Here is a 57,671-nt window from a genome sequence, read left to right as displayed (position 1 = left end):
AAGCTCGACCTTCTTCGATGATTCGCCCAGCTAATTTTTGGTCTTGTTCGGTGGCTCCATCTTCGGCATCTATAACCAATAAAACCACATCGGCGCGGCGAATTGCTTTAAAGGCGCGGTTAATGCTAAAGAATTCTGTGCCGTAATCGATGTGTTTCTTTTTGCGAATGCCGGCGGTGTCAATTAAGCGGTAGGTTTGCCCTGCTCGTTCGATGACTGTATCAATACTATCACGAGTTGTACCGGAAATAGGGCTGACGATCGCTCTTTCTTCCCCAACAAATGCATTTAATAAGCTGGATTTGCCGACATTGGGGCGGCCAATAATGGCGACTTTAATTTCGTTATTTTCTTCTACTTCCGTAACTGCGGGAATGTGAACTAGTAACTCGTCCAGAATTTCCCCTGTACCGCTACCATGAATCGCGGAAATCGGGTATGGTTCACCTAACCCCAACTGCCAAAATTCACTAGCTTGCATTGCGCCTTGTTCTGGAGATTCACATTTGTTTACAGCCAGTAACACAGGAACCGATTGTTGACGCAACCACCCGGCAATTTCTTCATCTGCTGGTGTGGGGCCTGTTTGACCATCTACGACAAAAATCGCTGCACAAGCTTCTCTGAGTGCGATTAATGCCTGTTGGCGAATTAATGGCAGGAATTCGGTGTCATCGTTAAAGACTAAACCGCCTGTATCTACTACTAAAAAATCGCGATCGTTCCAAAATGCCGGTCGATAAGTGCGATCGCGCGTTACACCCGGTTCATCGTGGACAATCGCCGTTTGATCCCCGGCGAGACGATTAACTAAGGTGGATTTGCCCACATTTGGGCGGCCGATAATTGCAATAATTGGCAGTGCCATAAACCAGAGTGCTGAGTGTGTAGATGTGCTGAGTTTTCTATCTACGTTCTTCACCCAGCACTGTTTTGGAGAACTACTTATCATATCATATTTTGAGATTATAGCAAATTTAATTATTTATGTGATTTTCATTATTATCAAAAAGATGTTAATTATAAAACACCTTTTTACGTTAGAATACCCAAAATATGTAATTCAATGATAATTTTGCGGTAAATGATAGAGCTTGAAATTAAGAATCTTAGAAACATTAAGCAGTTTTCAATAAAACTTCCTTTTGAAGAGGGTGTTTATGCGATTACAGGTGAAAATGGAGTTGGTAAAAGCACCATCTTCTCAGCTTTATCTCAGCTAGTATCTAAGAATGCTTTAAGGACATTATTTAAAGTTATTGGTGATGAAAATAGTGAAATCACATTCAAATTTAATGGTAAAGAAAATACCTGGATTAAGAAGTCAGGAAGATGGAAACCTTCTCATCAAAAAGACGAAGGGATAATTTTTCATGGATTTTTTGAGGGTAGTTTTATGTTTGGTTCAAGGTTTTCTGATGTTAACAGATTGATCTGGAATAGAGATTATCCTGTAAAAGAATTTGAATTACGTGATGCAAACATTTTCATTATAACTAACTTAGGAAAAATCTTGAGAAATGATGAACAATTCTATTCCGGTTTAAAAAAAATTAAAACAAAAAAACTTGCCCAAGAAATATATCGCTTTGAAGGACAACCATACTTTATTGAAAGAGAAGGACATTGGTTCGCTCAGTTTTTCATGAGTTCTGGAGAGTTATTATTAATCGGATTACTAAATTTTATTCACGAAACAATTAATCACAAGTTTAGGAGAAAAATTGATGATAAGAGCCTCATTTTAATTGATGAAATTGAACTCGCTCTTCATCCCTCTGCACAAGTAAGATTATTTTCATTCCTCAATGAGATTTCCCAAAACCACGGTTTTTGTATATATTTTGCAACTCACTCTATCCAAATTCTTAACAATATTAAACCTCAGAGAATTTATCATATACAAAGAGATATATCAGGCAATATTAAGTTAATAAATCCATGCTATCCAGCTTATGCAACCAGGAGTTTATACACAAACGATGGATTCGATTTTATTTTTCTTGTTGAAGATGAACTTGCCAAGTATATTGTTGAAGAGATCATCAAAAATAATCATCTTGGCTTTAGTAAGCTTATAAAAGTGATACCTTGTGGTGGTTGGGAGCAAGTTCTCCTAATGCACTACGAGTTAAATACTTCTAAATTGGCTGGACACGCGTGTAAAATTTCTTCTATTTTTGATGGAGATATAAAAGATGAATGTGAAAGAAAATATGGAAATATTCCTAAGTATTCTGGTTTGCAAAAACAATATCTTCCTATAAAAAGTATAGAGAAGTTCTTGAAAATGAAATTGATTGATATACCTGATGCGACATTTGCTGAAGCACTAGGAGATACATATTTTCAAACCAGAAGTATTGATTCTATTTTGATAGATTACAAGAATGATCCAAGATCAAACAATGATAAAAATGCTAAAGGATTATTTAGTGTTCTAAGAAAATGTGCAGAAGAACAAGGACTTTCAGAGGATATTTTTAAAACTGAAATTTGTAAATTTATATATGCAAAAGAAAATTTTAGAAGTTTAGAAGGATTTTTAAAAGGCTGGCTGCAAAGGTAAAGTAGTAGGACGTTATGCAAGTTAAATGTCGAACAGGTTAATAAAGTCGCTACAAAGACATTATGGTAATTTTTTTGAGGGAATTTTCCACGTTTATTATTCCCGAAATTTTCTAAACTCTTTGAGTCGGCTTAAGCCGACTTTCGCTATTAGCCGGGGAATTAATTCCCTGGAGGCTAAAGTTTTTTATCTGTGGTTACTTTAACCATCAGAATATCCCACAATTATCTGATATTTATATTTTATGCCGTTTGTTCAGTTTCCGTCTCTACCTTCTGCCCAATTTTCGGTTCTGTACCCGCAATTAATCGCTCAATATTACTGCGGTGACGAATAATAACATATAAACCTCCAGCAATACCAAAAAGTATATATGGTAAAGGTTGATGGAAAATTGCCATCAAAATAGAAACAGCAACAGCACCAGCAATAGAACTCAAAGACACTATTCTAGATATGGTAATAACAACAGCAAAAACTCCTATTGTTGACAAACCAACTTGCCAACTTAATGCTAACAAAATTCCTATACCAGTAGCCACAGACTTACCACCAGTAAAGCCTAAAAAAATAGATTTACTGTGTCCTAAAATGGCAGCAAATCCAGCTAAAGTTACTAAATAAGGTTGCCAAATTTCTAAATTGATAGTTAACGGAATTAAATTATAACTAGGAGCAAGATTGCATAAAACATAAACTAGATTTATTGCTAAAACTCCCTTCAAACCATCAATTAATAACACAAATGCCCCTGGAACTTTCCCTAAAGTCCTCAGTACATTAGTCGCACCCGTTGAACCAGAACCAACTTCCCGAATATCAATTCCTTTTAACAGCTTCCCGGCCAGATATCCGGTAGGGAAAGAACCCAATAAGTAAGCTATTAAAACAACCGCCCCACACAAACTTAACCAAATAGCCATAATAATTCGTAATTCGTAATTCGTAATTCGTAATTCGTAATTCGTAATTCTTAATTAGTTGGTCACTAGTCTAGAGTGGAATATCTTGACCAATGACCAATGACCAATGACCAATGACCAATGACCAATGACCAATGACCAATGACCAATGACCAATGACTAATTAAAACTCATCATCATAATCTCTATCTCTCATGGTTTTTGGGTCAGGTGCAAAAGCCAACCAGAGAGGGAATTGTAGCAAACCTAGGCTAATTTGCTCCTCAGAATCATCAATAATAATTAAAGGCAATTCATTGGCTTTAACTAATCTATCTGCTTTCTGGGCTAAAGCCGTCGGTGCTTCAAACAAAACTACACCTCTATCAGGGCCAAAATCGGGACGACCAATTCCCAAACAATCTTGTAAACCGCGTCGCCATTCACCTAAACGTTCTGGTGTATTGGCTAAAATTAAAGTACGCACCCGCTCTCCATGTAGTTTGTGTAATATGGAAATTGCCGCCGACGCAATCAAGATATTCTGCAAGCGGCTACCCATTGTCCGTAAAGCACCCCGTCCCCCCAAAGTGAAAAACCAATTAGAAACTCGTTCTGCGTGAATTGGTTCAAAAGTCCGCCTTAATTGCCACGGAGCGCCATAATAATCGGGTTGGTTGCGGTATTGGTCAATTAAACGGCGAATTTGTTTAGTTGTCTCTTGAAACTGTTGTTGAGCTAGTTGCAGTGTCGGGGGTTGTTGTTCAGCAGGTTTCGCTTCTTTGACTGCTGGTTTTTCCCGTTCCTTCACAGCCGGAACTAGTTGCAGTTGCTCTGCTGCGGCTGCTAAATCTTGTAAGCTACCTGTGAGATAGTCTTTAAAACCCTGTACCCGAATTGCTAAATCTTGAGATGTTCCCGCAAAGGTAGTTCGCATTTCATTACGAATGCGTTCTTGTCGTCGTTCTAGTTGCTCGACAGAAATCTGCAACGCTTGTTTACGTTGTTCTAACAGCAATAGAGACTCTTGCACCATTTTCGAGAGTGCAGTTTGAGTTTCACTAACTTGTCCTTGAAGATTTTTGTAAGTAGCTTGGAGTTGAACAATTTCTGCTTTTAGCGCTGTCTCAGTTGCTTGTAACTCGGCGACTCGGTGTGCAGCTTGTACATATAGTGAATTAAGTTCTGATTCTGACTCCAGCACCGCAGTTTCTACTTCACCTTTGAACTCTTCTGTTGGTTCTACTGTTAAAGGTTCCGCTGCTATGTTGACTACTGGTGACTCCAAAGATACATCATCTGCTTGTGGTTCACCGGATGGAATTAGGGTTTCGGTTGCCGGCAATAAATCAGCAGCTAGGTTTTCCGGTGTTTCACCTGTAGAAATTTTTTCTGGTGTTTCTTCCCACCAATCATCAATCGATTCTGGAGTTTGAGATTCCTCTGGGTTCATAAATATATAGTGTAATTCCTAGGAAACGAATAATATCGAAGGCAGGGGAGACGCTCAAGACGAAGAGAAAATCATCATTCACCACTAAATACGTGGACAACGCTGTTCCAAACAAGATTTTAAGGCTTTGGGGTCAAATAAAATCGGTAAAAAGTGAATGCTGTTGACTTCTTTAAAGTAAAACAGAATGGGAAATCCATTCCAGAAGATTCGCCAATTTTGCCATTCTTGGTAAGGAAAACGCCTAATTAACTTTTCTCCCCGGTAAATATCAAAGTCGGTGGCGGTAAATTGCAACCGCAGTGTGACAGCTTGAAACATGAGAAACAAGCCAAAAATTGTGAACACTCCTCCTACCCAAGGTTGTACTAGCAGTAGTGGAATAGCAGCCAGCACCAAGACGACAGGGATATTGTAACTTGGCTTGAGTTCCACAGTAGCGGTGGTATTCGGCACAGATGAACTAATCACAATCTTGATCTCCTGCTTTGTTAGTAAACATGAATCTTCTATTTTAGTAGTTAAAAGTGAGTCGTTATATCCCTGGCGTAAATCCACCACCTGTTCCTTGAAACATTAACCAAGAAAGAAAGAAGTTGCTAACGAAGATAATCAGCAAGGCTGTGACGACGGCTGTTGTGGTTGATTGTCCCACACCTTTGGCTCCTCCTGTGGTGGTTAAACCCCAACTGCAACCAATGGTGGCGATTAAAACACCAAAACAGCCTGCTTTAATCATGGCGCTACAGATATCCCAGATGTCGAGAAAGTTACGGGCTGAGTCTAAAAAAACTGTATCTGAAAGATTGTAAACGTTGGTGGCAATTATCAATCCCCCAGTCATGCCGGTGACTAAGGACAGAAGGGTTAAAATGGGCAGCATTAATAAACAAGCAAGAATACGGGGGATAACTAGATAATCAATTGGGTCAGTTTTTAACATCAACAGGGCATCTATTTGCTCTGTGACTCGCATTGTACCAATTTCGGCTGCAAAGGCAGAACCAACCCTTCCCGCTAAAATTACTGCTGTCAGTACTGGTGTAAGTTCTCTGGTTAAGGCTACCGCCAAAACACCGCCGACAAGGTTTCCTGCACCAAAGTTGATAAATTCCCGCGCTACCTGAATTGTAAAGACTGCACCGACAAAAACGGCTGTCAATAAGGCAATAAATAGGGAATCTGGCCCAACTGCTGCTAGTTGCTCTAAGGTGTTACGCCGATGGATTTTGCCTTTGAGGAGGTGAACTATTACTTGTCCACCTAAAAAAATCGCTGCCAGCAATCGCTGACTCCATGCTCCTAAACTGGATTTAGTCATTAATTCAGTGATCAATTATTCAGTTATCATAAACCTCCCTAACTCCCTAATTTCCTAACTCCCGAAGGTGTTGCCCAAACATTAAGTTAGTTTAAAGACTCTCTCAGAAAATTAAGCTCTTCTTAAGCGTATTGCAACTAATTATTTATAATTTTTTGAAAATAAAACCTTGATTTATCAAGGTTTTCAGGGCTTATAAGTCCTTTAATTTAGCCGGAGCATTTTAGGGAACGAGTAGGAATTGCTTTTAATGAAAACTTAAGATTTTTGACATCTTCGCTGTTCAGGAGCGATCGCACTTATTGTAGAAGATGACGTGCATCTGTTCAGCCATCGTCTACATACTCCCGGAGCTTGCCTGATAATGAGCATATTTACCAACTTTCTTTGCTCCCTACTACTCACGACCGTTTTTAGTTTTATCGCTCCTATATTCTTAGTCGGCAGTATATTAGTCTTCTTATGCCTATTTGGCTACATTCCTGGTTTACAAGGCGTAACTGACGATATTCCCACTCTGATTCTCCATTTTCTCGCCACTTTTGGCACTGGTAGCCCCCTCAATGGCCTATTTGTCATTAGTCTCACCTGCGGTTTTGTGGGCGGCCTGTTTGATATCTATGCTTACTATCGGGGTCAAATTCTCCGCATTGATTCCTAAGTACTGGTAATGCTTTCATCAGGTGTAGATTGAGTTACAGGAAAACTCATCTTCCCAAAAACTAGTCTGCTGCTCTTAACTCTGATTTGAGTTCCTTTCGATAATTACTTATACGCCATCACAAGTCTTAGTCATTAGTAACTCAAGACCATCTTTTGTAGTGCAAATTGCCTGTTCTTACTATCTTTGCCAACACCAGTTGACAATTGGTAATTTCAATACACACTCCTTCATAAAGAAATATAGCAAATGAAACTCTACACAAAATCTAAAATTTTCCTTAAGATTTTAAATAGTCCCATGCCTGCTCACGATTAGGGAGGTCGTCTGACCGCTGGGCATTTTATATTAAGTTCATTCATAGGTGATGAGATTGCTCATGGTTTGGCCTTTTTCGCCCAGATTTCGGAAACAAATTGCTCGGATTGAGATTACTGGTGCGATCGCCAGTGCTACACGCAAACGGGTATTAGAAGCTCTAAAAACCGTAGAAGAAAAGAAGTTTCCGGCTTTACTGCTACGCATTGATAGTCCTGGCGGTACAGTAGGAGATTCCCAAGAAATTTACAGCGCTCTGAGGCGGTTGCAGAAAAAAACCAAAATTGTCGCTAGTTTTGGCAATATATCGGCTTCGGGCGGCGTTTATATCGGAATGGGAGCCGAACACATTATGGCAAACCCAGGCACGATTACAGGCAGTATTGGTGTGATTTTGCGTGGGAATAACCTGGAACGCTTACTGGAAAAAGTTGGTGTGTCCTTTAAGGTGATTAAGTCTGGCCCTTACAAAGATATTTTGTCCTTTGACCGAGAATTGACAGCAGCAGAAGAGAATATCCTGCAACAGTTGATTGATGTCAGTTATCAGCAATTTGTGCAAACAGTAGCTGAGGGCAGGTCTTTGGATGTAGAAACCGTGAAAACTTTCGCTGATGGCCGGATTTTTACGGGAGAGCAAGCCTTAAATTTGGGCGTTGTAGACCGTCTGGGAACAGAAGAAGATGCACGTCGCTGGACTGCGGAATTAGTAGGACTTGATCCAGAGAAAACTCCTTGCTATACGCTAGAAGAACGTAAACCATTATTGAGTCGAGTTCTACCAGGGAGCCGTCTGGTGAACTCCAGAATTGGGGCTGGAATTGATTGGCTCGAGTTTGAAATATCTACTAGTGGTTTACCCTTGTGGTTGTATCGACCGTAAATAAATTGTCAATAGTCACTAGTACCCCAGGGGGGAATTAAAAATTAACAATTAAAAATTAAAAAAGCAGATGACACTAGCTTTTTAGTAATTTTTAATTGTTGTTTGAGTTATTCCATGCTGCACTAGTTAGTAGTCTTTGTACTAATGACTAATGACTAATGACTAATGAGTAAATAAAGGAGGATTTTGGAAGTGGAATGGCAAATACGAGCGATTCGTGGCGCAACAACCGTTGCAGAAAATAGAGTGGAAGCAATCCGAGAAGCGGTGACAGAATTACTTGATGAACTCGAAGAACGGAATCAACTTGAACCAACAGCAATTTTGAGTGTTACTTTTTCTGTCACACGAGACTTAGATGTTATTTTCCCAGCTGCGATCGCTCGTAGTCGTCCTTTATGGGATAGTGTGGCTATGTTAGATGTCCAGCAAATGCACGTTGAGGGCAGTTTACAGCGTTGCGTTCGGTTTTTAATTCACGCCTATTTACCAACTTCTGCCCCTATTCACCACATTTATTTACGTCAAGCGGCTAAATTGCGCCCAGATTGGGGTTTACCGCAAACGTTACAAACTTCACAGCCAGTAATTAAGACAAAAGCTTAAAATCAGCAGGTCAATAATATATGTAAAAATTAGCGCCAAATGAGCTATTACAATGGTGACGCGGCTGCTCAACCTGCTGCTATTGGTGGGAGTATTTTCACTCATCGAGGAACTGGTGTTTGTGTAAAGTTAGAGGATTTTTTGAATATTCTCTCCAAAGGTGAAGAGCCGCTTGTCATTGTCACTAGTGAAGGTTATTTTACGAAAATATATAAATATGTGACTGCGTATAAGGGTTTTGTGTTTTTTACAGAATCCTTAGATAAATTGCAGTTTGGTAGCAATATTGAAGTAATTTACGCGCAGAGTTTAGGAACGGATATTTGAGGTAGAAATTCAACTATTTTAGATTTGAGATACTCAACTACTTACAACGTGAGCTTTCCAGCTTTGGATTGATAGATAGTATGAGCAAGTGTTGTATTTTTGTAGAATATAAATGTCCTATCTTTGCAAAGTTTTCTAACTGAAGGACGTAATGAAAAAGCCTAAAAGTGTGCAAGATCGGATTGCGTGCCGTATAGCCAACAGCAAACGTGAAGTGTTTGTGCGTAAGGACTTTGAAGATATCGCTAATTATGACCAAGTTGGCCGTAGTCTTCGTATGTTAGAGGCTAAAGGCAAAATCATTAAAATTGGCTATGGTCTTTATGCAAAAGCAGCTATCTCACCTTTATCAAATCGCATCATACCTCGTAAGGGTTTACGGGATCTAGCGATCGAGGCATTAAAAAAACTGAATGTGGAAGTAGTTCCCTCAAGTTATGATCAAGCTTATAATGAGGGACGGACAACCCAAATACCAACCGGGCGTGTAGTTGGGGTAAAAGGGCGTGTTACTCGCAAAATTGGCTATGCAGGAAAATATGTAACCTTTGAATACACGACTTAATCTCAAGACTGTAGAACTGATTGCCGCTGATCTCGGTGTTGATCCTTCTTTCGTTGAGAAAGACTGGTATGCTATGCGAATAATTGCCGCTATGATTAGCGTTGAATCTGATATGCGGCTTGTATTTTCTGGTGGAACGAGTTTATCAAAAGGATTTGGTCGAATTCAACGGTTCTCGGAAGACCTAGATTTCAAAGTAATTCTACCTTCAACAGGTTTTAATCGGAAAGAGTGTCGAAAGTATCGCTATCGTCTTATTGATGCAATACGCGAGTCTAGTTCTGATTGGTCACTTGAAGATGAGGATTGTGAAAGCAGAAATGAAGGACAATTTTTTGCTTGTAAAATCGTTTATCAGCAAAATTTCCAGCCAGCAATAGCGTTACGTCCTCATATTAAGCTGGAAATCACTTTTAAGCCACCAGTGTTACCCTTGCAAGTTCAAGAAAAATCTCTGAAATCCTTCATTGCCCAAGCTACACCAAAAGGGAAACCGGAAGTTCTCATGATAGCTTGTGTGTCACCTGTAGAAACTGCGGCTGATAAACTTAGTGCTTTAACTTGGCGTGTGTTATCTCGAAATCGAGACAATGAAGATGATGATCCAACCATTATCCGTCATTTACATGATTTAACCGCTTTAGAAAGTGATATAGCAGAATACAAAAATTTTCCTAATTTGGTTATTAGTATTTTGGAACAAGATACACAACGCGCCAAAGGAATTGATCTTTCAGAAGTTCCACCAAAACAGCGTTTACAAACCATGCTGCAATATCTGGAATCTGATCCAATCTATGCTAATGAATATGATCGCTTTGTTAATGGTATGTCTTATGCCTCAGAAGATGATCGTCCCTCTTTCAGGCAAGCTTTAGATACTGCTCACGGTATAATTAACTGCATTGAATCACAAGAGTCTATGTAAGTGATAGTTGGTAAAATCTCCTTTCTGTGACTATAGTAGGACTTACGCACAAGTTACGGAATCAACGAACCACAGAGACACAGAGAACACGGAGGAATGAGGGTTTGAGAGATATTTTGCGTAAGTCCTGTATAGGAAAAAAAATCTTAGAAATGCTTGATTTTTTAACATGGACAGTCTTTTAATCTTATTCTTTTGGGGTTGAGAACCATCCATCAGAAGAAATATTCATAATTTGTTTAGCATTTCAGTAGATTTCTCAGAGAATATATGTTAATCTTGTATTAGTTGAGACTTACTCAACCTTGATAAATCCTAAATTTAAACCTAAATATTAATGATAAAACTGAATAACACTAAACTTGTAGCTCTCCTCGTTGGTTGTATAGGACTACCATTTGCGATCTTATACGAGGAGTGTCGTTCTCCCTATTTAGAAAAAGTCCTCCCTACCGTCTTGATCACCTATGTCAAGAAGGATGATGATTCTAACCCTCCCTCTCATTCTGATAAGAAAGTGAAGGATAAAGAGAAACGATAGGCGATTTATTTACCCTCAGCTTATCTGAAGTGCTGGGGGTAGTCAAAACTAGACTAGTCAACTGGTGTTTAGTTTGACTAAATCAGCTCATTACGTATTACTACTTTATATCGGTTAGTTATAATTTATATATTATGGTTATAGCGTTTGTATGGTACTGGGATTAAGAATAATGAAAACTTGGACTAATAAGGATGCAGGAAAAGAAACCTGTCCAAAATGTAACTCCGTTTACGAAGTAAAAATTACTCGCTTTCCATTAAGAGACAAAGACAGTTTTAACTGTCAAGTCTGTGGTTATGAAATAGAAAGTTGGAATGACACAGAAGTTCCGAGTTTTACTCTTGTTAAGCGTGTTGAACCTATTGAATAATATGAGGTAATGAGAAGCTAACTAGTAGCTAGTAGAGATAGTTACACTGCTTTAACAGCGTTAGTAAGTCAAAGTATTATTTTTAAGTATAGAGACGTTCCATAAAACGTCTCTTTTTCAACAAATCAGTGGTGAAAATGAATACCTATGAAAACATCATACAAGAACTCAAAAAAGTCCTTCTTCTGCAATAACCCTGAAGTTTGCGGACTACCCTTTTCATCCAGCAACGGCTTCATCATATAATAAGCCGGCTGGTAATTATACCAAGGAATCGAAGGCCACAAATGATGAACTAAATGGTAATTCTGCCCCAAAATCAGGATATTGAGAACTTTACCAGGATAGACGCGGGCATTTTTCCAGCGATTTCTTTCCACAAACGGACGATGGGGTAAATAATCAAAAAATAACCCCAAGGCAATTCCCACCAAAAATGCTGGAATAAACCAAAAATTGAGAATATAGCCCAAAAAATGATATTGGACAGAAATATAAACAATAGTAATGACAATTAAACGGCTAATAAACCATTCCAGTAACTCATATTTGCGCCACAATTGCCGTTGAAAGAAAAATACCTCATGGTATAAAAATCTGACTGCAATCAACCACAACGGACCACCTGTAGAGACATAATGATCAGGGTCATCTTGAGGATGATTCACATTACCATGATGCTGCAAATGTACCCGTGTAAAAACTGGAAAAGCAAAAGCTAAAATTAAGGCACTACAATGCCCTAACATGGCATTAATCACACGGTTGCGATGGGCTGACTGGTGACAAGCATCGTGAATTATCGTCCCAGAACAATGCAAGGCCAGAGTGTTAATGCTAAAGCATAGCCAATGTGGCCATTCCCAAACCCAATAACCAAAGTTAGATAACACCAACATAGTCACCACTACAAAAAACATGAGTAGTGTGGGATTAAAATCACCAGGAGGTGCTAAAAGTTCTTTGGGTGGGATTGTCAGTGGCTTTTGTGCCTCCGACGTGAGCATTACTAACTCCTTCTTTATCAAATATTACGAATATACAACAATTCTTAGTAAAGAGTAAAGTTATATAAAGCTTTGTATGGCAAGATTTATCTGCTGTCTTTGCTGATGAGCGGATGAATGGCGTTATGATTCCAGACTAGACTTAAGTATTTGCTGACGGGTAAAGTTTGACCAGTGCTAATGCTTGAATGGCAAAAATCTCCCTTAAGAAGGATGCAGATAAGATTGGTCTACTATGTCTAGTCTATTCCGCTGATTCCTTCTCTAACTGCTGACATCATTGATATAGCAGTGACTGAAAAGGAGATGCCCCTTACTATACGATTACTTCCCAGATAGATTATTTTGAAATCAGCCCCTATGCAATTAAGAGATTCTCTGCGCCGAACCAAAATTGTTGCTACTATTGGGCCTGCTACCAGCAGTCCAGAAATGCTGAAGGCAATTATTGAAGCGGGTGCAACAACACTGCGGCTAAACTTCTCCCACGGAACTCATGCTGACCATCAGCGTAGTATTCGCCTAATTCGGCAAACCGCTTTTGAACTCAATAGACCGGTAGCAATTCTCCAAGATTTGCAAGGGCCAAAAATTCGCTTGGGTAAGTTTGAAAATGGTTCTATAATTTTGGCGAAGGGCGATCGCTTTACTTTAACAAATCGTCCAGTAGTAGGAACCCAAGAAATTAGCTGCGTTACCTACGATTATTTAGCCGATGAAGTCCCCGTCGGTGCCAAAATCCTCCTCGATGATGGACGAGTGGAAATGGTCGTAGAAGGCATTAACCAGGAAAAAGGCGATTTGCATTGTTGCATTACTGTACCTGGTAAACTTTCTAACAATAAAGGTGTAAACTTTCCGGGAGTTTACTTATCAATTAAGGCTATGACCGACAAAGACCGCGAGGATCTGATATTTGGTCTAGACCAAGGTGTAGACTGGGTAGCGCTTTCCTTTGTCCGTAACCCCCAGGACATCATCGAAATCAAAGAATTAATTTCCAGCACCGGCAAAAATGTACCTGTAGTTGCCAAAATCGAAAAGCACGAAGCCATTGAACAAATGGAAGCGGTTCTGTCTTTGTGTGACGGTGTGATGGTTGCTAGAGGTGACTTAGGAGTAGAATTGCCAGCGGAAGATGTACCCGTACTACAAAAACGCTTGATTGCTACAGCAAACCGCTTGGGTATACCCATCATCACCGCTACCCAAATGTTAGATAGCATGGTCAGCAACCCCCGTCCTACCCGTGCAGAAGTCTCCGATGTAGCAAACGCGATTTTAGACGGTACAGACGCGGTAATGCTTTCTAATGAAACTGCGGTTGGTAGTTTCCCCGTAGAAGCAGTAGCTACAATGGCCAGAATCGCAGAACGTATCGAACAAGAGGAAACCCTAAACGCCAACTCCCGTCAGTCACGAGATAATCGGCGTTCTATTCCTAATGCTATCAGCCAAGCAGTTGGTCAAATTGCTGAAAACTTGGGTGCAGCAGCAATTATGACTTTGACACAAACCGGTGCTACAGCCCGCAACGTTTCTAAATTCCGTCCCAAAACGCCAATTTTAGCCATTACACCTCATGTAAATGTAGCGCGACAGTTGCAGATGGTCTGGGGAGTAAAACCCCTATTGGTGCTAGAACTACCTTCTACAGGTCAGACATTCCAAGCAGCTATCAATGTTGCTCAGGAAAAAAACCTCTTGAGTGAGGGTGATTTGGTGGTGATGACTGCTGGTACGCTTCAGGGGGTTTCCGGGTCAACAGACTTGATTAAAGTGGAAGTGGTGACTGCTGTACTAGGTCAGGGAATCGGTCTCGGTCAAGGTTCAGTGAGTGGACGCGCTAGGGTAGTTCATAATGCTATGGATGCAAGTAACTTTAACCCTGGAGATATTTTGGTGGCATCCCGCACTGGTGTTGATTTTGTAGAAGCAATTCGCAAAGCTGGGGGGATTATTACTGAAGAGGAAAGTCTCACCAGTCACGCAGCTGTAATTGGTTTACGTCTTGGTGTACCAGTCATTGTGGGTGTGAAGGAAGCGACAAAGGTAATTAAAGATGGGGCGATTTTGACTTTGGATATGCAACGGGGTTTAGTTTACTCTGGGGCTGTGGGAACTTAGAAAATTAAAAATTAAGAATTAAAAATTAAAACAATAATTAATTTTTAATTTTTAGGTTTTCAAATAATAGGAGGTAATGGGTAATTTTTAATTATTCCCTCTTGCCTCTTGCCTGTTCTCTACAATTTCGTTAGTTCAATTAGAGAGTCATCACCAATTAAGAAGCGTATAATTTATTAGCCGACCAATCAAACCAATTTGGATCTTCTGTGACAATATCAAGGATTATATTGCTATCAACCAGTATTTCCTTCATTAATCTTGTCTGGTTAGTGCCATTATTTCATCAGTTGTCATTTTGACTGTGGCTTGACCTCGCATTTTTTCTATCAGAGTTTTACCAGAGGTGGGTTTCGCTTTGGTTTTTTTTACGTAAACTGCGTCTCCGATGACTTCAAATTCTACTTCTGTGTTGGGTGTAAGTCCTAATTGCTCTCGTATTTCTACGGGAATAGTTACTTGTCCTTTGGATGTAATTCTCATGATTATTACTCTCAAGTAAGAATTTTCTTACTTTTAGTATTACATAGTTGAGTCTTGAAGGAAATTTCTTTTTTATTCATTGTCGAATTTCCTCCAGTTTAGGAGCATAAATTCTCTTAAAGATATTGTTTTAAAACTTCGACTGTAGCAAGTCCTGTTTTTTCCCAACTAAATTGATTTGCTCTAGTGATACTTTTTTGAGAAAGTTGTTTTCTCATTTCTGAATCATTTATAATTTCTTGCATTGCTGCTGTGATTTCCCCCACGTTGTAAGGATTAATCAGAATTGCAGCATCTCCTGCAACTTCTGGAAGTGAGGAAATATTAGAAGTAATCACCGGTGTACCACAAGCCATTGCTTCTAGAACTGGTAAACCAAACCCTTCCCAAAGACTAGGAAAAACTAGCGCAAGTGCTTGATTAATAATTATTGGTAATTCGTCGTAAGGTACGTAGTTAAGGAATTTAACGAGATGAGTTATTTGTAATTCTTTAAGTTGTTTTTCTAATAATGGAGTGTAACGTTTATCAGTGGGTCCTGCTAACCATAGTTCATAGTCATTTTTGTTAGGTAGTGCAGCAAAGGAACTGATGAGTCGTTTAATGTTTTTGTAAGGGTCTTGACGACCGATATATAGAAAGTAATTGCTGGTGGGAAGGTTGAGAAATTGGAAATGTGAGCGATCGTATGCTAGAGGAATTGGTGTTATTTTATTAATAGGAATTTGGTAAAAGTCGGTGATGTCTTTAGCTGTTGCTTCAGAGTTACAAATAATATGTTGTGCTTGGTTGAAGACTTGAGGGGTGTAGTAACGATGGTATGGTGTGAGTGGTGAAAAACGTTTAGGAAAGCGTAGAGGTATGATGTCGTGAGACATGACAATAAAGCGACAGTTAGCGTAGAGGGGCGCTTCTGGAATAGGGGAAAATAGGAGATGGGATTTGAGGTTTTTATAGATTTTTGGTAGTTGGAATTGTGTCCAAACTAAGCGGCGTAAATGTCCTTTAAAACCTTGTTCTGGAGTTAAGTTAGGTGGTATTTGGTAGCAGGTATAATCAGGAAGTAAACTTGAAATCAGTAACGTGGGATTTAGATACTGAAGGTAAAGAAAGATATTATTAGCGTAAGTTGTTATACCTGTTGGTTTTCTGGATAGAACAGAGAGATTAATTAACAAATTTTCTATTTCGGCTTAAATTTACTTTAACTACATAAAAGAGAGAGGAATTCTTCAGCACATTCTTTCCAGGAGAATGGTTTATATTTATTCTTGATGATATCTACCAGATGGTTGTAGTAAATATCTGAATCAATCAGTTTTTCTAAAGTTTGGTAAAGTTCTACTGGTTGATAAGGATCGAAGTATACACAGAATTCTCCCCCTACTTCAGGTAAAGAACCACCATTACTTGAAATTACAGGTTTACCATATTGTAGAGCTTCTACAACTGGTAAGCCAAATCCCTCATAGAAGGAAGCTTGAACTAAACAGTAACAGTGTTTATAGAGAATTTTTAGCTGAGAATCAGTAACAGCATTAAATATATGTATGAGCTTACCATACATCTTATCAGACTCTATTAGCATATCAGTCTCTGGGTGCCATCCTTTATTACCCGCAAAGACCAGATATATATCTTCACGGTTTGAATTTATCAATAAGTTAAATGCTTCTATAATAGCTTTGATATTTTTGTGAGGTACTAAACTGCCAACTACTAAAATATACCGCTTACTAAGTAAATTATTTAAATTTACATCACAATTATTATCATCATAATTTAGCAGAAAATCAGAATTTGAGTAGTTACATCCCAAGCGAAAGTTCTTAATTATCACATTGGTATTGTTAGCTAATAAACCATTATTTTGTGCATTCTTGTAATCCTCGGCGCTATTCTTTGATATACATAAAACTTTATCGAATAGTTTAGAGTAATCGACATAGAATTGCGTATAAACCTCAGCAAATTTTTTGGAGCAGAAATTTGGAAATTTTATTGGTATTAAATCGTAACAAATAATTGTTATAGTAACTTTATTAAGTTTTAATTTTTTTAAAAAATTGTAGTAATTCTTAGGTAAATCCCAATTAGCATCAGCTATTACATAAATGTCTTCTGGTAATATTTTACATCCCTCAAACTCTAGACAAGCATCTTTGCGAATATAGTGCTTCAAATAGAGTAAGTGAACCAAAAATGATAGTCTATTTATAAATTTATTTTTGGCCTTATAGAGTAGCAATAAAAGTTCTTTACTTATTTTAGTTAAGGGGTTGAGATACGGTTTACTTTTAGTAGACAAACTAGGATTGTCTGGATCAAGAGTAGTCACCCTGCGTATAAAGTAACCATCAAACATAACGGTTATTACTTCTATATCTGGATATCTTGAACGAATATTCAATAACTCGGCTGTCAGTTCACGAACTACTCTGTGAATTCCAGTATTTTTATATGTATATTTTGCTGTATGAGTACAATCTATAAATATTCTCATTTAATATCCTTTGAAAAATATTTAAAAAAATTTTTATTTTTGCCGAATATAAAAATTAATAAGCTTCCCAATAAGAATCGCTCACTAATGGAAAATATTATAATAGCTGATCGTCCATAGGTATTTTCAGGGCTTTTTTGAGTTGAAACCAAGCATTGCGTAATTTCCAAAATTTACTAGTTTTTATGGCTTCGATTACATTCAAAGTATATTGTAATTGGAACTGTAATTCCTCTAAATCATCTATATTTGAATTAGCTTGAGTAAAGCTTGAGTTTATGTCAACAGGGGATAATATAAATCGTGATGAAGGAAAAGATTTTTTCCAGAACATATGCCTTATACGCTTAATACTTTCTTCCCATAAATCATTACCTTCAAATGTAGAATTTTCGGCTTTAGTGGATCGCCAATAAAATTCACAAGTAGCTTCATAGGTAAATATAAATTTTGTTTTTCTGCATAAATTTAACAGTAAAAACATATCTTCAGCGACCCTTAGTTCAGGATCATTTTTCAAATCTTCATCTATCAAAGAACTTCTAGCAATGAAGCTATTGGATGTAATAAAATTATTAAAAATTAATAATTTATTGATATCAAAAGGTTCAAAATATGCTAATTCTGATGTTTCTTGAAGCAAATTGTGTTTGTTAATTTGGCTAAAATCGCTTTTATTAGATTCCCAAACACGAATAGATCCTGAATAGGCTACTCCTATTTCATTGGATTTTTCTAAGAGAGAAACTAAAGAATAAACGTGGTTGGGATGAATGGAATCATCATCATCTAAAAAACCGAAGTATTCTGCATCAACAGCATTTATACCTGCTATCATTTGACTACTTCTGAATCCAGAAAATTCGGTTTCTATTGTTTTGATGGGAAATTTACCTTCATAGTCTTTTAAAAGAGAGTCTAAATAATCTAATTGTTTATATTTAACTATGATTACACCTATGTTGTTGTAAACTTGGCTGGCAATACTATCTAAACAGCGTTTGACCATACTGGCATCTCGATCTCCCACTCTGACAATTATTTCAACAGATTTATCACTTGCTCTTTTAGTATTGTTGAAAGTTGTGAAAAAACCCTTTTCTCTAATTAATTTTTTATGATGTTGTACTATTCCTAATAGTAAATTCTCAAAACTGTATTTTTCGGTAAATATTTTATGTGCCTCAGCAGACATGGCTAAAGCGTCTTTCTGATTATTTTGTATCCATCGAACATATCTAGATATTTGATTTACTTTTTCTATTGGACTCAAGTCTGAACTAATATAAAAAACTGAGTCGCCAAAAGACTCTTTAATAAAGGGATGTTGTTCACAAATCGCTACTGCGCCAGAAGCAACAATTTCAAATATTCTCATGGATGGAATTGAGGATCTTCGATGTTCTTCTTTGTGTAAACACAAGCCTAACCCGGCTTTATTCAAAGTGTTTAAAACACTTGTTCCATCAAATGGAAGTAATCCTTTGTATGAATGCTTTAAGTGTTTCCAGGCTTTTTGAGGGCCATAAATTTCCATGTAATCTTTAGTATCTAAATGTTGAAATAGCTCTTGAAAACGTGTACCATCCCAGTTAGTTCCTATATAAACTAAATGAGGATTATCAAGAGATGGCATTTGATATTGAGTTTGATGACAACTAGTATAAAAGGGAGCTATAAAAAATTTCTTATTTGTTCCAAATAAAATATCTTTTAACCACGTGTTAATTTGCACAGAAGAAGAAAGATAAGCATCGTAGCTCAAAATATTTTCTTTTGCTTTTTCTCTCTTGATTGCAGTTTCATATTGATCAAAAAAATCAGGAGGATTCCACATACATCCATAAGTAGGAAATCCTGTTAATTTTGGTGTTTTGAAGTGAAGTACCAATACAAAATCAGGATTAAATTTCTTTATTTCTATAGATGAAGCAACTTCAATAGATTCCCATCCTAAGTTATTGGCAGCTAAACAAATTCTCTCTGCTAGTTCTGTTTCTGCAAAATTTTCACCGAAAAACTCATTATAAATTGCTATTCTCATGCTAATTTCCTATTTAATTATGTGCAAGATCAATATTTTTCTTGATGAAGAAAATAAAGTATGTTTTGATTTTTTCGTAAGAAAATGCTTATTTATCATCATAGCGCATAAAAATTTCATATAAAATTATGAATGAAGTTTGGGGTTATATTGATCATCTATAAAAAATTATAAAATTCGTGAAATTATATTCTATTTAATGATTTTAAATAGAAATCTACTGTTTCATTAGCATTGCCTGTAAAATTTATTTTGCCCTTATCTAACCAAAGCAGACGCTCACAAGATTCTTGAACAAAATCTAAATCATGGGACACTACTAAAACCGTTGTATCCCCATTCCAAAAATTATCAATTCTCTGCTTACACTTATTCTTAAAACTCTCATCTCCCACTGACAGCACCTCATCTAAAATCAAGATATCCGGCTGTACATCTGTGGCAATAGAAAAACCCAAACGAGCAGCCATACCCGAAGATAAACCCTTAACTGGAACTAATGCATAATCTTCCAACTCCGCAAACTCTAAAATAGACCGCGCCCGTTCTTTCATCTCAGCCCTAGAAAAACCAAGCAGTACGCCATAAAGCAGAATGTTGTCCATGACAGAAATTTCTGAGTCAAAACCTGCTCCTAGTTCAATCAAAGGTGCTACTTGACCACGCACTCTTACTGATCCGGAGGTAGGTTGCAAGATTCCGGAAATAATCTTTAAAAGTGTGGATTTTCCTGACCCATTCGCACCAATAATACCGATTTTTTCACCTTTGTCAACTACTAAAGCAACATTATCCAGTACTAATTTTTTGGCAGGCTGGCGATATTTGCCCTCTAATATAGAAAGCAGTGTTTTCTTCAAGTCATAAGAAAACTCTTCTTGCGTCCGTCGCCACAGCGAAACATTATCGAGGCGAATTACTTCCATTTATAGTAAATCCATAAACTGATGTCGCCAAAGATGAAAACAAGTCCATCCTAGTGACAAAATAATAATGCTACCAAGTAAAGCACCCCAAATTAAACCTAAATCTGGTGGAGATCCTGATAATGTAATTTGACGCAGACTTTCAATAATTGGGGATAAGGGATTTAAGCTTAAAAAGGGCTGTACCTGCTTTGGTACAATATCTGCTGGATAAAAGATAGGGCTACTAATCCAAATTACAAATGTTATTAGCTCATAAAAGTAAGGTAAGTCTCTAAAAAATACGTATAAAGCACTTACCACAAATCCAATTCCTGTAGAAACTAAAACTAATGCTAAAAATGGAAACACCAATGCGGCAACATTGACTAGACTTTTGGAATTAATCAAAGTCATAATCGCCAGTAACGGAAATGCTCCTACGGAAAACTGAAATACATTGGCTGCAATCATTGATACAGGAAAAACACTGACTGGGAGACGGATCTTATTTAATAATGCGCCATTACCGACTACACTTGACAAAGCTTGGGATGTAGAAGCGGAGAAAAAATTGATTACTAACAGCCCTGTAAGTGCTGCCAGCACATAGTTCAGGATTGAGTTACCATAATAAGAAGCGAAGGTAGCTCCAAAAATGGCAGTGTAAAGCCCGGTCATAATGAGTGGGTTCAACAGTGACCAATAAACCCCTAGGAATGACCCTCGATAACGTACTTTGAGAGTTCGCACTACCAAAACGTGCAGAAGTTCCCAATAACGCTGGATTTGCAACCAAGTCAAATTACTTTTCAGCGAAAGCGTCATTTTCAAGCACCACCACACACCATAGAAAACTTATTCGCGCATTTTATACTATTTTCAGCATTATTTTAAACCAAACTCTCTGGTTCAACTCCAAGCGATCGCAAATGTTCTGCCAAAAGTTGTGATTTCTCTCTTTCGGCTGCTAACTGTCGTTCTGCCTCAAGTTCCGGCTCATCACTTAACAAACGAGTCGCATCGGGCATTTGTTGTTCTAGCTGTTGGTCTGTAACAAACATTTCTGGTATACCTACTTGCTTACTGATTTAATTTTAAGCCATGAGCAGTGAAAACTGAGTGCCAGATTCCGCTACACTGAGATTTGGTTTATTGCATTGTAACTAGACATGGAAATCGGACAGAAAGTTAAGGTCATTCGTTTGCGCGATCGCGTATCCTCTACTATCGCTCAAAAACTAGGAAAAGTCGGCATGATCGAAGGTTATAAAGTCACCGATGGTCGCGGAATTGGTGTGGTGGTGAAGTTTGATGACAACTCAGCCACCTGGTTTTTTGAAGATGAAATCAAACCAGCCTAGTTGAAACAACTTATAGCAGAGGCGAACAGGATTGGTTGAGTGCTAAGTTGTAATTGAAAAGATAGGCAGTAATTGGAAATCGAGTAATGGCCTTGATACTGACATTTTTAGGCAAAAACGGCATCACTCGCAGTAAGATAGCGATCGCCGCAGCCATTAGTTTGGCAACACAAGGTAAACGGGTACTCCTAGCAGGACTAGCAGATCCAACATTGCCAATTCTCCTCAATACTTCTCTGACTCCAGATCCCCAAGAAATCTCTCCCAATCTGCAAGCAGTACAGTTTCAAGCATCTGTACTGCTAGAACGCAACTGGGACGAATTGAAAAAATTGGAAACTCAATACCTCCGCACACCTATTTTTAAAGAGGTTTATGGGCAAGAACCGATAGTGTTACCAGGCATGGATAACGCCTTGATTCTCAATGCTATTCGTGAATATGATGCCAGTGGCCAATATGACGCGATTATCTACGATGGCACAGGTGATGCCTCCACCTTGCGAATGTTGGGATTGGCAGAATCTTTAAGTTGGTATGTACGAAGATTTCGGCAATTATTTGTTAACTCCGATTTAGGGAAAACAATTACAGAATCTCCCTTTCTTCAACCCTTAATCAGCAGTCTTTTTAATGTTAATTGGACGACTGATGACTCCCCCCTACCCACTAACCAAGTTAATAATTTTCTCGAACGAGGTAAAGCTGCTTTAGCTAATCCCCAGCGTGTCGCCGCTTTTTTGGTGACAACCTCAGATCCCATTGATGTAGCAAATTCCCGTTATCTTTGGGGAAGCGCCCAACAAGTTGGTTTAATTATTGGTGGAGCAATCTTGGTTGCTAGGGAAAAAAATATCAATTTATCCGAAGAATTTGCACCTCTACCTGTGACCATAGTTCCTGATGTCTTCAATGGAGAATGGCAACCTCTCATAGATGCTTTACCCAACTTTGTCGAGCAAGCATTACAAGCTAACAAACCAATTGAAATTGACGTACATAATCGCCAAGTACGCTTATTTTTGCCTGGGTTTGACAAAAAACAAGTCAAACTCACTCAACAGGGTCCAGAGGTAACAGTAGAAGCCGGAGATCAAAGGCGTAATATCTTCCTCCCTCCTGCTCTAAGTGGTAAACCTGTCACTGGCGCAAAGTTTCAAAATAGTTATTTGATAATTTCGTTTGAGGAAGAAGCTATCAGCTAGTTTTCTCTTTTTTCCAACATTTTTTACTTCTAACCTGTAACTTATTAGCTGACTGCTGACCACTGAAAGCTATTGATCACCCATCACACCTTATGTCTGAATCAACTCCCATTAACCAAAATCCTCAGCCGAATGAGGTTGTAAAATCTACAAGTCAAGAAGTAACAATCACAGAAGACCGCAATGCGAAAACTCGGCAATTGCTGGGAATGAAAGGTGCAAGTGCTGGGGAAACTTCTATTTTGAAAATTCGCTTGCAATTGATGAAACCGATTACCTGGATTCCCCTAATTTGGGGTGTAGTCTGCGGTGCGGCTTCTTCTGGTAACTACACTTGGACTTTAGAAAATGTCTTGAAGTCTGCCCTTTGTATGTTACTTTCTGGTCCCTTGTTGACAGGTTATACCCAAACCATCAATGATTATTACGACCGGGAAATTGATGCTATTAATGAACCTTACCGTCCCATCCCTTCAGGGGCAATTTCTGAAAAGCAAGTAATTAGCCAATTCATTGTTTTACTATTACTAGGATATGGTGTAGCCTACACCTTAGATTTATGGGCAGGTCATCCAGTTCCTACTGTTTTACTGTTGTCTATTTTTGGTACTTTCATCGCCTATATCTATTCTGCACCACCATTAAAATTAAAACAAAATGGTTGGTTAGGAAACTATGCTTTAGGTGCAAGTTACATTGCTTTACCTTGGTGGGCTGGTCATGCTTTATTTGGAGAATTGAATTGGAAAATTGTAATTCTGACTCTGTTCTACAGTTTGGCAGGTTTAGGTATTGCCATTGTCAATGATTTTAAGAGTGTGGAAGGCGATCGCCAATTAGGATTACAATCATTACCAGTCATGTTTGGAGTGCAAACTGCGGCTTTGATTTGTGTCGTCATGATTGACTTATTTCAAGGTTTGGTCGCAGGTTATTTGGTGAGTATTCATGAGAATTTATATGCAGCAATTCTCGTATTATTAATCATCCCCCAAATCACTTTCCAAGATATGTATTTTCTCCGTGACCCCATAGCCAATGATGTCAAATATCAAGCCAGCGCCCAACCGTTCTTGGTACTAGGAATGCTGGTAACAGGTATTGCATTAGGTCACGCCGGCGTTTAACCATCAGGTGCGTTCCTAACGCACCGCTTTATTTACCGCTGTGTTGGCAGTGTAGGCTACTTAATTTAACACTAAAATTACCTAAAACTTAAACTGAATACTAGTGCAGAACCGCAATTATTTGGTTATCTATTTAATTAATATCAACTATTTGGCAGTATCATTGATAGCTTTAAGTTAAGAAATTACCAATTATAAAACTATGTTTATTTTTTAAATCTTCATGATTTATCGTTAAATTTTACTGTTACTTTACATTAATCTTCTAAGTCTCTTTTAGGATGGTAGAAGAACATTATTTATGTCACTATCAAGGCGTTCTATACAAAGAGTGCATAAGTAAATCATATTGGCATATCATGATTACAACAGCGGCAGATTCTAAAAATAGGCTGCAAGGAAGCCGTTATAGTAATCGGGGTAGTATTTATTTGTTTGCTCCGATGGTTAACTTCAACGTGATGGCGGAAGTTGGAGACACTCCACCCTAATTTTACGTGCTTGTACTTGCTTGGAAATTTCATGATTAATTCGACAATTACATCTTGATGGTAGTGAGAAAATGTCACGCCTACTTTGGCATAGCTTAAACAGATGTAATTGAATTGAAATAAATACTTTAATATTTGGTAACTGAATATCTGAATCATAATAGCTTGTCAAATTGCTAACTTATATGCAGCAATAGTTAGGAATTTGATGTTGCGGTAAAGCATTAAGCCTCAGTATTCATTAGTTCCGAATTTAAGAAAGTATTTTTTCTAATTTCCAAGCAGTACATATAGGAAATAATGCAGCAGAACTCAGAGAGTTGCAAACTGCTGTAATTGCAGAATTTGCTGGCCAATAAATACAGCATTTCTTGTATAAGCTATGTCTAACAATTAAATAATACCTGTATTTAATAGCTTCTAGCCTTAAAAACTTGCTTTGGGTTTTTCAAATGTTTGAAAAACTTCATATTAGCCATATTATTTTTCCATTGATCTGCAATATCAAAATGCAAATACAGGAATATATATGGTACACAGCAAGACTCAAATACAGGATGCCTTAGGCATTTTACAATTCTGCAAATCGCCATCACACTTTAGTTAGCAGTAATAGAGTCATGAATAACTGGAAACATTCTTCAAAATTGAAGCGGCTTAAACAACTTTTTTTTACAACTTTTTTAGGCGACATTCCCACAATTTTTGGGGGTGTAAAATTACGTAACTTGCTATATCGCGCTATTTTTTCTCGCATAGGTAGCTCAGTTTATATTCAAGATGGTGTTGAATTTATTAGCACTGATGCTATTGAAATTGGTAATGGAGTGTATATTTTCAAAGGTGTTCGTATAGATGGAAAAGGGCATGAAAACAATATAATTCATCTAGAAGATGGAGTTATTGTTGAGCGTAATGTTCTCATAGGGGCGTTAGATAACACTTGTATTTATATTGGACAAGATACTTTTATTGGACCTAGCGTTTGTATTGCTGGCCCTGGAGACGTTAAAATTGGCAAAGACTGTTTAATAGCAGCCCATACTGCAATATACGCCAATAATCACAACTTTACAGATCCGACGAAGCCAATTAAATCCCAAGGTAGTACTCGGAAGGGAATCGTGATTGAGGATGATTGTTGGCTAGGAGATGGAGTGAAAGTATTAGATGGTGTCACTATCGGTAGAGGTAGTGTAATTGGTGCTAGTGCTGTTGTTACTAAAGATATTCCTCCATTCTCCGTAGCTGTGGGCATACCTGCACGAGTAATTAAAAGTCGTGATGGTAAAGAACTTGTCAAGTTTACAGACTCACCTTTGTTAACTTAAAGCTAGGTTTTTAAAAGATTCGCCTGGGTAATTTTCTCTGCATACAGGTGAATATTTACTAGTTTAATGCCAATTTTGAGTAACAAAATATAAGAGAAAAGTTGAGCATCATCAACCCAAATTATAGCGTAAGTCAGAGGTGAAAGTATCTACCAACAAAAACATAATAGGAGATTAATTGAATGAATAAAACCATAGAAAAATATCCTGAAAAAAGATTACATTTACCTTATTTGGATGGACTTAGGGGATTAGCATCTCTATATGTTGTACTTGTTCATGTTGAACCAGCAATGGGGGATCAATTGCCTGAATCTTGGTCATTTTTTGTTAGAGCTATGAAATATGGAGCTTTTAGCGTCATCAGTTTTATTGTTCTTTCTGGTTATGTTTTGATGCTGCCAGTAGCACGTTCTGAAAATGGTCAACTATCAGGAAGTTTCATAAATTATATTAAGAGGCGGGCGCGGCGAATTCTACCTCCTTACTACATGGTTTTATTTATCTGTCTGCTGTTAGCAGCAGTTGTCTTTATTTTCGAGAAATTTACTAGTTTTCAATGGAATGAAGTAGCAGGTCTCGGCTCATTTTCACCTAAATTCTCTTTTGTTGATTTCTTGCTTCATTTGCTAATCATTCATAATCTCGACGGTAGCTCATATCTGACCATTAACCCACCTATGTGGACTGTAGCTACAGAATGGCAGATATACTTTTTGTTTCCGCTATTGTTGCTACCTATATGGCGACGGTTTGGATTATTGGTAGTTGTCATTATTGCCTTTTTAATTGGTTTAACACCTGTATTTGTGTTCAATGGATTATTTGAATCAGCTAATCCTTGGCTTTTAGGTGTATTCTGTTTAGGAATGGCAGCAGCAGATATTGGATTTTCTCAAAAACCCAAGCTAGTAGCTATCAGAAATTCTTTACCTTGGGGTTGGTTGGCTATTATTTTTACTTGTATTGCTTTTATAACCGAATGGCGACGACTAGGATTGCATATATGGATTAATCAAAGTTTTGCTGGGCTGGCATTCGCTTGTTTATTTATTTCCATAACCAACTCGATAGTTGAGGGAAAACAGCCATCCTTAGTGCTACGGGTATTACAACATCCTTTAGCGATCGCACTTGGTACATTTTCCTATAGTCTATATCTAATTCACGGTCCAGTCTTGGTGTTGGTACGTTACTTCCTGTTTTACCTGCCAATTTCCCCAGATATGTTTGCAGCAGGATCTTATTTACTAGGTACGGTAATGTCACTGATTATCGCTTATTGGTTTTACTTATTCTTTGAGCGGCCATTTATGTCTAGTTTCTTAAAGAAGCGAAAAGTGAAAGATGCGGTAAATTGACAAAAACCTTAGACATGATGATGTCTAATATCAAGCTAATATCCCACTTGTATTGATACTGGGAATGTTGAAATTTAACTTAATTAGAACTTACGCATTGACAAAAAACATCAAATATGTGTAGACGTGAAAAACACATTTATCGTAAGGGTTTAGCACTGCGCTTTACCCCTACCCCACGGTTGATTTATCGGCAAAAATAGAATTAATTGCAGCCGGAAATAAGGTATTTTAGTGAACGCATATCACGATTGATTTGTACAGTGCGTAAGTCCTATTAATATATCTTTAGCTAGAAGTGATCAATGAGGAGTTAGGAGTTATATTAGTTTCTAACTCCTCACTTGTACTAGTAAAGACCGTGTTAAATCTTATATCTTTACTCATTCATGGGCTACAACCATTCTTGATTCCGGTTTGCTTTGTCATCGCTTGGACAATGATTATTTTGGTGTTTGTGAATTTATGGACAGCGACAAAAGACACTGTGAAAACTGCTAAAAAGATGCACCAAATACCCTGTCATAATTGCCAGTTTTTTACCAATAATTATCGTCTTAAATGTACTGTAAATCCATATATTGCCAACACAGAAGAAGCAATTAATTGTAAAGATTATCACTCAAATTAATGATTATTTTCCGATCATTCGATTTTAGATTTTAGATTTTGGATTTCCCCCATAGACAAATCCGGGAGCTTGTACCATCAAGGCATTATTAGACAGAATCAGGATTTACAGGATGCAATTAAAATCAGTAGTAGGAATGGACTACAGTATACTGCGTGACTTACTCATAGCAGGGAAATGGAAAGAAGCAGATCAAGAAACAAAACGGGTAATGTTGTGTGTCGGAAAACGAGAAGAAGATGGTTGGTTAGATACTGGAATTATTGATAATTTCCCTTGTGAAGACCTCCGTACTATTGACAATTTGTGGCTAAAATATAGCAATGAAAGGTTTGGGTTTTCAGTTCAGAAAAAGATTTATGAAGGTTTGGGTGGAAGGGGTAGAATCATGGATTATCACTTAACAATAATGGAAGGCTTCGGGGAAAAGGTAGGATGGAAGAAAGAGGGAAATTGGTTATACTACGCTGATATTACTTTTGACATAACAGCACCAAAAGGACACCTCCCTGTCGAAGTTTTGTGGATGGAATACGAAGTTTGGAGGCTTTTTTTTGCTATGAAGGGGGTATCTTCTCTCACGTCTAGACTTGCAGAATGTCAGATATAAAGATCAGAATCAGGATTGACAGAATTACAAAACCAGTAGTTGATTCTCCTCAGAAATACCACAAATAAGTAATTAGGCAGAATAAATTACACATATTCTTTTCCTGTTCCCTGTTCCCTGTTCCCTGTCCCCTCTCTCCACGTAGGAAGTTAATTTTGCAAGATCGTCCAATTGTTGCAAATCTCACAAGTTCCTCAACTTTGTCGGTTAAATTAACACCAGACAGTAGTAGCTGATCAAAAGCACATCTGTTTGTATAGCACCCAATTAGGTGCGCGTAACTTTTAACTGACAAAGGAAAAAGAACTAATTATGGCTATAGATCCTCTCGTTTTCATGAATACCTTGGTAAACAGATTTGATTTTACCAAGGAAGATAAAGATATTCTGAAATCAAATGCAGATTGGGGACTAGAAATTGCCGCAGAAATGGCAGATCATTTCTATGCGTATTTAGGACGTGATGAAGAAATGAATGCCATTTTAAATCAAACCGAAGGAAGAATTCATCGCTTACGTGAAACATTCGTTCACTGGTTTCATGAAATGTTTACAGGAATTGATGATTGGGGTGCTGGCTATTCTCAACGTCGTTGGCAAATTGGCATTGTTCATGTCAAGGTGGGAATCCAGCCCCAGCATATAATTCCAGCGATGGCTACCGTAGTTAATGAAGTCGGTAAAAAACTCAAAACAGAAGGAAAATCAGAGGAATTAAAAAATGCTTTGAGCAAAATTTGCATGATTGATTTGGCATTTATTGAACAATCTTATATAGAAGTTTCTACCAATGCGGTTCTTAAAGAAACTGGTTGGTCAGCAACTTTGTTTAAACGTCTAGTTACGCATGGTGCAGAATCAATGTAAGATTTTCCATGATTTGCTAATTCATCTCTAATAACACTTTTAAAACTCCTTTAGTTTGCGCTTTTTCAAAAGCAGCTAAACCTTCACTTAGGGCATAATGAGCATCAATTAGTTTTTCTACATTCACTTGTTTTGTAGCTAATAACTCCAATGCTGGAGTAAAGGGTCCACAACGAGAACCTATCAGGGTGATTTCGTCTACCACTAATGAGGAAGCATCTAGGCTAAGATTACCAGCATAGGTACTTTTTAAAACTAGCGTACCTCTAGGACGTAAAGCCCGACGAGCAGTAGAAAATCCTTCGGGATTTCCTGTACAATCAACAGAGATATCAAAATATATATCGGTGACAGTATCAACTAAACCAGTTTTAATTCCTCTCGCTGCTAAATTAGCTAATTTATCTTTGTGTCTTCCCACTACTAATAATTCGCAACCAGTTAACGCTAAAGTTTGCGCTATTAACTGTCCTAATTTTCCATCTCCGACTACTAAAACTCGGTCATCTTTCGATAATTTTACTTGTTCTTGAATTTCCAAAGCAGCAGCTATAGGTTCGGTGAAAGTTGCTGCGTCTGTGGAAACATTTTCTGGGACTGGATGCAAATTTTCAATCGGTAAACAAAGGTATTCAGCAAAAGCACCATTGCGGTTAAAAATACCTAAAACTGTGCGATTTTCACAATGAGTTGGTTGTCCTCGACGACAAAAGCGACAATAACCACAAGCGGCGTTTATTTCACCGACTACTCTTTGATTAATTAAATTATCTGCACCTGCTTCCACCACACCAACAAACTCATGGCCGATAATACCAGTATAGGGATAATAACCTTTAATTAATTCTAAGTCAGTATTACAAATTCCCGCCCGTAAAACCCGCACTAAAGCCTCTCCCGGTGGTGGTTCAGGAATAGGAATATCGGTGCGTAATTGTAATTGGTTATTTTCTAGCCAAAGTCCTTTCATAATTTTGTTAGTTGTCAGTTGTTAGCTGTCAAAATTTTACACTTTCTAGAAACGGTGTAAATACGGTCACTAAATCTGAATTACTAACAACCATTGTCGGAAAAGAGCGATCGCTATAATCTATTCCCGGCGATAATGGAAAAGGCTCAGAATTGAGAGATACCCACGTACCTCCAGCAGCTTGAACAATTACCCAAGCACCTGCGATATCCCAAACCTTGGGTGTCGCTTCAATTCCTCCCAAAACCGCACCAGTCGCGACGGTGAGAAAGTTATAACTAGCAACTCCTAACATCCGAATTTTACAGGGAAAACCCGGTTGAATTATTCCCGTACTGCGAGAACAAAGGTTAAAAAAGTGGTTTTTGCTCGGAGTATCACTACTTGTATGTATGGGACGATTATTTAAAAATGCTCCCGTTGGCGTTGTTAAGCCTGATGAACCCGCCCAAAATCCGTGAAAGGCTTGATTTAATGGAGGCGCGTAAACATAGCCAAAAATGGGCGCTCCTCGATAAAGTAAACCCAAAGAAATCGACCAAATAGGAATTCCCCTGGTAAAGTTGGTTGTACCATCCAAAGGATCGATTACCCAACACCATTCTGTATCAGGAAAAGTTTGATCACTTTCTTCGCTCAAAATGCCATAACCTGAAAAAGTAGAAACAATGGCATCTCTAATTTCTTGATCTGCCCATTTATCTGATTTTGTTACCAAGCTACCATCAGCTTTTTGCGAAGCTTGAACTTGTCCAAAATCCTGCATTAATTGTTTTCCCACTCTGATAGTAGTGGTTTCTGCAAAGTCTAAAATCGTATTCCAAAAATCGTTCATTTGTTATTAGTTAGGGAACAGGGAACAGGGAACAGGGAACAGGGAACAGTTAGTAATTACGAATTACGAATTATGAATTAATCTAAATCACTTTCAAGAACAGAAGCTAAAGCTTGTTTGGTGTTGGTTTTAAATTCTGTCACATTGACACGATTCAAAAACAAAATTGATACCAACATTCCCGTAGCTTCTAAGGCAAATACCAAACCATAAGCTAATACTAAGCTATCTGGTAACAATCTGCGCCCCACATCTAAGACAGTACCACCAATTACAGTAGCAATTCCTCTTGATATAGACTGAGCTAGTCCCCAAGCACCTATAAACGTACCTGCGGCTTCGGCAATTGTTAAATCTAGCATTAAACTAACTGCTGCGGTGGTGACAAAACCGGTAGCTAAACCAAATAAAACTAAAGTTGATTTCAGGACAGATGGATTTGCAGAAAATCCTGAAAACCCCAGTAATAAAGCGGCAAATGCTACTAAAATACAACCTAGTTTTATAGTTCTGCGTTTACCCAAACGAGGGACAATGAAAAAACCTGTGATACCATAGGAAATCAAGATGCCTGTGCCGTAAAAAACATTAAGTTTGGTACTTTCCGCTAAGGGCATTTTAAAGACTTGCCCTGCATAAGGTTCTAAAATGGGATCTTGCATAAACAAGCTGATAGTCATCACTAATAAAAATGTGAAAAACAAGCCTGTTTGCGGACTAGCTGTTAAGATTTTCCACGCACCACTTAAAGTAATACTATCTTCTCGGTTTCCTGGAGTAGAACGGTTGAAAAAACGGGAATATTTTTTTTCTACTCCCACAGTTGCGACAATTGCTAAACAAAAAACTATTCCGGGAACAATCAGAAATAATCTATTTATTGCCGCTTGTAAAGTTTCTATAGGTGCGTCTGTGGTTAATTGCTTTAATAAGCTAGAACTGATAACTGCCCCAACTATAATCCCTACCATTAACATTGACCAAACAATACCGACAACTTGGGAACGGTTGTCTTCTTCGGAGATATCAACTAATAAAGCTGCAAATGCTGTACCACTAGCACAAATGGCCAGTCCATAAACTGCGAAAACTAAACCTAGAACTGCTGTCCAACCGATTGTTTGGGTAGTCCATGTCCACCTATCACCAATACTAGCGGCATTTAACTGCCACATTACTTGTACCGCTAAAAAAGCAGCGATCGCAAATATTCCCGCTCCCACCCACACATAAGCTGTGCGATGATAACCTAACAACGGTTTAGAATCGGACATTTGCCCAAACAAAATCCGCGTTGGTGCCACAAATGAAGGTAATGCTAACACCAAAGCCACCAATGTAGCCGGAATTGCGATTTCCTGAATCATGACTCGGTTAAGTACCCCCAGAGTCAAGATAGACATCATACTCAACCCCATTTGAAACAATCCTAGCCGGAACATGGTCAAAATGTTGACCTTTGGGAGAGCTAGAGATTGATTTTGGTTATTATAAGTATCACCAATTGCCATAGCTACTTTTTTCTATCGTTTACCAGATATTATCCCTTCTAATCAAAATCTTCAGCTAGAACATCTTGAAGCCAATACCAATTTTATGTGAGGCTGTACAGAATCATAAAATCCATGAATTTATCCGCCTTTATCTGCGTTTATCTGCGTTTATCTGCGTACCCTATGCCTACGGCACGCTTTGCGAACGGGAAGCAAGCTACAATTATTCTGGAAATTTGATTGTATTACGATTTTTAGAACAAAGTCGCCCTAGAAGGGCGTTCGCGTAGCGTCTCGCTCCAGAGGCTCTAACCCCTTAATTTTCGGTAGACTAAGAAAGTAAAGAAATGTAAATATAATTTTAGCAAAATGGAAAGCATCACATTAGGAAAAAATGGTCTAGCTGTTCCTCCCCTGTGCATAGGAACATGGGCTTGGGGTGATAAACTATTTTGGAATTATGGCGATGGTTACGGGGAAGAACAGTTGCAAGCAGCTTTTACCGCAGCCTTAGATGCTGGTGTGACTTTCTTTGATACAGCGGAAGTTTACGGTTTAGGACTTTCAGAACAGTTTTTAGGAAAGTTCATGAAACAAACCACCCAACAGGTACAAATTGCGACGAAGTTTGGACCTTTACCTTGGCGTTGGGATGGTAAATCTGTATCTGAGGCTTTAACCGCCAGTCTCCAACGTCTCCAAGTTGAGAGAATAGAATTATACCAAGTTCATTGGCCTTTTGCTTTCTTTTTAAGTCAAGAAACTCTGATGAATACCCTCGCAGATGAAGTGGCGCGGGGCAGAATCGGTGCAGTAGGTGTCAGTAATTATTCTGCATCACAAATGCAAGAAGCACATAAAATCTTAGCCGCAAGGGGTGTACCCTTAGCCGTTAACCAAGTCCGTTATTCTTTGCTAACACGACAAATCGAAACTAACGGTATTTTACCAACTGCCCGTGAGTTAGGTGTAACAATCTTAGCTTACAGTCCCTTAGCTCAAGGACTGCTAACAGGCAAATATACCACCGCCTACAAGCCCACAGGTGCAAGAAGCATAGACCCGCAATTTAGTCAAGCTGGTTTAAATAAAATTGCCCCAGTTTTATCTTTATTAAGGAAAATTGGTGAAAAATATGGTTGCACCCCCGCCCAAGTAGCCCTTAACTGGTTAATTGCTCAGGGGAACGTTATTCCCATTGCTGGAGTTAAAAACGCCGAACAGGTAAAACAGAATGTTGGCGCTTTGGGTTGGAAAATGACTGATGATGAATTTGGCGAGCTAGAAAAAATTACCCGCCCCTGAGACAATTTTAGATTTTAGATTGGCGATTTTAGATGAGGAAAAATCTTCAATTCCTATATTTTTAATCCAAAATCTAAAATCCAAAATCCAAAATTGAACTAATCGGTCTATTCTCTGCCTGTGGGTGAGCCTAACTTGTGATTGTTAGGGGTAGGTGAAGATTCACGGCGGCCTGTGCGTAATTTGGGCTTCACACTGCCACGTCTGTCTTCATCACCGTTGTTGTCTGATTTAGACCAAGATGAACGGTTGCGATTGCCTCCAGAATTGCGCTCTGAGGAATCACCACCATCACGACGCTTGTTGAGCTTGGGTTTGGGGGCTGGGCCTTCCTCTACGGGAAGATCCACCTCTGTTTGCAGCCAAGCGGGACGGGTTTGATCGTAAGCAATTTGTAAAGCAGCTGCTGCGATCGCTTGAGCATCATATTTTTCAATCAATTCACTGATGATTGGTAAAAATGAAGCTAGGCGTTCACCTGTTAAAGCGTCTGCTACCTGTTCTTGCAATTTCTTAATGTGTCTGGCTTCAATTTGCGCTCTTGTGGGAATCGTCAGCACTTGCCACTGTTGGCGGTTATGACGTTCAAATGCTTGTTGCTTGCGCCGTTCAAAGGATTGTACCAAGGAAATTGCTGTTCCTTCTTTACCTGCACGACCAGTCCGACCAATGCGGTGAACGTAGGTTTCGACGCTATCGGGTAAATCAAAGTTAATCACGTGAGAAAGCAAATCTACATCTAATCCCCGTGCAGCAATGTCAGTAGCTACTACCCAGCGGACTTGACGATTGCGGAAGCGGATCAACAATCTTTCCCGTGCTTGTTGGGACAAGTCACCATGATATTCATCAACACTGTGACCAGCAGCTTGTAATTGATTTGTCAGTTCAGCGGCTGTGCGTCTGGTGCGAACAAAGATTAACGCTGTTTCTGGATCTTCCATTTCCAGAATTGGCTGTAAAGCTTTGGCTTTTGTCCAGTGACGGGGAATCAAGTAAGCTACTTGATTGATTTTATTGGGTGCTGCTTTTGGTTGCTCAACGGTAACAGTGGCCGGAGAGTTCAAAAACTTGTTGACCAATTGACGAATCGATGGCGGCATAGTCGCCGAGAATAAAGCTGTTTGCCGTTCTTTAGGAGCTTGGGAAAGGATTTTGATGACATCATCAATAAAGCCCATGCTTAACATTTCATCGGCTTCATCCAAGACAAACCACTTCACTTGGTCGAGCTTTAAACAGCCTCTGTCTAACAAGTCGATTACCCGTCCAGGAGTACCGACAACCATGTGAACTCCACGTTTGAGTTGCATCATTTGGCGGTCAATTGATTGACCACCGTAAATTGCCAACACCCGCAATCCATCATCACCCATAAATTGGGAAATGGCATCGTGAACTTGCATTGCTAATTCACGAGTAGGAGTTAACACCAAAGCTTGTACGGCTCTTTTGCTAACATCTAGCTGTTCTAAAATCGGCAGCGAAAAGGCTGCTGTTTTGCCGGTTCCTGTTTGAGATTGACCGACGACATCACGACCCGCTAACAGTTGAGGAATTGCTTGGGCTTGAATGTTAGTAGGTTCGGTAAAACCAATTTTTTCTAGTTTGTCAACACGTTCTTGGGAAATGCCTAGTTCTTGAAAGGAAAGATTCATTAATTCTCCTAGATTTTATTGTGAGTTTTGGACTTGTAAGCCGATACTTATTTGTAAATTGGTACATGGGGCATAGCGATATGACCAATGACCAATGACCAATGACCAATGACTAATTACTATTGACAATTTGACCATATAGGTCGTAGGCATCGGCACTTTGGATTTGTACTGGCACGATGGTTCCTAGCCTAGACTCGCCTTTAATATAGACTTGACCATCGACTTCTGGGGAAAATCTACCGGAACGGCCGATTAATTCTCCACTTTCGGGGTTTTCTTGCTCAATCAGGACATCGACAGTTTTGCCTACTTCCTGCTGATTTTTCTTGAGAGAAATCGGTTGCTGGAGTGCCATGATTCGGTCACGGCGCTCTACCATCACTTCTGAAGGAACTTGATTGGGTAGACTGTAGGCTGGGGTTTCCTCTTCTGGTGAAAAGGTGAAGACACCCACATGATCAAATTCGTGTCGTTCTGTGAACTCTAGCAAATGCTCAAAATGCTCTTGAGTCTCTCCAGGAAAGCCAACGATAAAGGTTGTTCGCAGCACTGACGATGGTAACGCTGTTTTGATGCGATCAATAATTCCATCATTTACCCGTCCTTGCCAGGGACGGTTCATGGCGCGGAGAATCTCTGGATGAGAATGTTGCAAGGGCAAATCTAAGTAAGGCAGAACATTGGGTGTTTCTTGAATCGCCGCTATCACATCTGGGGTGAGTCCCGTGGGATAGGCATAGTGCATTCTGATCCAAGGTACATCTACTTTCCCTAAAGCGCGGAGTAGTTCCGCTAACTTTGGCTTTCCGTAAATATCCAAACCATAATTTGTAGTGATTTGGGAAATCAGAATAATTTCTTTTACCCCTTGACTGGCCAATTGCTTGGCTTCGGCGACTATAGATTCAATAGTACGCGATCGCTGGTTCCCTCTGAGATAAGGAATAATACAAAATGCACAACGATAATCGCATCCTTCGGCAACTCGCAGGTAAGCTACTCCTTCTGTTGTTGTCCGGTAGCGCGGTGTCGTTTCATCGGCTATGTAGGTTGGTTCGGCGCTAATTAGTTTAACTCTTTCCCCTTGTTCTACCCGCTCTATGACATTGACAATTTTGTGATAATCGCCTGTGCCAACCACGGCTACTGCTTCTGGCAACTCTTCCAATAATTGTTCTTGAAAGTGTTGCGCCATGCAACCAGTAATAACGACTTTTTTATTCGCTTCTGCCAGTTCGACTAAAGTTTTGACCGATTCTTCTCTGGCGGCTTCAATAAAACTACAGGTATTGACGATTACATAATCAGCTAATTCTTCATTTGTATCTACACCGTAGCCTGCTTCTACAAGCAGTCCTAACATATGTTCTGTATCAATTCTATTTTTCTCGCAGCCCAGGTGAGAAATAGCAATTGTTGGCTTATCACCCATATTTTGAAAAAATCTCTGTTTTTTTTCTCATTACTCAAACAATATGTAGGCGCTTTTTTTCCCGCACCTGTATAAGGACACAGCAGTGACAGATTTCCACTGCTATTGGTTGTCTGTGGGCGTATGACCCTAATTTATGAATATAGAGGTCATGCTATGATATTTTTATTAATCTGTTTCCCAGGATAAATTCAAGTGTCTTTATTTACTTATAACACTCGTAATATTGTTTAACGATTCGCCTAGTGGTATTTTAAACTACCGGAGCGTGTGCGTTGTTAATTTACCCGTCGGGAAGCCGCCCAAAGGGCTGGTTTTGAGAAGTCGCTACCCTCAGGGAAATCGCAATTGCGACTACGCCTATCAAGCAGTAATGCTACCCTATACTTCAGGCTTGATCTACGACGATGCGCGGACAAGATGCCTAAACCACGGGAAGCTGCCTTGCGTCTTGTGAGTGGCAAACTCCTCTTGTAGCCAGGTTCTATCTTAACATATCTTATGGGAGGTTGAACGACAATTTCCACCTTCAGAAGGAGGCAATAGAGTTAAAAATTCAAATTAGCCTCACAGTATGGCTTGCGCCTAAAAAATTTAAGAAGCTGATGATAGAAGCTTTTAAATGAAAAGTAAAGAGTTAAGTAGATTAGCCCCAGAAAAACCAAATTAAATAAAGAAATATGAACTAGGCTAAAACCTGATTTTTCTCCTGCAAGAGCAGCCCCCTACCTGATTCCAAGGACAAATATTTACGGCGAACTACTTAAGTGAAGCCTAAAGTTATAAAATATGCAAGCTACAAGCATCCCAATGACAAGGGGTTAAAATTTAATAGACTTCTTGTAGAAGTCTGGAAAAGGAAAAGGTGCGTCAAAATGTATTACTATACGTATAGTAAACTAATAAAATATATTATACGTAAATTAATGCTATGTACCAAATTATTCTTGTCTTTAGTCAAAAAATTCTCAACTCTGGACAATGCCTTAGCAAGTTAAAGACGTGGACTTATATCAGTTATTCAAAACTCAAACCCCAATCATTGGCGTAGTTCACCTGCTACCCCTGCCTACCTCAGCCCGTTGGGGAGGTAGCCTGAAAGCGGTGATTGACCGCGCAGAACAAGAAGCAACAGCCCTGGCCAGTGGAGGGGTAGACGGCATTATTGTAGAAAATTTTTTCGACGCACCGTTTACCAAAAACCAAGTTGATCCAGCAGTTGTGAGTGCCATGACTGTAGTGGTACAACGCATACAGAATTTAGTGACTTTGCCTATAGGTTTAAATGTTCTGCGGAATGATGGCAAAAGTGCCATGGCGATCGCTAGTTGTGTCAAAGCCCAATTTATCCGGGTCAACGTTCTCACAGGTGTAATGGCTACTGACCAAGGATTAATTGAGGGAGAAGCCCATCAATTACTCCGCTATCGGCGAGAACTAGGGTCTGATGTAAAAATATTTGCTGATGTTTTGGTTAAACACGCCCGTCCTTTAAGTTCTCCTAATCTGACAGTAGCGGTGAAAGACACAATAGAAAGAGGATTGGCCGATGCCGTAATTTTATCTGGTTGGGCAACTGGTAGTCCTCCTAACTTAGAAGATTTAGAATTGGCTTGTGGGGCTGCGGCTGGGACACCAGTATTTATTGGCAGTGGAGCTAATTGGGAAAATATTGATACCTTAATGCAGGCAGCAAATGGTGTAATTGTTTCCAGTTCTCTCAAACGTCACGGAAAAATTGAGCAACCCATTGACCCAATTCGCGTCAGTCAATTTGTGGAAGCTGCTCATCGCAGTTGGAACTCTAAAGGTGAAAGTAAATCCATTCCTTCAGTGAAATTACATTCTTAGTACCGAGTACCGAGTACCGAGTACTGAGTACCGAGTGAATATTTTCTTCTCTGCTTCCCCTGCTCCTGCCTCCTGACTCCTGACTCCTGACTCCTGACTAAATACTTATGATTCGCCGTCGTTCTACTCCTTGGATTCATAAAAAGTCGCGGCTATTCATTGCAGCGATCGCGGGATGTGGTGCCTTAATCACAGGCTATCTCACCTTTGAAAAGCTAACAGGCGGCAGTACCGCTTGTGTGGCACAAGCTGGTGTTAAGGGCTGTAATGATGTTCTTTCTAGCCCTTGGGCAACGGTTTTTGGTCAGCCATTAGCTTTGTTTGGGTTGTTGGCATACATCAGTATGTTGATATTTGCTGTGGCTCCTTTGGCATTAAACTCAGAGGAAAATCACAAAAACAGCAAACAACTGGAAAATCTGACTTGGTGGTTGCTGTTGGTGGGAGCGATCGCTATGTCAGTGTTCAGCGCCTACTTAATGTACATACTGGCATCCCAAATCAAAGCTTTTTGTCCTTACTGTATCGGCTCGGCTTTGTTTTCCCTGAGTATGTTAGTACTGACAATTATCGGTCGTGATTGGGAAGATATCGGGCAAATATTCTTTACTGCCTTGATTGTGGGAATGGTAACACTGATTGGCACTTTAGGGATTTATGCTGGGGTCGATCCCCCAGATGGAAATCTCGACGCAACTCCTGGAAAACCTGGGCAAATTACTTTTATTCCCAAAGTAGAGCCTAAACCAGAATTTGGTTGGGAAATTACCACCACATCTGGTGAAGCAGAAATAGCCTTAGCAGAGCATCTTGTCAAAGTTGGCGCTAAGGAATACGTCGCTTACTGGTGTCCTCATTGCCACGAACAGAAGCTCCTCTTTGGGAAAGAAGCTTACAAAATCATTAGCGATAATAACGTTAAGGTCGAGTGCGCTGCTGACAGCCCCAAAGCTAAACCAGAATTGTGTCAAGCCGCCAAAATTGAAAGCTTCCCCACTTGGATCATCAATGGTAAAACCTATAGCGGCGTGCAGAACTTGTCAGAACTAGCGAAGATTACTGGTTACACAGGTTCTCAGAACTTCAAGTTTTTTAGGTAAAGTTCTTACAACAGGGAACTCTTAATAGGGAATAGAAAACAAGAAACTTCTGCCAGCTATACTCAACACGGCTTAATTATTTGATTCTGCGGGTAGGGGTTTAGCAGTGCTAAACCCTTACAAATCTAAGTTTTTCGTGATTTTACAAAAGTCCATGTCTCAACCGTTTTGAGTATAAGTTAATCAATCAGCTGGTGGAAGTTTATGAGATTTACTCCAGTGATGATGTTGGACAATCGTGTGGACTTGCCAATCTGGGTCAGTTTGAGGATAATCTAAACGGTAGTGTCCGCCTCTGCTTTCAGTTCTAAAAGCAGCACTTTTGAGAATTAAGTAAGCTACATCTAATAAATTGCGGGTTTCTGCCCAAAGTCGCAACTGCTGTTCAATATCAGGTAAGTTGAAACTAGCGGGTTCTGTGGGACGCAAACTTTGCAAGAATTGACTCAAAGGTAAATTAGCAAAATCCTGTTGCCAAGATTCAATTGTAGCGATCGCACTTTCTAAGCCTAATTCTTGCCGACAAATACCAGCATTTTGCCAGACGAGACGGGGTAGTTTTTCTCGTAGAGCTTTTAGTTGAGCTTGTTGATTGTGCCACTCATCTTCAGATAAGACCAAGGTTGAAGAATGGGAGAGGAATTCTGATTTTTGCAGTTCATCCTTTTTTAAGACTTCATCATCTAAATCAGCCATCTGCGCCCCAAATACGATACATTCCAACAGAGAATTACTGGCTAGGCGATTAGCTCCATGCACTCCTGTACTAGCAGTTTCTCCCACAGCGTACAAACCAGGAATATTGGTGCGATTCTGCAAATCTGTGGAAATACCACCCATCCAATAATGAGCAGCGGGGGCGACGGGAACCAATTCATTGAAGACATCAATACCCGAATGCTGACAAACTTGAATAATATTGGGAAAGCGATGACGAATTTTGTCAGCGGGGATGGGGCGCATATCTAGCCAAACATGGGCAGTAGCCAAATCGGCGGATGTCCGTTGCAAATGGCTGAAAATGGCTCTGCTGACCACATCTCGCGGTGCAAGTTCACCTGCTGGATGGTAGTCAAAAGCAAAACGTCGCCCTTCATTATCAACAAGGTGCGCCCCTTCACCACGTACAGCTTCACTGATGAGAAAGCGTCCTGGTTTGGTGAGAGCGGTGGGATGAAATTGGACAAATTCTAAATCACGGAGGATAGCCCCAGCCCGCCAAGCGATCGCTACACCATCCCCTGTACTTACAGCTGGGTTAGTCGTTTGGGCAAATACTTGACCACCGCCACCTGTTGCTAAAACTACAGCACCAGCCCTGATCCATGTAACTTTACCTTGATAAAACAGGCTGATGCCTTGACAGCGACCTGTTTCTGGTTCTATCCATAAATTTAAAGCTAAAGCTTGCTGGATAACTTGTATATTCTGACGGCGCAATACTTGGTTTGTAAGAGTTGTGGTTACTTCCCTACCCGTGGTATCTGCGGCGTGGAGAACACGGGGACGAGAATGGGCAGCTTCTAAAGTGAAAGCCAAGTTATGATCATGCCGGTCGAAGGCTACACCCAAATGAATTAAGGATTGAATACAGATAGGGGCTTGTTTAGCCAGAAATTCTACAGCTTTTGGATCGCACAAACCCGCTCCTGCCTTTAATGTGTCTTCAATGTGCAGCTTTGGTGAATCTTCTGGGGAAACAGCTGCGGCAATGCCACCTTGCGCCCAGTCACTGGCGGATAATGTCACTGTTTCTTTAGTAATCAAGCCGACTCGTAAGGAGTCTGGTAGACACAGTGCTGTGTATAGTCCAGCAGCACCAGCGCCAACTACTAAAACATCAAATTGGCTAGGAATATCGATCTGAGACATTGGGTAATGGGTGATGGGTAATGGGTAGTGGGTAATGGGTAATGGTAATAGAAAAAAGTATCTAAATAATTTTTCCCAGTTCCCCCTTCGGGATTCGTCAGTCGCTCATGAGGGAAACCCCCAAGACCGCGCTGACTCACCAGTCCCCAGTTCCCAGTCCCCAGTCCCATTTAGTTATCTATAGATACCGTTATTAATGCGATCGTCTCCCTCGTTGAAGTTAGGCTCGTATTCTGTCACGGTAAAGTTATCGAAATTGGCTTGCAGTTTGGATTTTTGGCTATCGCTCAATCCTGGCAGATTCAACACATCCTCTACTTTTTGGTAAGGAGCATTCTTGATGATTTTCTTTGCCAGGGTGGGATACAGTCCTGGATACTGTTGGAAAGCGGCAATGTTGGTATTATTCAAATCAATTTTTTTACCAAATTCCGTTCCTAGCTTGGCATCTGCCCGGTTCTGGCGTGCAAGTGCCAAAACTGGTACTTGCGGCAAGGTTATATTGCCCAAACTTGCTGCTTGGGCAATCTGAGTAGTTCCCAGTAATCCCCAGCAACCTAGCAACAAACTAAACACTGTTAATAAACGTACTAATCCTTTCACGATTTTCTACCTCTTTCCATTAAACAGAAATCGACACTTTTAGCTAAAAGCTTTCAAATGCGGGCTGGAAGTTAGAAGTTAGAAGTATGATTTCAACCCTGGTGATTACTCTAGGGCTGATAAAGTACTTAGTTCTTCTGACTTCATCCTTTAGTTGATAGCTGCTAGCTGAATCAACACACAGCAGTCATCAGAAACTAATATACAGCTTATTAATATCCACAATATTTACTGCTCTTGGGTTCGACTTTACTTTTGCCAAAATTTATCTGTAATGGTAATCTTGCACCTTTCTCAGGGCTGATCATTCACTGGCTGATAATTTTAGGCAATTACTGCCGCTAACAAAAACAGACTATCTACTAAAATTGTACTCAAAACTGCGCCACTAAAGGCGTACCAGTGCCTTTCCTTTTGACCTAAAGAGATGATCCCGACTGTTAATAGGGCTAAGGCCAGAATGATTGCCCAAGCTTCTCCCCAAGGGGTTTGGACTTGTGCTAAGGCATTTTTTAAGATTTGTGAAGCTCCATTTACGTCTGTTCTCATAATTTGCCGCCAATAGGGCATCAAGTCTACAAGATAGAAGTATATATCGGTTAAAACTGTACCGAATAAAGAACCTAGATAAAACCAGTTACCGACTTTGCCCCAATTTCGCCACAGACACCAGATCGCAAAGGGTAGCCCAATGGATTCTATCGGTAAGTGCCATAGGGGTTCCCAACGTAACCAACCCCAGTAAATCGCTCCTGTTAACCAACTCCAGCTAAATCCTAAGAGTAAATCTCCCCAGAGATAGGTTTGCGGACGTGACATTAGTGTCAAACTCAGCCAAATCCAAAATCCTGTCATGGTTACACTGAGTGTGGGTAGCGATCGCACTAACGGCGCTTCTACAAATACTGGTACAGATACTAACAACACTGCTGCCGCAAACACTAGCCAACTTTGTCTCCACGTTATGACACTGGGGAGAGAGGCAGACAAAGACAGCCTCGACTCTATTTCTTTGATACCTCTATGCTTAGTTTCCGAAGAATGCAACTCACTATCAATAGCGGAGTTAGAAGCTGCGTAAGATGACAATGTATTATTAATCAATGTTTTTAATATACGTTACTAAACTTTACTTATCTTAAGATATCACACCCCAAAATCCTCTAATTAACATCCCCCCTAGGGGCATTTTAATTATACTAGATATTTTTGCATATAGGATGTTACCCGGAATAACTGACTATGGGGAGGTAAACTTGGATAATTTTCTCAAGTTATACATTTATTTTAGGAGCGTGTTTAATGGCGACAATTTTTGTAGCAACTGGTATAAACTGGCTATTCCCTATTGGGGGACAGCTTTTACAAGTAGAAATACCTGCCGAAGCCGCAACTGGTGGAGTTAATCTCATTGCCGGATTAATTCAGGCATTTATTTTGGGAATTGTCCAAGGTATTACTGAATTTTTGCCTATCAGTAGCACCGCACATTTGCTGATTGTGACAAAAGTGTTTGGTTGGAAAGAACTAGGTTCTAAAGATTTTGTCGATGCAATTCAATTTGGCAGCGTTATCGCAATTTTGTTGTATTTTTGGTCGCTGATTTCTAGTATTATTAAAGGTGCAATTAATGCACTAAAGGATAAAGACTGGGAACGGGAAGAATGGAAAATTACTGTCGGTATTGCAGTAGGGACAATGCCTGCATTAATTATTGGCTTTCTTTTGAAAGATGTTTTACCTGAGAGTGCATTAATTATTGCTATAATGTCAGTTATCATGGCAATTCTACTAGCTTTAGCCGAAAAAATTGGCACTCGCAAGCGAGGATTCGATTCATTACAAATTCGGGATGGTGTTTTAGTAGGATTAGGACAAACTCTAGCTTTGATTCCCGGCGTTTCTCGTTCTGGTTCGACATTGACAACTGCTTTATTTTTAGGACTAGAACGTGATACAGCCGCTAAGTTTTCATTTTTGTTAGGTTTTCCAACTCTGACTATTGCTACCCTGTACAAAAGTCTGAAAATATTCAAGCAGTTTCAAGCTCAAGAATTGCCAGATAACATTGTTTTACTGTTAATTGTTGGGATTATTTCCACCTTTATTTTTTCCTACCTATCAATTGCCTTTTTGATTCGGTACTTACAAACCAAAAACACTTTGATCTTTGTATGGTACAGATTAGCCTTCGGCAGTGCTATCTTATTAGCAATTGCCGCCGGTTGGCAAGGTTGAATGCTTACACTTACGAATTAAGAGACGCAGGGACACGGATAAAATTCAGAATTACCGGATAACTGGCCAATGACCAATGACCAATGACCAATGACCAATGACCAATGACCAATGACTACTATTCATCCTGCCAAAATTACCAAGGTGCTTCCTGAATCAATTGCTGCCGAAATTGGCTTTGATGCAGGAGATGCGATTGTTACTATTAATGGGACACCTCCCCGTGATTTAATTGATTATCAGTTTTTATGCGCTGATGAAGTTTTAGAACTAGAAGTTTTAGATGCGACAGGAAAAACTCATCATATTGAAATTGAAAAAGATTATGATGACGACTTGGGACTAGAATTTGAAACTGCTTTATTTGATGGTTTAATTCAGTGTAATAATCGTTGTCCATTTTGCTTTATTGATCAACAACCACCTGGTAAACGTTCTAGCTTGTATTTCAAAGACGACGATTATCGTTTGAGCTTTTTGTATGGTTCTTATCTAACTCTGACAAATTTGCCAGAAAAAGAATGGCAACGAATTGAACAAATGCGGTTATCTCCCTTATATGTTTCTGTTCACGCGACAGAACCAGAAGTGAGAATTAGACTGTTGAAAAATAACCGTGCGGGGCAAATTTTACAACAGCTTAAATGGTTTCAAGAAAGACGATTACAAATTCATGCTCAAGTAGTAGTTTGTCCAGGAATAAATGATGGGAAACATCTAGAACAAACATTACGAGATTTAACATCTTTTCATACTGGGGAAATACCTGCTGTGGCATCAATAGCCGTGGTTCCTGTTGGTTTAACTCGTTTTCGTCCCCAAGAAGATGAACTGACCCCAGTGACGCGGGAAAAAGCCCAGGAAGTGATTTCTCAAGTTAAATTGCTTTCTCAAGAATTTCGGCAAAAATTCGGTTCCAGTGTAGCTTGGTTAGCCGATGAATGGTTTTTAATTGCTGGAGAAGAATTACCAAGCGAAGCGGAATATGAGGAATATCCGCAAATTGATAATGGTGTTGGTTCTATTCGCTTATTTGTTAAGCAATTTACCCATGCTGCTCAGGAATTATTACCGCCAAAAGTATCTCCCCAAAGAAAACTGACTTGGGTTGTAGGTAACGCTGTTGAAAAAGCATTTCAACCGATAGTTAAACAGTTAAATGCTGTGGAAGGGTTAGAGGTAAATATGCGTGCTTTATATAGCGATTATTGGGGACAAAATATCAGTGTGACGGGATTAATCACGGGACATGATTTACTCTTTCACTTAAAAGGGCAAGATTTAGGAGAGGGAATTTTATTACCTAGTGTCATGCTCAAACATGGGGAATTGCTTTTTTTAGATGATATGACTGTGGAGGAAGTAGCTCGTCAACTGAATACAGAAATATTCCCAGTTGCAGGAGTTGAGGATTTAATCAATACCTGTATTGATTAATTCGTAATTCGTAATAGTACCTACGGTCCCGCTAGGGATACGTAATTCGTAAACAGGGAACAGGGAACAGGGAACAGGTAATTCTTAATTTTCCCCGCGTCCCCGCGTCACCCTCTCTCCCCGTCCCGACTTCTCCGCGTCCCCGTGTCACCCTCTCTCCGCGTCTGTCCATTTGTATCAACGGTATTAGGCTGTCGCTCTAGCGTAGCCATGCAGGGCTATACATACCCTACAAACTACCAATCCTCATAAAATGGGATAATTTATTTTTTGGGATTGCCTAAATAAGTTATTATCTATTCTCACCATTTAGCTCTCTGTATTTACAGCGGTTTCCAATCATATGAGGTACATCATAGCCCCCTCATCGCTTGCGGGGAGGGGGTTGCGGGTGGGGTTTTGTACCTCATAACATCGAGAAGTGCTGTATCTACTAATTTGTGAGGAATAACTCGTGAAAAATCACGAAAAAAAAGTTAGGAATAATATCAGACAAAAAATTACAATAGCAAGCTTATTTTTTTTAAATTTTAATTTTTTAACTGGGAATTTGGGGGGGATGTTGCCGGCAAAAGCGGTGACAGAAGCAGCTGTATTGAGCGTAGTCAAAAGCCAAGATAATGCCAATCAATGGATAGGGATTACCAAACGCTTAGAGACTGTAGGAGTAAGATATTGTGTAATACCCTTGGGTAGTGTGAACAATGTGGCGGATTTAGGAAAGCCACAGGTGTTGTTGTTGGCAAATATAGAGACATTAACGACAGTACAAGCGATCGCACTCAAAGAATGGATGAATCGGGGTGGACGCTTAATTGCTAGTGGTCCCGTAGCTAGTTTATCAACACCGGGAGTGCGCCATTTGTTGCGAACTCTGCTAGGAGGTTATTGGGGATTTAGCTTGAATGCGGCTCAAGAGTTACAACCAGCAAAAACTAATCCCCAGGAATGGGCAACCAGCAAAGAACTCTTTGGTAAAGTTGTCGGTGCTGTGATGATTCCTGATCATCTTCATACTCAAATAGCTGCTGTTTGGAATTCCCCAGATCATGCGGCCGCAGTACTAACAACCGAGCAATCCACTTTTTTAGGCTGGCGCTTAGGAACAGATACAGCTTCAACCGCAGATTTAGATACTTTTTGGTTAAAAGCAGCACTAAATCGTTATCTAAAATTGCCAACCACAACAGTCCCAGGAAATGCGCCAAACTGTCCTGCTACTACCGCAAATCCACCAAGAACTCAAACCTCACGATTGAGCAACACCAATCCACCCAAACAGATAATTCCTCCCAAAAAACCTAATTTAGCCAATTCACGAAACCAGCCCAAACGGGTAATTTCTGCCAAAAAAACCACTCCCGCACGGGTGAAACCTCAAAAACCAAGACTGACAAGCACAGCACCCAAACCTGTCCCCAAAGTCAAACCCCAAAATTTCCCAGAGGCCATTGAACAACTGCAAGAAGCAGTGCGTTTAGATGTCACACCCGATTCTAATCGACCGATTGATAGTAAAGATGCATTAGCTCTCCAACAAGAATTAGAAAATTTGATTGGTCGAGTCGAAAGCGCCCATTTAGCAGCTTCAGTTCATGGTGCTAGTAGTGTCAGCAACACCCAATCCTTGAAAGTCGAAAGCGAAAAATCCGCATCTACCCAACCAGAGAGAAAAGACCTCAGTTTAGAGCAAACCTTAGTCCAAGCCAGAGAGGTTGCAAAAAATATACCAGTGTTAATTGCCCAAAAGAACTATGCCTTGGCGCGTCAGCAGTGGTTAAACACAAAGACAACTTTATGGCAGCAATTTCCTCTCAATCAGCGCATAGCTCAACCAGAAATCCGCTCAGTATGGTTAGATCGAGGGACAATTGTTAATGCTGGGAATGAAGCAGGACTAGCGAAGATTTTTGATCGGCTGTCCCAAGCCGGAATTAACACTGTATTTTTTGAAACTGTTAATGCTAGTTATACAATTTATCCCAGTCAGGTTGCGCCACAACAAAACCCCTTAATTAAAGATTGGGACCCTCTAGAAGTAGCTGTAAAGTTAGCCCATGAACGGGGGATGGAGTTACACGCTTGGGTTTGGACTTTTGCAGCTGGTAATCGCCGCCATAATGAGATTATCAACGTCAGCCCTGATTATCCAGGCTCCGTGTTAGCCGCTAATCCTAGTTGGGCAAATTATGATCAAAGTGGGAACATAATTCCCGTAGGTCAAACAAAGCCTTTTTTAGATCCAGCAAATCCCGAAGTCCGGCAGTATTTATTAAAGCTGTACGCGGAAATTATTACTCGCTATCAGGTAGATGGCATACACCTCGATTATATTCGTTATCCTTTTCAAGACCCATTGGCAGGTAGAACTTACGGTTATGGTAAAGCTTCTAGAGAGCAGTTTCAGCAACAAACAGGTGTAGATCCTCTAAATATTACTCCTAGTCAGCGGGATTTGTGGCAAAAGTGGACAGCTTTCCGCACTGAGAAAGTTGATAGTTTTGTGTCTGAAGTTTCGCAGATGTTAAAACAAAAGCGAGCCAATTTAATTTTATCTGTGGCTGTATTTCCGTTACCAGAATATGAACGAGTTCAAAAAATTCAACAACATTGGGAAGTTTGGGCAAGACGGGGTGATATAGATTTAATTGTGCCGATGACTTATGCTTTGGATACTCCTCGTTTCCAAAGACTGGCACAACCTTGGATTAACTCTACTCAGTTAGGTTCTACTTTATTAGTTCCAGGAGTTCGCTTACTTTCCTTGTCTACAGTCGGAGCATTTGATCAACTCCAACTGCTCAGGGATTTACCTGTTAGTGGTTATGCACTCTTTGCTGTGGAGAATTTTAATACCGAGTTTGATAAACTATTTAGTAATACTCAAGGTAAGATACAAAGATTCAAAAATGAACCTATTCCTCAGCGTCAGCCATTTCGCACTGCGGCTTTTCGCTATGCGGCTCTACAAAAAGAATGGCAATTTGTAAGAGAAAATAATCAATTAACAATACCTGCAAATAAAATTTCTGCTTTTAATAACCAGTCTCAGGAATTACAAAATTATTTAAATCAACTTGCGGCTGTACCTACTGCCAGTAATTTAATCAAAGCCAGAAATGCTCTGAATCGCTTTAAGTTTGAATTTAGGATGTGGATGAGTGTGGAAATGAAAGAAAATCCCTATCAAGTTAAAGCCTGGGAAAATCGACTGGTAACTATTGAAAGACTTTTACGTTACGGTGAGAGGAGAGTAATAAATAATTCGTAATTTGTAATAATGCCTACGGCAGGCTACCGCCAACGTAATTCGTAAACAGGCAATTCTTAATTTTTCCCGCGTCCCTGCGTTCCGAAGTTTAGGTATTTTTTCAAAAATCAAATATTCTTCCTATATCTAACTAAAGTATGCAAACATCACCTCACTATCTCGTGCTACAAAGCCTAGAGTCAGTTATTGATATGTCGCCGCTGACGGTTGCACCGGAAACATCTATACTAGATGCGATCGCTCTGATGGCTGCACAATCTAAAGGTGTGTTGGTAAAGTCAGCCTCCCAGGTAGTGGGGTGGTTGACACAACAAGATATAGTCAAACTTGTAGCTTCAGGGGCTGATTTAAGAACAGCCCAAGTTGGGGAAGTGATGCAGAACTCAGTCATAAAACTGAAGATGCAAAAAATTACCACTTTAGATTCAGTCATATCAATGTTATGTCAGCCTCAGTTGCAGCTACTACCAGTTGTAGATGAGAATGGTGAAATTGTTGGCATCATCACCCCGGAAAGTATTTGTCTAGCTCTTTCGGTAGTAGAGGAAATTAGTGATTTCGCAGACTATTGCCAGATGGTAGAAAATCAACTCCTGCAATCCCAGCAAATGTTGCAGTTAATTATGGATACCATTCCCCATAGTATTTTCTGGAAAGATATAAATTCCATCTTCTTGGGTTGTAATCGCAACTTTGCGAAAATGGTGGGTTTTGACAATCCAGAAGATATCATCGGCAAAACAGACTATGATTTGATTCCCAACTATGAAGAAGCCCACTTCTACCGTGTTAGTGATGCTGAGATCATGAGAACTAATCAGCCCCAATATAAAACCATTACACCTGCACGGCAAGCAGATGGTAGCCAAATTTGGCTGGAGACGAACAAAGTCCCTTTGTATAATACTGAAGGTGAGGTGGTAGGAATGTTTGGGACTTTAGAAAATATCACTGAGCGCCAAAGAACCCAAGAAGAACTCTATAAAAGTGAAGAACGCTTCCGCTTATTAGTAGAAGGTGTTAAAGACTACGCAATTTATATGCTTGACCCGCAGGGACGGGTGAGGAGTTGGAATTCTGGTGCTGAATGTATTACTGGATATCAGGTAACAGAAATTATTGGTCAGGATTTTTCTTGCTTTTTTCCACCGGAAGATATTGTTAATGCTTTACCGAAGCAACAATTAGATATGGCCGCAGGAAATGGTCGGTGTGAATGTGAAAGTGTTTTTGTTCGCAAAGATGGTTCCTATTTCTGGGCAAATTGTATTTTAACGGCATTACGTGATGAAAGTGGTAAGCTGCGTGGTTTTTCTAAAGTGACTCGTGACATTACGGAACGTAAATTAGCAGAGAAGTCTTTGTTGCGGTTGCTTAAAGCCATAGAAAGTACAAGTGATGCAGTTAGCATTGCGGAGATTTCTGGTCAGTTAAGTTATGTAAATCCTGCATTTAGAGATATATTTGATTACACTGAGAGTCAATTAAATGCAAATGAGGGACTCTCAACTAATTTTAAGACCAAGGAAGTATTTAAAAGAGTATTTGAGACAGTCCACAGAGGTGAATCTTGGCGTGGTGAAGTGATGATGCAAAGTCGTAGTAGTGAAAGTCTACATATAGACCTACGAACAGATGCGATTAAAGATGATACGGGCAAGATAGTTTCTGTGGTGAGTATCTATACTGATATTACCCAGCGCAAGTTGATAGAGGAAGGGTTAAGATTACGCGATCGCGCGATCGCTGCCAGTAGTAACGGCATTGTGATTGCGGATGTCACCAGCCCTGATAGTTCAATTATCTATGTCAATCCGGCTTTTGAGCGTCTGACTGGCTACTCAGCAGCCGAAGTCATGGGGCAGAATTTTCTTTTGCTCCAAGGTGCTGATATCAATCAACCAGGTTTAAAAGAACTCAGTAATGCTATGCAATTAGGACAAGATTGTACTGTAATTTTACGTAATTCTTGTCAAGATGGTAGCATATTTTGGCATGAGTTAAATATTTCTCCCGTTTATGATATCGATGGTTATCTCACTCACTACATTGGCATTCAAACCGATATAACTGAGCGTCAACAAGCAGAAACAGCATTACTTGTCAGTCAAGAGCGGCTACAGTACTTACTAACTTCCAGCCCAGCTGTAATCTATACTTGCAAGGCACATGAAGATTTTGGTGCTATCTTTATCAGCGAAAATGTCAAAGCCATGATAGGCTATGAAGCGCGGGAATTTATACAAAGTTCTGATTTTTGGTTTAGTCATCTCCACCCAGAGGACGCGCCAAAAGTAATTGCTGAACGCTCAAGGGCATCTAAACAAACTGACTACAGCCTAGAATATCGCTTTTTACACCAAGACGGTATCTATCGTTGGGTATATGATCAAGGTAAAGTCGTCTGGGATGAAGCAGGTAACCCATTGGAACTAGTTGGCTACTGGGCAGATATTACCAATCGCAAGCAATTAGAGCAAGAACTAAGAATAGCATTGGAGACAGAGAAAGAACTTAACGAACTGAAATCCCGCTTTATTTCCATGACTTCTCACGAATTCCGCACACCCTTGAGTACTATCCTTTCTTCTTCTGAGTTGCTAGAACACTACAGCCACAAATGGACACATGAAAAACAACTTACTCATCTGCATCGCATTCAAGCGGCTGTAAACCGGATGACAGAAATGTTAAATGATATTTTGGTGATTGGCAAAGGAGAAGCAGGAAAACTAGAATATAGACCCTTATTATTTGATTTGGTCAAATACTGCCGTCAGCTAGTAGAAGAAGTCAGGTTGAATTTGAAAAGTCAACATTTAGTAAATTTTAGCAGTCAATATCAATCTATATCTTGCTATATGGATGAAAAATTACTGGGACATATTCTTAGTAACTTACTCTCCAATGCCCTCAAATATTCCCCCGATGGCAGCTTGGTCAATTTTAATCTCTCTTGTCAAGAGGGGCAAGCAGTATTTGAAATTCAAGACCAAGGAATTGGCATTCCTGAAGAAGATATGCCCCGATTATTTGAATCTTTTCATCGCGCTAGAAATGTCGGTAATATTTTAGGAACTGGATTAGGACTAGCAATTGTAAAAAAGTGTGTAGATATTCACCAAGGCACAATTAATGTCAATACTCTACTAGGAGTTGGCAGCAATTTTATTGTGACGTTACCATTAAAAAAATATAATATGAGGTAAACCATGCCTAAAATTTTAATAATTGAAGATGAAGAATCCGTTCGGGAAAATCTTTTAGATTTACTAGCTGCTGAGGATTTTCAAGCAATTGCTGCTGCTAATGGCAGAATAGGATTACATTTAGCTATGTCGGAAATACCAGATTTAATTTTATGTGACATGATGATGCCAGAATTGGATGGATATGGAGTATTAACAGCTTTACGACAAGAGCCATTAACTGCCGCAATTCCTTTTATTTTCTTGACTGCTAAATCTGCAAAAGCTGACTTTCGTCAAGGTATGGATATGGGTGCAGATGATTATCTAACTAAGCCATTCACCAGGGCTGAATTATTGAATGCGATCATGACTAAATTGGAAAAGTATGCAAATTTAAAAAAATCTTTATCGACTCAGAATAAGGCTTATCAATTAACTGAGAGAATGCAATTTTTAGAACCGAAATTACGTTGGGCAATCCAACAAGATAATTTTCAAGAATTTGAAATTTATTATCAACCAATTATTGATATATCTACAGGTGAAATCATCGGTGCTGAAAGCTTGTTACGTTGGCAAAGTAGGGAATTGGGTTCAATATCACCTAATGAATTTATTCGTTTAGCCGAATATAATGGTTTGATTGTCAATATTGATAAATGGGTATTAAACAAAGTTTGTCAACAAATTAAAATTTGGCAGGATTTGGGAATTAATTATTTAACTATAGCTGTCAATTTATCGGCAATTGAATTTAATCAACCAGATTTGATTACCACAATCGTTGAATTAATCGAGTTGAATAATTTGGAAAATCCTGGACTAGAAATTGAATTGACAGAAACCATGGTTATGCAAGATGTTAATAGTGCGATCGCTACCATGAATCAATTACGCTCCTTGGGCATCAAAATTGCAGTTGATGATTTTGGGACTGGACAGGCTTCATTAAGCTATATCAGTCACTTTCCTATGAATACACTCAAAATTGACCGTTCTTTTATTCAAAATATCACTCATGATGATCACAAATCAGCTATTACTAAATTCTTGATTAAAATGGGACATGAACTAAATCTCAAGATAATTGCTGAAGGTGTAGAAACAGAAGCAGAATTATCTTTTCTCCGCCAAGAAAAATGTGATGCTATCCAAGGTTTTGTATTCAGTCGGGCATTACCAGTATTAGAATTTGAAAAGTTGTTGTTTTCTAAAAAAAGCTTTTATATCTAAAAAATATAAAATTGTGTAAATTGGAGAAATTTAGTTATGAATCAGCATAAAAATGAGGTTGAGTCCAATATAAATCCAACTTCTTCCCATTCAGGCGAACGTTACTGGGGTAATGTGGAAGTTATAGAAGAGGGCGAAAATTATAGAATTAGTCGTGTGGAAATTAAGTCTAGACATGGCATTAAACCACAAATTCATTATCATCGCCATGAACATTGGATTGTAGTTTCTGGCGTAGCTAAGGTAACTTGTGGTAATGAAGAAATATTGCTCAATTGCAACCAGTCAACCTATGTACCAGCGGCAACGCTACATCAGGTGGAAAATCCTGGATCTATTCCCCTAATAATTCTAGAAATTCAAAATGGTGAGTATTTGGGTGAAGATGATACAGAGCGTCCTTTTGAGCTATCTTCAGCTTCATGAAAAATATCCAACTTCCCAGTTCTTGGCAAGCAGTTTTAGCTGAAGAATTCCATAAACCCTATTTTGGTAAACTCCAAGATTTTTTGGCAGAAGATAGGCTGTCTTATACTATTTATCCACCTGAAGAAAATGTCTTTTCTGCCTTTGATTTGACACCCTATGAACAAGTGAATGTGTTGTTGTTAGGGCAAGATCCCTACCATGATCAAAACCAAGCACATGGATTATGCTTTTCCGTCAAACCTGGGATCAAACCACCTCCATCATTGATGAATATATTTAAAGAACTCAAAGCGGACGTAGGGCTTGATATTCCCACTCATGGCTATCTTGTCCAGTGGGCTAAACAGGGTATATTGATGCTTAATACGGTGCTAACTGTGAGGGCGCATACACCAAACTCTCACAAGAATCAAGGTTGGGAAATATTTACAGATGCGGTGATTAGCAAAGTTAACCAGAAAAAAGATCCTGTTGTCTTTGTGCTTTGGGGTGGGTATGCACAAAAAAAGTTAAAGTTAATAGATACAAATCGACATAAAGTTATACAGTCAGCCCATCCTTCACCACTTTCTGCACGGAACGGCTTTTTTGGCAGCAAACCTTTTTCAGCTATTAATTCAGCTTTGGTTGCTTGGGGTAAACCGGAGATTGATTGGCAGTTGGTGATTGGTGATTGGTAATTGGTAATTGGTAATTGGTAATTGGTAATTGGTAATTGGTAATTGGTAATTGGTACTCGGTACTCAATACTCGGTACTCGGTACTCTGTACTCTGTTAAAACCAGCCTTCTTGTTCGAGGGTTTCAATTAACTGTAAACCACGAGGATCACCCACTCCTAAAAGTGCTGCTTTTGCGTCTTCTCTGACTCCTAAATCTTTATCTTCAGCAAAAGCTTGAATTAAGGCATCAATGGCCGTGGCATAAACTACATTAGAAGGAAGTTCTTTGCACAGTTGACCAATTGTCCAAGCACAGTTACTGCGTACTGCGGCTATGGGGTCTTGGACAAGGGCTTCAATTAAGGGGGGAATTGCGCCCACAATTACTTCATAACCCACTCCTGACATTTGGGCTAGGGCGCTGGCTGCCCATAGACGGACGGCGGAGATGTCGGTTCTTAAAGAGTCTGCTAGGGGTGCTAAGGAACGGCGATCGCGACAGTTGCCTAAAGCCCAAACTATGCCTTTTCGCACATAGCCATTAAAATCCCGGTTAAGTTGAGTAATTAATGGCTCAACTGCATCCTGGCTGGGATTACGTCCGATGGCATAGGCTGCACTGACTCGCACGAGGGGACAGTTATCGGTTAGTAAGCGAATTAAATGGGGAATAGCTCGTTGATCTTGAATATCACAAAAAGCACGCGCAGCTAACATCCGTTGCTGGGACTGGGAATTTTCCAGGAGTGCCAGCATTAATTCAGGATCAGGTTTTACCACTTCTGATTCAGCAGTAAGTGGCTCTATGTGGTCTAGGGGGCTTTCTAGCTCCACCCCGGCATCAAGTAGGCTTAGGTCGTCTTCGTCGTACATAATTTTTCTATTTTCTATCCCCACTAGGGATCAACTGATAACCCCCTATACCAGCCAGAAAAACCCTGATAGATATTTTAGTTATCTCATTTTACAGGCTAACGGAAAGATTTTATCATCCACAGGGATTGTGTTTGATAACCTAGCTGATGATAAAGCTGTAATGCGGGTGTGTTGGACTGGAATACTTGTAGACCGATTTGGCGATAGCTTTGCTCGCCGTAGGCATCGCCTTTTTGTTTTGCCCAATTTTCTACATGACTCATCAAGGCTTTACCAATGCCCCGACGGCGATGTTCTGGGGTAACGTAGAGGAGAAAAATGTGAGTATGGCGATCGCCCTTAATTTGATCTATGGCATTACCCACCCATAAACAAGCGATGGGGGATGGTGATTGATGATTGGTGATTGGTAATTGGTAATTGGTGATGGGTGGTTCTTCCCCTACACCCTGCTTCTCTGCTTCTTCATCTACCCACCATAAAGGGGTATCAGCAGAAAAATATTGCTCAACTGTAAGAGCTAAATGTGAGAAATCTTGATGAGGGAACATTTCCTGGTAAGTCCGCTGCATGAACTTTACCAGAATTGCCCTATCTACAGTTGAGCCTCGACGAATGTGGTAGCCGGGTAGTAATAAATTCAAAATTTAGGAGATGGGGAGATGGGGAGATGGGGAGACACGGGGACGCGGGGACGCGGTGAAAATGAAGAATAACTTAATTACCAATGACCAATGACCAATGACCAATTACCAATGACCATCCCAATTGGTGCTGGTGCTGCCATATCCGAGGGTAAAAAGATGCGAGCGCTGACTGCTACTAAAGCGAAGGTGAATATCAATACGGCAATTAAGGGGGCGATATATTGACGAAAAATGGCCATATTTGGGTTTTAGTTAGCTAGGGATTTTATGAAAAAAATTAGTTGAGCAAAACACTCGGTACTCGGTACTCGGTACTTAATACTTACCGCTGTTCACGATCCAAATCATCTAGTACCCTTTCACAATACCAATTTTCTGGCATACCAGGATAATTCTGCTTGGCCTGCTCAATTAACCTTTCGGCAGCGGCAACATCACCGGATAATCTAGCAATCAGTCTGTTTTTCAAATAATTACCGGTGATTTCTTCGTCTACTTGGTTGGGTACGCTGTTTTTGAAGGGCTGTGAAGGTTCTCTCCGCAGCTGCCAAAATAAAACGTAATAGAGTGTACCAAAGATTAAAATCAAGCTGATTGTGCCTAGGAGAGTGAGGAGGTTAAACCCCAGAAATCCTAGAACTAACTGGGAAAGTACGTAGCCCAGTAGTAACCCTGTGACGATGAGGACGAATGTACCGACAAGAATAACTACTTGGTTCCCCATATATCCTCTTCTTCTGGCTCAATTCCTGGTCTGGTGACTGCCTCTGGCTTTGGATTCCAGGGGGCAAAAAATGGTAACAGGAGTAGTCCCGGTACAGCAGCCAGGATACTAATGACGAAAAATAAAGGCCAACCTGTATTTTTTGCTAAGGAACCTGCTGGCGCAACTAGAATATCACGACTTACGGCCATAAAACTAGAAAGTAAAGCATATTGAGTGGCGGAATAACGCTGATTACACATATTCATTAAGAAGGCGACAAAGGCTGCTGTTCCTAATCCAGCACAAAAGTTCTCGATGTTGATGGTCAGTAAGAGAACTTGGTAGTTTTTCCCA

General features: G+C 39.6%; 54 protein-coding genes (2 of these 54 running past the window's edge). 28 read left to right on the top strand and 26 right to left on the bottom strand.

Annotation, left to right across the window (positions count from 1 at the left end; genetic code table 11):
• On the bottom strand, nucleotides 1–868 hold the 5' portion of the coding sequence (gene der / locus H6G59_RS02180; protein ID WP_190711522.1) for a ribosome biogenesis GTPase Der. Its footprint begins 497 nt before the window's first position; 868 of the gene's 1,365 nt are visible here — the first part of the coding sequence; it begins with the start codon at nucleotides 866–868; its stop codon lies beyond the left edge, outside the window.
• A gap of 216 nt (nucleotides 869–1,084) precedes the next feature.
• Here der and H6G59_RS02175 point away from each other — a divergent pair, with 216 nt between their 5' ends.
• Nucleotides 1,085–2,569 (top strand): ATP-dependent nuclease, encoded by a 1,485-nt coding sequence (locus H6G59_RS02175; RefSeq protein WP_190711521.1) that lies wholly within the window; start codon nucleotides 1,085–1,087, stop codon nucleotides 2,567–2,569.
• Between the two features lie 242 nt (nucleotides 2,570–2,811).
• Here the strand turns inward: H6G59_RS02175 and plsY are convergent, their stop codons facing one another.
• The 4 genes from plsY to H6G59_RS02155 all read right to left on the bottom strand — a co-directional run bounded on the left by plsY (nucleotide 2,812) and on the right by H6G59_RS02155 (nucleotide 6,245).
• Nucleotides 2,812–3,492, bottom strand: coding sequence for a glycerol-3-phosphate 1-O-acyltransferase PlsY (gene plsY, locus H6G59_RS02170; protein WP_190711520.1), 681 nt, complete (start codon nucleotides 3,490–3,492; stop codon nucleotides 2,812–2,814).
• 163 nt (nucleotides 3,493–3,655) lie between these two features.
• Nucleotides 3,656–4,924: a DUF3086 domain-containing protein gene (locus tag H6G59_RS02165; RefSeq protein ID WP_190711519.1), complete on the bottom strand. Its 1,269-nt coding sequence runs from the start codon at nucleotides 4,922–4,924 to the stop codon at nucleotides 3,656–3,658.
• Between the two features lie 84 nt (nucleotides 4,925–5,008).
• The gene (locus H6G59_RS02160) at nucleotides 5,009–5,395 is read right to left on the bottom strand and encodes a DUF3119 family protein (RefSeq protein WP_016953469.1); all 387 of its coding nucleotides are present in this window, start codon (nucleotides 5,393–5,395) and stop codon (nucleotides 5,009–5,011) included.
• A gap of 64 nt (nucleotides 5,396–5,459) precedes the next feature.
• Nucleotides 5,460–6,245, bottom strand: coding sequence for an MlaE family lipid ABC transporter permease subunit (locus H6G59_RS02155; protein ID WP_190711518.1), 786 nt, complete (start codon nucleotides 6,243–6,245; stop codon nucleotides 5,460–5,462).
• 364 nt (nucleotides 6,246–6,609) lie between these two features.
• Between H6G59_RS02155 and H6G59_RS02150 the strand changes: the two genes are divergently transcribed.
• The 7 genes from H6G59_RS02150 to H6G59_RS02120 all read left to right on the top strand — a co-directional run bounded on the left by H6G59_RS02150 (nucleotide 6,610) and on the right by H6G59_RS02120 (nucleotide 11,450).
• Nucleotides 6,610–6,906 carry a hypothetical protein gene (locus H6G59_RS02150; RefSeq protein WP_190711517.1) on the top strand — a complete coding sequence of 99 codons (297 nt, stop codon included), beginning with the start codon at nucleotides 6,610–6,612 and terminating at the stop codon, nucleotides 6,904–6,906.
• Between the two features lie 379 nt (nucleotides 6,907–7,285).
• The gene (gene sppA, locus H6G59_RS02145) at nucleotides 7,286–8,107 is read left to right on the top strand and encodes a signal peptide peptidase SppA (protein WP_190711516.1); all 822 of its coding nucleotides are present in this window, start codon (nucleotides 7,286–7,288) and stop codon (nucleotides 8,105–8,107) included.
• 195 nt (nucleotides 8,108–8,302) lie between these two features.
• Nucleotides 8,303–8,716, top strand: a complete 414-nt coding sequence (gene aroH, locus H6G59_RS02140) for a chorismate mutase (protein ID WP_071190084.1) — start codon at nucleotides 8,303–8,305, stop codon at nucleotides 8,714–8,716.
• Nucleotides 8,717–8,755: 39 nt separating this feature from the next.
• Nucleotides 8,756–9,043 carry a hypothetical protein gene (locus tag H6G59_RS02135; RefSeq protein ID WP_016953473.1) on the top strand — a complete coding sequence of 96 codons (288 nt, stop codon included), beginning with the start codon at nucleotides 8,756–8,758 and terminating at the stop codon, nucleotides 9,041–9,043.
• A 151-nt stretch (nucleotides 9,044–9,194) separates the two neighbouring features.
• A complete protein-coding gene (locus H6G59_RS02130) occupies nucleotides 9,195–9,608 on the top strand; it encodes a DUF6088 family protein (RefSeq protein ID WP_190711515.1) in 414 nt (137 codons plus the stop codon).
• Nucleotides 9,592–10,536, top strand: a complete 945-nt coding sequence (locus tag H6G59_RS02125) for a nucleotidyl transferase AbiEii/AbiGii toxin family protein (RefSeq protein WP_242038752.1) — start codon at nucleotides 9,592–9,594, stop codon at nucleotides 10,534–10,536. The genes H6G59_RS02130 and H6G59_RS02125 overlap by 17 nt, the downstream gene beginning before the upstream one ends.
• 713 nt (nucleotides 10,537–11,249) lie before the next feature.
• A complete protein-coding gene (locus tag H6G59_RS02120) occupies nucleotides 11,250–11,450 on the top strand; it encodes a hypothetical protein (RefSeq protein ID WP_190711514.1) in 201 nt (66 codons plus the stop codon).
• 125 nt (nucleotides 11,451–11,575) lie between these two features.
• Here the strand turns inward: H6G59_RS02120 and crtR are convergent, their stop codons facing one another.
• On the bottom strand, nucleotides 11,576–12,457 hold the full coding sequence (gene crtR / locus H6G59_RS02115) for a beta-carotene hydroxylase (RefSeq protein ID WP_190711513.1): 882 nt from the start codon (nucleotides 12,455–12,457) through the stop codon (nucleotides 11,576–11,578).
• A 360-nt stretch (nucleotides 12,458–12,817) separates the two neighbouring features.
• Here crtR and pyk point away from each other — a divergent pair, with 360 nt between their 5' ends.
• A complete protein-coding gene (gene pyk, locus H6G59_RS02110) occupies nucleotides 12,818–14,584 on the top strand; it encodes a pyruvate kinase (RefSeq protein WP_190711512.1) in 1,767 nt (588 codons plus the stop codon).
• A gap of 255 nt (nucleotides 14,585–14,839) precedes the next feature.
• Here pyk and H6G59_RS02105 read toward each other — a convergent pair whose 3' ends face one another.
• The 7 genes from H6G59_RS02105 to H6G59_RS02075 all read right to left on the bottom strand — a co-directional run bounded on the left by H6G59_RS02105 (nucleotide 14,840) and on the right by H6G59_RS02075 (nucleotide 21,583).
• Nucleotides 14,840–15,067, bottom strand: a complete 228-nt coding sequence (locus H6G59_RS02105; protein WP_190711511.1) for an AbrB/MazE/SpoVT family DNA-binding domain-containing protein — start codon at nucleotides 15,065–15,067, stop codon at nucleotides 14,840–14,842.
• 116 nt (nucleotides 15,068–15,183) lie between these two features.
• Entirely contained in the window at nucleotides 15,184–16,254 is a 1,071-nt protein-coding gene (locus H6G59_RS02100) for a glycosyltransferase (protein ID WP_190711552.1), read from the bottom strand.
• Between the two features lie 17 nt (nucleotides 16,255–16,271).
• The gene (locus H6G59_RS02095; protein ID WP_190711510.1) at nucleotides 16,272–17,570 is read right to left on the bottom strand and encodes a glycosyltransferase family 4 protein; all 1,299 of its coding nucleotides are present in this window, start codon (nucleotides 17,568–17,570) and stop codon (nucleotides 16,272–16,274) included.
• 97 nt (nucleotides 17,571–17,667) lie between these two features.
• Complete coding sequence (locus H6G59_RS02090) at nucleotides 17,668–19,614, bottom strand: glycosyltransferase (protein ID WP_190711509.1); 1,947 nt, start codon at nucleotides 19,612–19,614, stop codon at nucleotides 17,668–17,670.
• Nucleotides 19,615–19,799: 185 nt separating this feature from the next.
• On the bottom strand, nucleotides 19,800–20,540 hold the full coding sequence (locus tag H6G59_RS02085) for an ABC transporter ATP-binding protein (RefSeq protein WP_190711508.1): 741 nt from the start codon (nucleotides 20,538–20,540) through the stop codon (nucleotides 19,800–19,802).
• Entirely contained in the window at nucleotides 20,541–21,347 is an 807-nt protein-coding gene (locus tag H6G59_RS02080) for an ABC transporter permease (protein WP_190711507.1), read from the bottom strand.
• A 65-nt stretch (nucleotides 21,348–21,412) separates the two neighbouring features.
• Nucleotides 21,413–21,583: a hypothetical protein gene (locus H6G59_RS02075; RefSeq protein WP_190711506.1), complete on the bottom strand. Its 171-nt coding sequence runs from the start codon at nucleotides 21,581–21,583 to the stop codon at nucleotides 21,413–21,415.
• Between the two features lie 108 nt (nucleotides 21,584–21,691).
• On the opposite strand from H6G59_RS02075, the gene petP reads away from it, so the two are divergent.
• From petP to H6G59_RS02035, 9 genes are all read left to right on the top strand, one after another.
• A complete protein-coding gene (gene petP / locus H6G59_RS02070; RefSeq protein ID WP_127053086.1) occupies nucleotides 21,692–21,883 on the top strand; it encodes a cytochrome b6f subunit PetP in 192 nt (63 codons plus the stop codon).
• Between the two features lie 86 nt (nucleotides 21,884–21,969).
• The gene (locus H6G59_RS02065; RefSeq protein WP_190711505.1) at nucleotides 21,970–23,088 is read left to right on the top strand and encodes a Get3/ArsA fold putative tail anchor-mediating ATPase NosAFP; all 1,119 of its coding nucleotides are present in this window, start codon (nucleotides 21,970–21,972) and stop codon (nucleotides 23,086–23,088) included.
• 92 nt (nucleotides 23,089–23,180) lie between these two features.
• The gene (gene chlG, locus H6G59_RS02060; protein WP_190711504.1) at nucleotides 23,181–24,215 is read left to right on the top strand and encodes a chlorophyll synthase ChlG; all 1,035 of its coding nucleotides are present in this window, start codon (nucleotides 23,181–23,183) and stop codon (nucleotides 24,213–24,215) included.
• A gap of 359 nt (nucleotides 24,216–24,574) precedes the next feature.
• A complete protein-coding gene (locus tag H6G59_RS27555) occupies nucleotides 24,575–24,706 on the top strand; it encodes a hypothetical protein (RefSeq protein ID WP_277924614.1) in 132 nt (43 codons plus the stop codon).
• Nucleotides 24,707–25,326: 620 nt separating this feature from the next.
• Nucleotides 25,327–26,037 carry an acyltransferase gene (locus H6G59_RS02055; protein ID WP_190711503.1) on the top strand — a complete coding sequence of 237 codons (711 nt, stop codon included), beginning with the start codon at nucleotides 25,327–25,329 and terminating at the stop codon, nucleotides 26,035–26,037.
• A gap of 182 nt (nucleotides 26,038–26,219) precedes the next feature.
• Complete coding sequence (locus H6G59_RS02050) at nucleotides 26,220–27,398, top strand: acyltransferase family protein (RefSeq protein WP_190711502.1); 1,179 nt, start codon at nucleotides 26,220–26,222, stop codon at nucleotides 27,396–27,398.
• A gap of 361 nt (nucleotides 27,399–27,759) precedes the next feature.
• Nucleotides 27,760–28,029 (top strand): hypothetical protein, encoded by a 270-nt coding sequence (locus H6G59_RS02045; RefSeq protein ID WP_190711501.1) that lies wholly within the window; start codon nucleotides 27,760–27,762, stop codon nucleotides 28,027–28,029.
• A 112-nt stretch (nucleotides 28,030–28,141) separates the two neighbouring features.
• Nucleotides 28,142–28,639, top strand: a complete 498-nt coding sequence (locus tag H6G59_RS02040) for a GUN4 domain-containing protein (protein ID WP_190711500.1) — start codon at nucleotides 28,142–28,144, stop codon at nucleotides 28,637–28,639.
• A 312-nt stretch (nucleotides 28,640–28,951) separates the two neighbouring features.
• The gene (locus tag H6G59_RS02035) at nucleotides 28,952–29,506 is read left to right on the top strand and encodes a protoglobin domain-containing protein (RefSeq protein WP_190711499.1); all 555 of its coding nucleotides are present in this window, start codon (nucleotides 28,952–28,954) and stop codon (nucleotides 29,504–29,506) included.
• Nucleotides 29,507–29,522: 16 nt separating this feature from the next.
• Here the strand turns inward: H6G59_RS02035 and H6G59_RS02030 are convergent, their stop codons facing one another.
• The 3 genes from H6G59_RS02030 to H6G59_RS02020 all read right to left on the bottom strand — a co-directional run bounded on the left by H6G59_RS02030 (nucleotide 29,523) and on the right by H6G59_RS02020 (nucleotide 32,822).
• The gene (locus H6G59_RS02030) at nucleotides 29,523–30,476 is read right to left on the bottom strand and encodes an MDR/zinc-dependent alcohol dehydrogenase-like family protein (protein ID WP_190711498.1); all 954 of its coding nucleotides are present in this window, start codon (nucleotides 30,474–30,476) and stop codon (nucleotides 29,523–29,525) included.
• A gap of 28 nt (nucleotides 30,477–30,504) precedes the next feature.
• Nucleotides 30,505–31,311 carry an inositol monophosphatase family protein gene (locus H6G59_RS02025; RefSeq protein WP_190711497.1) on the bottom strand — a complete coding sequence of 269 codons (807 nt, stop codon included), beginning with the start codon at nucleotides 31,309–31,311 and terminating at the stop codon, nucleotides 30,505–30,507.
• A gap of 77 nt (nucleotides 31,312–31,388) precedes the next feature.
• Nucleotides 31,389–32,822, bottom strand: coding sequence for a BCD family MFS transporter (locus H6G59_RS02020; RefSeq protein WP_190711496.1), 1,434 nt, complete (start codon nucleotides 32,820–32,822; stop codon nucleotides 31,389–31,391).
• A 351-nt stretch (nucleotides 32,823–33,173) separates the two neighbouring features.
• Between H6G59_RS02020 and H6G59_RS02015 the strand changes: the two genes are divergently transcribed.
• Nucleotides 33,174–34,109 (top strand): aldo/keto reductase, encoded by a 936-nt coding sequence (locus H6G59_RS02015; protein WP_190711495.1) that lies wholly within the window; start codon nucleotides 33,174–33,176, stop codon nucleotides 34,107–34,109.
• A gap of 107 nt (nucleotides 34,110–34,216) precedes the next feature.
• Here H6G59_RS02015 and H6G59_RS02010 read toward each other — a convergent pair whose 3' ends face one another.
• Both H6G59_RS02010 and rimO read right to left on the bottom strand, forming a co-directional pair.
• Nucleotides 34,217–35,767, bottom strand: coding sequence for a DEAD/DEAH box helicase (locus H6G59_RS02010; RefSeq protein WP_190711494.1), 1,551 nt, complete (start codon nucleotides 35,765–35,767; stop codon nucleotides 34,217–34,219).
• Nucleotides 35,768–35,879: 112 nt separating this feature from the next.
• Nucleotides 35,880–37,202: a 30S ribosomal protein S12 methylthiotransferase RimO gene (gene rimO / locus H6G59_RS02005; protein WP_190711493.1), complete on the bottom strand. Its 1,323-nt coding sequence runs from the start codon at nucleotides 37,200–37,202 to the stop codon at nucleotides 35,880–35,882.
• Between the two features lie 1,002 nt (nucleotides 37,203–38,204).
• Between rimO and btpA the strand changes: the two genes are divergently transcribed.
• The gene (gene btpA, locus H6G59_RS02000; protein WP_190711492.1) at nucleotides 38,205–39,053 is read left to right on the top strand and encodes a photosystem I biogenesis protein BtpA; all 849 of its coding nucleotides are present in this window, start codon (nucleotides 38,205–38,207) and stop codon (nucleotides 39,051–39,053) included.
• A gap of 107 nt (nucleotides 39,054–39,160) precedes the next feature.
• On the top strand, nucleotides 39,161–40,153 hold the full coding sequence (locus H6G59_RS01995; RefSeq protein WP_190711491.1) for a vitamin K epoxide reductase family protein: 993 nt from the start codon (nucleotides 39,161–39,163) through the stop codon (nucleotides 40,151–40,153).
• 183 nt (nucleotides 40,154–40,336) lie between these two features.
• Here H6G59_RS01995 and nadB read toward each other — a convergent pair whose 3' ends face one another.
• The 3 genes from nadB to H6G59_RS01980 form a co-directional block, all read right to left on the bottom strand.
• Nucleotides 40,337–42,025, bottom strand: a complete 1,689-nt coding sequence (gene nadB / locus H6G59_RS01990; RefSeq protein ID WP_190711490.1) for an L-aspartate oxidase — start codon at nucleotides 42,023–42,025, stop codon at nucleotides 40,337–40,339.
• A 174-nt stretch (nucleotides 42,026–42,199) separates the two neighbouring features.
• Complete coding sequence (gene psbU / locus H6G59_RS01985) at nucleotides 42,200–42,628, bottom strand: photosystem II complex extrinsic protein PsbU (protein WP_190711489.1); 429 nt, start codon at nucleotides 42,626–42,628, stop codon at nucleotides 42,200–42,202.
• A 324-nt stretch (nucleotides 42,629–42,952) separates the two neighbouring features.
• Nucleotides 42,953–43,732 carry a DUF3120 domain-containing protein gene (locus H6G59_RS01980; protein WP_190711488.1) on the bottom strand — a complete coding sequence of 260 codons (780 nt, stop codon included), beginning with the start codon at nucleotides 43,730–43,732 and terminating at the stop codon, nucleotides 42,953–42,955.
• A gap of 198 nt (nucleotides 43,733–43,930) precedes the next feature.
• Between H6G59_RS01980 and H6G59_RS01975 the strand changes: the two genes are divergently transcribed.
• From H6G59_RS01975 to ung, 7 genes are all read left to right on the top strand, one after another.
• Nucleotides 43,931–44,866, top strand: a complete 936-nt coding sequence (locus H6G59_RS01975; RefSeq protein WP_190711487.1) for an undecaprenyl-diphosphate phosphatase — start codon at nucleotides 43,931–43,933, stop codon at nucleotides 44,864–44,866.
• A 111-nt stretch (nucleotides 44,867–44,977) separates the two neighbouring features.
• A complete protein-coding gene (locus H6G59_RS01970; RefSeq protein ID WP_190711486.1) occupies nucleotides 44,978–46,303 on the top strand; it encodes a TIGR03279 family radical SAM protein in 1,326 nt (441 codons plus the stop codon).
• A 454-nt stretch (nucleotides 46,304–46,757) separates the two neighbouring features.
• Nucleotides 46,758–49,574: a glycoside hydrolase family 10-like protein gene (locus tag H6G59_RS01965; protein ID WP_190711485.1), complete on the top strand. Its 2,817-nt coding sequence runs from the start codon at nucleotides 46,758–46,760 to the stop codon at nucleotides 49,572–49,574.
• Nucleotides 49,575–49,711: 137 nt separating this feature from the next.
• Nucleotides 49,712–52,783, top strand: coding sequence for a PAS domain S-box protein (locus H6G59_RS01960; protein ID WP_190711484.1), 3,072 nt, complete (start codon nucleotides 49,712–49,714; stop codon nucleotides 52,781–52,783).
• A 3-nt stretch (nucleotides 52,784–52,786) separates the two neighbouring features.
• On the top strand, nucleotides 52,787–53,998 hold the full coding sequence (locus H6G59_RS01955) for an EAL domain-containing response regulator (RefSeq protein WP_190711483.1): 1,212 nt from the start codon (nucleotides 52,787–52,789) through the stop codon (nucleotides 53,996–53,998).
• Between the two features lie 36 nt (nucleotides 53,999–54,034).
• A complete protein-coding gene (locus H6G59_RS01950) occupies nucleotides 54,035–54,424 on the top strand; it encodes a phosphomannose isomerase type II C-terminal cupin domain (protein ID WP_190711482.1) in 390 nt (129 codons plus the stop codon).
• Nucleotides 54,421–55,107, top strand: coding sequence for a uracil-DNA glycosylase (gene ung, locus H6G59_RS01945; protein WP_190711481.1), 687 nt, complete (start codon nucleotides 54,421–54,423; stop codon nucleotides 55,105–55,107). Before H6G59_RS01950 ends, ung begins: the two co-directional genes overlap by 4 nt.
• Nucleotides 55,108–55,202: 95 nt before the next feature.
• Here the strand turns inward: ung and H6G59_RS01940 are convergent, their stop codons facing one another.
• The 5 genes from H6G59_RS01940 to H6G59_RS01920 all read right to left on the bottom strand — a co-directional run.
• Nucleotides 55,203–55,961 carry a HEAT repeat domain-containing protein gene (locus H6G59_RS01940; protein ID WP_190711480.1) on the bottom strand — a complete coding sequence of 253 codons (759 nt, stop codon included), beginning with the start codon at nucleotides 55,959–55,961 and terminating at the stop codon, nucleotides 55,203–55,205.
• A gap of 98 nt (nucleotides 55,962–56,059) precedes the next feature.
• The gene (locus H6G59_RS01935) at nucleotides 56,060–56,608 is read right to left on the bottom strand and encodes a GNAT family N-acetyltransferase (protein WP_190711479.1); all 549 of its coding nucleotides are present in this window, start codon (nucleotides 56,606–56,608) and stop codon (nucleotides 56,060–56,062) included.
• A gap of 77 nt (nucleotides 56,609–56,685) precedes the next feature.
• Nucleotides 56,686–56,850: a hypothetical protein gene (locus H6G59_RS01930; protein WP_190711478.1), complete on the bottom strand. Its 165-nt coding sequence runs from the start codon at nucleotides 56,848–56,850 to the stop codon at nucleotides 56,686–56,688.
• Nucleotides 56,851–56,933: 83 nt separating this feature from the next.
• Nucleotides 56,934–57,335, bottom strand: coding sequence for an ABC transporter permease (locus tag H6G59_RS01925; protein WP_190711477.1), 402 nt, complete (start codon nucleotides 57,333–57,335; stop codon nucleotides 56,934–56,936).
• A protein-coding gene (locus H6G59_RS01920) for an AmpG family muropeptide MFS transporter (protein ID WP_190711476.1) crosses the window boundary here: on the bottom strand, nucleotides 57,320–57,671 show its final stretch. 941 nt of this gene lie beyond the right edge of the window; 352 of the gene's 1,293 nt are visible here — the last part of the coding sequence; its start codon lies beyond the right edge, outside the window; the stop codon is at nucleotides 57,320–57,322. Before H6G59_RS01920 ends, H6G59_RS01925 begins: the two co-directional genes overlap by 16 nt.

This window comes from Anabaena lutea FACHB-196, assembly GCF_014698305.1.
GTDB classification, from domain to species: Bacteria; Cyanobacteriota; Cyanobacteriia; order Cyanobacteriales; family Nostocaceae; genus Anabaena; species Anabaena lutea.
The sequence above is the reverse complement of the archived record's forward strand: the minus strand, read 5'-3'. Positions and strand labels throughout refer to the sequence as shown.

What these genes read in the sequence shown, in the direction of transcription:
- plsY (WP_190711520.1), bottom strand. Translation starts at nt 3,492, where the DNA reads ATGGCTATTTGGTTAAGTTTGTGTGGGGCGGTTGTTTTAATAGCTTAC.
- H6G59_RS01970 (WP_190711486.1), top strand. Translation starts at nt 44,978, where the DNA reads ATGACTACTATTCATCCTGCCAAAATTACCAAGGTGCTTCCTGAATCA.
- H6G59_RS02130 (WP_190711515.1), top strand. Translation starts at nt 9,195, where the DNA reads ATGAAAAAGCCTAAAAGTGTGCAAGATCGGATTGCGTGCCGTATAGCC.
- H6G59_RS02155 (WP_190711518.1), bottom strand. Translation starts at nt 6,245, where the DNA reads ATGACTAAATCCAGTTTAGGAGCATGGAGTCAGCGATTGCTGGCAGCG.
- chlG (WP_190711504.1), top strand. Translation starts at nt 23,181, where the DNA reads ATGTCTGAATCAACTCCCATTAACCAAAATCCTCAGCCGAATGAGGTT.
- H6G59_RS02050 (WP_190711502.1), top strand. Translation starts at nt 26,220, where the DNA reads ATGAATAAAACCATAGAAAAATATCCTGAAAAAAGATTACATTTACCT.
- H6G59_RS01940 (WP_190711480.1), bottom strand. Translation starts at nt 55,961, where the DNA reads ATGTACGACGAAGACGACCTAAGCCTACTTGATGCCGGGGTGGAGCTA.
- H6G59_RS01955 (WP_190711483.1), top strand. Translation starts at nt 52,787, where the DNA reads ATGCCTAAAATTTTAATAATTGAAGATGAAGAATCCGTTCGGGAAAAT.
- rimO (WP_190711493.1), bottom strand. Translation starts at nt 37,202, where the DNA reads ATGGGTGATAAGCCAACAATTGCTATTTCTCACCTGGGCTGCGAGAAA.
- H6G59_RS02165 (WP_190711519.1), bottom strand. Translation starts at nt 4,924, where the DNA reads ATGAACCCAGAGGAATCTCAAACTCCAGAATCGATTGATGATTGGTGG.
- H6G59_RS02135 (WP_016953473.1), top strand. Translation starts at nt 8,756, where the DNA reads ATGAGCTATTACAATGGTGACGCGGCTGCTCAACCTGCTGCTATTGGT.
- ung (WP_190711481.1), top strand. Translation starts at nt 54,421, where the DNA reads ATGAAAAATATCCAACTTCCCAGTTCTTGGCAAGCAGTTTTAGCTGAA.
- H6G59_RS02055 (WP_190711503.1), top strand. Translation starts at nt 25,327, where the DNA reads ATGAATAACTGGAAACATTCTTCAAAATTGAAGCGGCTTAAACAACTT.
- H6G59_RS02120 (WP_190711514.1), top strand. Translation starts at nt 11,250, where the DNA reads ATGAAAACTTGGACTAATAAGGATGCAGGAAAAGAAACCTGTCCAAAA.
- H6G59_RS01925 (WP_190711477.1), bottom strand. Translation starts at nt 57,335, where the DNA reads ATGGGGAACCAAGTAGTTATTCTTGTCGGTACATTCGTCCTCATCGTC.
- H6G59_RS01930 (WP_190711478.1), bottom strand. Translation starts at nt 56,850, where the DNA reads ATGGCCATTTTTCGTCAATATATCGCCCCCTTAATTGCCGTATTGATA.
- H6G59_RS02175 (WP_190711521.1), top strand. Translation starts at nt 1,085, where the DNA reads ATGATAGAGCTTGAAATTAAGAATCTTAGAAACATTAAGCAGTTTTCA.
- H6G59_RS02065 (WP_190711505.1), top strand. Translation starts at nt 21,970, where the DNA reads ATGGCCTTGATACTGACATTTTTAGGCAAAAACGGCATCACTCGCAGT.
- H6G59_RS02105 (WP_190711511.1), bottom strand. Translation starts at nt 15,067, where the DNA reads ATGAGAATTACATCCAAAGGACAAGTAACTATTCCCGTAGAAATACGA.
- petP (WP_127053086.1), top strand. Translation starts at nt 21,692, where the DNA reads ATGGAAATCGGACAGAAAGTTAAGGTCATTCGTTTGCGCGATCGCGTA.
- H6G59_RS02075 (WP_190711506.1), bottom strand. Translation starts at nt 21,583, where the DNA reads ATGTTTGTTACAGACCAACAGCTAGAACAACAAATGCCCGATGCGACT.
- H6G59_RS01960 (WP_190711484.1), top strand. Translation starts at nt 49,712, where the DNA reads ATGCAAACATCACCTCACTATCTCGTGCTACAAAGCCTAGAGTCAGTT.
- nadB (WP_190711490.1), bottom strand. Translation starts at nt 42,025, where the DNA reads ATGTCTCAGATCGATATTCCTAGCCAATTTGATGTTTTAGTAGTTGGC.
- H6G59_RS02015 (WP_190711495.1), top strand. Translation starts at nt 33,174, where the DNA reads ATGGAAAGCATCACATTAGGAAAAAATGGTCTAGCTGTTCCTCCCCTG.
- H6G59_RS02025 (WP_190711497.1), bottom strand. Translation starts at nt 31,311, where the DNA reads ATGAACGATTTTTGGAATACGATTTTAGACTTTGCAGAAACCACTACT.
- H6G59_RS02020 (WP_190711496.1), bottom strand. Translation starts at nt 32,822, where the DNA reads ATGGCAATTGGTGATACTTATAATAACCAAAATCAATCTCTAGCTCTC.
- H6G59_RS02150 (WP_190711517.1), top strand. Translation starts at nt 6,610, where the DNA reads ATGAGCATATTTACCAACTTTCTTTGCTCCCTACTACTCACGACCGTT.
- H6G59_RS01950 (WP_190711482.1), top strand. Translation starts at nt 54,035, where the DNA reads ATGAATCAGCATAAAAATGAGGTTGAGTCCAATATAAATCCAACTTCT.
- pyk (WP_190711512.1), top strand. Translation starts at nt 12,818, where the DNA reads ATGCAATTAAGAGATTCTCTGCGCCGAACCAAAATTGTTGCTACTATT.
- H6G59_RS02090 (WP_190711509.1), bottom strand. Translation starts at nt 19,614, where the DNA reads ATGAGAATAGCAATTTATAATGAGTTTTTCGGTGAAAATTTTGCAGAA.
- H6G59_RS02010 (WP_190711494.1), bottom strand. Translation starts at nt 35,767, where the DNA reads ATGAATCTTTCCTTTCAAGAACTAGGCATTTCCCAAGAACGTGTTGAC.
- H6G59_RS27555 (WP_277924614.1), top strand. Translation starts at nt 24,575, where the DNA reads ATGATTACAACAGCGGCAGATTCTAAAAATAGGCTGCAAGGAAGCCGT.
- H6G59_RS02085 (WP_190711508.1), bottom strand. Translation starts at nt 20,540, where the DNA reads ATGGAAGTAATTCGCCTCGATAATGTTTCGCTGTGGCGACGGACGCAA.
- H6G59_RS02030 (WP_190711498.1), bottom strand. Translation starts at nt 30,476, where the DNA reads ATGAAAGGACTTTGGCTAGAAAATAACCAATTACAATTACGCACCGAT.
- crtR (WP_190711513.1), bottom strand. Translation starts at nt 12,457, where the DNA reads ATGCTCACGTCGGAGGCACAAAAGCCACTGACAATCCCACCCAAAGAA.
- H6G59_RS01995 (WP_190711491.1), top strand. Translation starts at nt 39,161, where the DNA reads ATGATTCGCCGTCGTTCTACTCCTTGGATTCATAAAAAGTCGCGGCTA.
- H6G59_RS02095 (WP_190711510.1), bottom strand. Translation starts at nt 17,570, where the DNA reads ATGAGAATATTTATAGATTGTACTCATACAGCAAAATATACATATAAA.
- H6G59_RS02040 (WP_190711500.1), top strand. Translation starts at nt 28,142, where the DNA reads ATGCAATTAAAATCAGTAGTAGGAATGGACTACAGTATACTGCGTGAC.
- H6G59_RS01975 (WP_190711487.1), top strand. Translation starts at nt 43,931, where the DNA reads ATGGCGACAATTTTTGTAGCAACTGGTATAAACTGGCTATTCCCTATT.
- H6G59_RS02080 (WP_190711507.1), bottom strand. Translation starts at nt 21,347, where the DNA reads ATGACGCTTTCGCTGAAAAGTAATTTGACTTGGTTGCAAATCCAGCGT.
- H6G59_RS02035 (WP_190711499.1), top strand. Translation starts at nt 28,952, where the DNA reads ATGGCTATAGATCCTCTCGTTTTCATGAATACCTTGGTAAACAGATTT.
- sppA (WP_190711516.1), top strand. Translation starts at nt 7,286, where the DNA reads ATGGTTTGGCCTTTTTCGCCCAGATTTCGGAAACAAATTGCTCGGATT.